Below are 57,671 nucleotides of genomic sequence, written 5' to 3' on the forward strand. Positions count from 1 at the left end.
GACTCAGAGGTCGGCACGGTGGCGCATTGTAACGGAATCCCGAGCGCCATGCTCGGTCTCCCCGACAGACCCGCTCAAGCCGCCGCCACTGTCACCGGCACACCGTTCAACGCCGCGTTGCCCGACAGTTCGTCAAGCTGACACTCGTCGGTCAGGTCGTTGGCGCTCGACCCCGGCTGGCCGCTGGCGATCGCCATCTGCACGCCCGGGCGCGCATGGCCCCAGCCGTGCGGCAGGCTGACCACGCCTTTCATCATGTCGAGACTGGCGAGCACTTCCACCTCGATCTGCCCGACCCGCGAACTCACCCGAACCCGTTGCCCGTCGGCCAGGCCACGGCTGGCCAGATCATCCGGGTGCATCAGCAACTGATGCCGCGGCTTGCCCTTCACCAGTCGATGGAAGTTGTGCATCCACGAATTGTTGCTGCGCACATGGCGGCGGCCGATCATCAACAACTCATCGGCAGCCGGCGCCTGCAACGCGGCAAAGCGTGCGAGATCAGCGAGAATTTCCGGCGGTGCGGCCTGGATACGCTGATTCGGCGTTTTCAGACGTGATGCCAGATTCGGCTTCAGCGCACCCAGATCCACGCCATGCGGATGATCGAACAGCGTCGCCAACGACAACTTGTGCTCGGACGCATCGCCGTAGCGGCCCATGCGCAGGCCCATGTCGATCATCTTCGCCGGCGGCATCGTCGGTTTCAGCTCCTTGCCGGTTTTCTCGGCGAAGGCCTTGGCCAAACCGACGAAGATCTCCCAGTCGTGCAGCGCACCCTCGGGCTTGGCGAGGATCGCGCGATTGAAGCGGGTCACGTTACGCACCGCAAACAGGTTGAAAGTGGTGTCGTAGTGATCGTTTTCCAGCGCCGAGGTCGACGGCAGGATCAGATCGGCATAGCGCGTGGTTTCGTTGATGTACAAGTCGATGCTGAGCATGAAGTCGAGGCCGTCCAGCGCCTGTTCCAGTTGCCGGCCGTTGGGTGTCGACAACACCGGGTTGCCGGCCACGGTGATCAGCGCGCGGATCTGCCCCTCGCCCTCCGTGAGCATTTCTTCAGCGAGCGCCGAGACCGGCAACTCGCCGCCGTATTCAGGACGCCCGGAAACCCGGCTCTGCCATTTGTTGAAATGCCCGCCCGAGGTCGACGCCACCAGGTCCACCGCTGGCTCGGTGCACAGGGCACCGCCAACGCGGTCGAGGTTGCCCGTGACCAGGTTGATCAACTGCACCACCCAATGACACAAGGTGCCGAAGGCCTGGGTCGAGACGCCCATGCGTCCATAGCAGACGGCGCTTGGCGCGGCAGCGAAGTCGCGGGCGAGTTGGCGGATCTGCTCGGCAGGCACCGCGCAAAGTGGGCTCATGGCTTCGGCGCTGAACGCCGCCACGGCGTTGCGCACCTCATCCAGGCCATCGACCGGCAAATGGCTGTCGCGGGTCAGGCCTTCGCTGAACAGCGTATTGAGCATGCCGAACAACAGCGCCGCATCGCCGCCCGGGCGAACGAATACATGTTGATCGGCCATCGCTGCGGTTTCGCTGCGCCGCGGATCGACCACCACCACTTTGCCGCCACGTGCCTGAATAGCCTTCAGGCGCTTCTCGACATCCGGCACGGTCATGATGCTGCCGTTGGACGCCAGCGGATTGCCGCCGAGAATCAGCATGAAATCGGTGTGGTCGATGTCCGGGATCGGCAACAGCAGACCGTGGCCGTACATCAGATAGCTGCTGAGGTGATGCGGCAGTTGATCGACTGAAGTGGCCGAATAACGATTGCGGGTTTTCAGCAACCCCAGGAAGTAATTGCTGTGGGTCATCAGGCCGTAGTTGTGCACGCTCGGATTGCCCTGATACACCGCAACGGCGTTCTGGCCGTGACGTTCCTGAATCGCCGCGAGTTTCTCGGCCACCAGCGCAAACGCCTCGTCCCATTCGATCGGCAGCCATTCGCTGCCGACGCGGCGCATTGGCTGACGCAGGCGGTCGGGATCGTTCTGAATATCTTGCAGAGCCACGGCTTTCGGGCAGATATGGCCGCGGCTGAAGGTGTCGAGGGCATCGCCCTTGATCGAGGTGATCGCGACATCGCCATCGGTTTCCGTAGTTTCGATGGTCAGCCCGCAAATGGCTTCGCACAGGTGGCACGCACGGTGGTGAAGAGTCTTGGTCATGGCCAGTCTCTGTCTTGTTCGGGGGCAGGCAATCACGCCCGCGGGAACAAAACTATGGCCCGTGCGCGGAGCAGGCGCCAGCGACGTTCGTCTCGTGAATCGACGGTTATCAGGGCAGCCGATAAACCGTCGCGATCAGTTCGAAGGCAACTGCGGCGGTGCGGCCAGCTGGATTTCCTGGATGGTTTCGATCTGCTCGTGGGCGACGTGGACGCCGGTGAGCTCGCCGATCAACCGCCAGTGCTCATCGAGCCCGGCGCTGATGGTGGCCATGCGATCGATCATGTGTCGGCCGGCGGATTTGACCACTTCGTCGTCACTGCGCAGCAACTCGAAAGACATCGAGGTGACTGACGCGGTGAGATGGGTCAGAGAGCGAGCCGTGTGGCCCAGCAGCTCCATTAACAGTTGTTCTTTCGATTCCATGCGGAGGCTTCCTGCGTCGCTCGAAACTTATTTATAACCCAGCACTTTGCTTTAGCAAATGTTTCAGTCTGAACATCCGACCAAGCGAATCGGTGGCGCAGCGTTCGCAAACCGACCAGGACCGCTGCGTTGCCGTCGCGGCGCATTGCCAAGCGCGGCGGCGCCAGTGTACAAAGAGGCTCACCGCTGTACTGAATCCGGCTTCAACATGCGTGATCGAAATGCTCGGTCCGCGCTCCGAATACCGCTGACAAAAGTACCCTATTGGAAAAACGCGACATTTAGTGTCAATATCGCGCCTTCCCCTATTTCGTCGCCCCGTGCGGCTTACGCCGCAGGTCTCGCCCGTTGTTCCGTTAAACAAGGCTTTGAGCATCTGCGGTCTGTAGCAAAAAGGTAGTCAATGATGAGCGCAAGGCACTTTCTCTCCCTGATGGATTGCACGCCCGAAGAGCTGGTCAGCGTGATCCGTCGAGGCGTTGAGCTCAAGGACCTGCGTAACCGCGGCGTACTGTTCGAGCCTCTGAAAAACCGCGTGCTGGGGATGATCTTCGAAAAATCCTCGACCCGTACCCGGATCTCCTTCGAGGCCGGCATGATCCAGCTCGGCGGCCAGGCAATCTTCCTGTCCCCGCGCGACACCCAACTGGGCCGTGGCGAGCCGATCAGCGATTGCGCCATCGTCATGTCGAGCATGCTCGATGCGGTGATGATCCGCACCTTCGCCCACAGCACCCTCACCGAATTCGCCGCCAACTCGCGGGTGCCGGTGATCAACGGCCTGTCCGATGATCTGCACCCGTGCCAGTTGCTCGCCGACATGCAGACCTTCCTTGAGCACCGTGGCTCGATCCAGGGCAAGACCGTGGCCTGGATCGGTGACGGCAACAACATGTGCAACAGCTATATAGAAGCGGCGATCCAGTTCGACTTCCAGTTGCGCGTTGCCTGCCCGGAAGGCTACGAGCCGAACCCGGAATTCGTCGCCCAGGCTGGTGATCGCGTGACCATCGTCCGCGATCCGCAAGACGCCGTGCTTGGTGCGCATCTGGTCAGCACCGACGTCTGGACTTCGATGGGCCAGGAAGAGGAAACTGCCAAGCGCCTCAAGCTGTTCGCGCCGTTTCAGGTCAACCGTGCCTTGCTCGACCTCGCTGCCGAGGACGTGCTGTTCATGCACTGCCTGCCGGCGCACCGTGGCGAAGAAATCAGTCTCGACCTGCTCGATGACCCGCGCTCCGTCGCCTGGGATCAGGCAGAAAACCGTCTCCACGCACAGAAGGCCCTGCTCGAGTTCCTCGTTGAACCGGCATATCACCACGCATGAGCCATGAATTACTGCTGAACCTGCGCAACCTCGCTTGCGGCTACCAAGATCAACGCGTGGTGCAGAACCTCAATCTGCACCTCAACGCCGGCGACATCGGCTGCCTGCTCGGCTCGTCCGGCTGCGGCAAGACCACTACCCTGCGCGCAATCGCCGGTTTCGAACCGGTGCATGAAGGCGAAATCACCCTAGGTGGCGAAACCCTGTCCAGTGCCGGTTTCACCCTGGCGCCGGAGAAACGCCGGATCGGCATGGTGTTTCAGGACTACGCGCTGTTCCCGCACCTGAGCGTGGCCGACAATATCGCTTTCGGCATTCGTAAGCACCCGAACAAGGCGCGCGTGGTCGAAGAGCTGCTGGAACTGGTCAACCTGAAAAACCTCGGCAAGCGCTTCCCCCACGAATTGTCCGGCGGTCAGCAACAGCGCGTCGCCCTCGCCCGCGCCCTGGCGCCGGAGCCGCAGTTGCTGCTGCTCGACGAGCCGTTCTCCAATCTCGATGGCGAACTGCGCCGCAAGCTCAGCCATGAGGTGCGCGACATCCTCAAGGCCCGTGGTACCAGCGCGATTCTGGTCACCCACGATCAGGAAGAAGCCTTTGCCGTCAGCGATCACGTTGGCGTATTCAAGGAAGGTCGGCTGGAACAGTGGGATACGCCCTACAACCTCTACCACGAACCGGCGACGCCGTATGTCGCCAGTTTCATCGGTCAGGGCTATTTCATTCGCGGCCAGCTCGTCACCCCGGAATCGGTGCAGACCGAGCTGGGTGAACTGCGCGGCAACCGTGCTTACACTTGGCCGATTGGCGGTGCGGTGGATGTGCTGTTGCGTCCGGATGACATTGTTTACGCGCCGGACAGCGCGTTGAAGGCGCAGATTGTCGGCAAGACATTCCTCGGCGCGGCGACCTTGTATCGCCTGCAACTGCCGACCGGCGCGCAGCTGGAATCGATCTTCCCCAGCCACGCCGATCATCTGGTTGGCGCGCAGGTCGGGATTCGCGTAGCGGCGGATCACCTGGTGCTGTTCCAGGCTTCGGGCAGCACGGCGGCGCAGATTCCGGCGGTGGAAAACGGCGTCCGTCGGTTCAGCACCAGCCTTTGATCCGCACTGGATAAAAATTGTGGGAGCGAGCCTGCTCGCGAATGCGGTGTTTCAGTCGCCGAAGATGTTGACTGAAAGAGCGCTTTCGCGAGCAGGCTCGCTCCCACAGTTGGTATTGCCTCAGCCTAAAAACAGGGTACCGCTGGCCACCAGCGTCGCATTGCCGCCAATCTTCACCCGCTCACCTTCCAGCCGACAAAACAACTCGCCGCCCCGCGCCGAGCGCTGGCACGCGGTCAGATTCGCTTTGCCCAGACGCTTGGACCAGTACGGAATCAGGCTGCAATGCGTCGAACCAGTCACCGGGTCTTCATTGATACCGATCGCCGGGGCGAAATAGCGCGAGACGAAGTCGTGCTGATTGCCACGCGCGGTGACGATTGCACCCAGCCATGGCAGTTTCGCCAGCGCCGCCATGTCCGGTTTGCAGTCGAGCACGGCCTGCTCCGATTCCAGCACCACGAACAGTTCGTTGGAGCCGAGCACATCAACAGCCTCGACACCCAGCGCCCGCTCGACATCCAGCGTCACGCCGATTTCCGAAGGCACGATGGTCGGGAAATCCAGCCACAGCCGGTCGCCTTCGCGGCTGACACTCAGCGGCCCGGACTTGCAGATGAAGTCGATGCGCTCGGCGCTTTCCTTATAGATTTCGAACAGTACAAACGCGCTGGCCAGGGTCGCATGCCCGCACAGCGGCACTTCGGTGGTCGGGGTGAACCAGCGGATATGCCAGGCCTGCCCTTCGCGCACCAGAAACGCAGTCTCCGCCAGGTTGTGTTCGGCGGCGATCTTCTGCATCAAGTCATCGGCCAGCCAGCTGTCGAGCCGATAGACCATCGCCGGGTTGCCACTGAACGGCCGATCACTGAACGCGTCGACCTGATGAAACGCAAGCTGCATGATTTTCTCCCTGAATTGGTCGACCGAGCATGCAACGGCGGCCCGGATCAGTGCCAGTGACAGAAGCGCAATTTTTTCTTCATACAGCTGGCGCGCATTTTAAGCCCGGCCGATATCGGCGAACTGCGCCTGAGTGTGCTCGGCCAGCACCGCCGGTGCCAATTCCACTTCCAGTCCTCGCCGCCCGGCACTCACATAGATAGTCGCGAACCCCTGAGCGGAATTGTCGATGAAGGTGCGCAGGCGTTTCTTCTGCCCGAGCGGGCTGATGCCGCCCAACAGGTAGCCGGTGGAGCGTTGCGCTGCAGCGGGATCAGCCATTTCGGCTTTCTTCACTCCAGCGGCATGGGCCAGGCCCTTGAGGTCGAGCGTTCCGACGACCGGCACCACAGCCACCAGCAGTTCGCCTTTTTCACTGGCGGCCAGCAAGGTTTTGAACACTTGCGCCGGTGCGAGCCCGAGCTTCTCCGCCGCCTCCAGCCCATAGGACGCGGCCTTCGGATCATGTTCGTAACTGTGCACGCGATGTTCGGCACGAACTTTTTTCAACAAGTCCAACGCTGGGGTCATGGCAGCTCCGGGTTCGGCAATCTTTGAAAAAACCTGCGGCGGATTCTAGGTCATCGTTGGGCAAAAGGCTCTATTCCAAGCCGCGAATCCCGTGGCTTCGCGCTGCATTCAAGCTGATCGCCGCGCTGATCATTCACATGGCGAATAGTTTTATTGTGACCGACAGTTCACTTTCGACCTTTGACAGGTTTGTTTCTTGTCTATATTTTTTCGAATCTGAATAATGTAAGAATCATGCTCAACGCAGTACCCAGCAGTAACCCGGGAACCGAATGGGGATTCCGACCCGGTGAAGATCGCGCCCTGCTCCGTTGGCAAGGCGCCACACAAGAAAAAGAACCGAGGTTTTCAATGACAGCTGCTTTACCGCAACCATCGCTTTCCGGCCAATGCATGGCCGAATTCCTGGGCACCGCCCTTCTGATCTTCTTCGGCACCGGTTGTGTCGCCGCGCTCAAAGTCGCAGGTGCCAGCTTCGGCCTGTGGGAGATCAGCATCATCTGGGGCGTCGGCGTGAGCATGGCGATCTACCTCACCGCCGGGGTTTCCGGCGCGCACCTGAACCCGGCAGTGAGCATTGCTCTGGCGATCTTCGCTGACTTCGAAAAGCGCAAACTGCCGTTCTACATTCTTTCGCAGATTGCCGGCGCCTTCTGCGGCGCATTGCTGGTCTACACGCTCTACAGCAATCTGTTCTTCGATTACGAACAAACCCACCAGATGATTCGTGGCTCGGCCGCCAGCCTTGAATTGGCCTCGGTGTTCTCCACCTACCCGAATCCGGTGCTGTCGACGGCCCAGGCATTTCTGGTCGAGATGATCATCACCGCGATCCTGATGGGCGTGATCATGGCCCTGACCGATGACAACAACGGCTTGCCACGCGGCCCGATGGCGCCGTTGCTGATCGGTTTGCTGATTGCCGTGATCGGCAGTGCGATGGGTCCGCTGACCGGTTTCGCGATGAACCCTGCGCGTGACTTCGGTCCGAAACTGATGACTTTCTTTACCGGTTGGGGTGAAATTTCCTTCACCGGTGGTCGTGATATCCCTTATTTCCTGATTCCGATTTTTGCACCGATTGTCGGTGCCTGCCTCGGTGCTGCCGGGTATCGCGGGCTCATCGCCCGTCACCTGACCGGCGCCACACCTGCTACAAAGGATGCAGAACCGGCCATTGACGGCAAACCAAGAACTTCTTGAAACAGTCGGCGCCGGCTCCTGCCCATCCGAGCCGGCGCCACGGCCCACTCTCGTTTTTTTCGTCCAAGGCAATCGACATGACCGACATTCAGAACAAGAACTACATCATTGCCCTTGATCAGGGTACGACCAGTTCGCGCGCGATCATCTTCGACCGCGACGCGAACGTAGTCTGCACCGCGCAGCGCGAATTCGTTCAGCATTACCCGCAGGCCGGTTGGGTCGAGCACGACCCGATGGAAATCTTCGCCACCCAGAGCGCGGTGATGGTTGAAGCGCTGGCGCAAGCCGGCCTGCACCATGACCAGGTTGCCGCGATCGGTATCACCAACCAGCGTGAAACCACCGTGGTCTGGGACAAGACCACCGGCCGCCCCGTGTATAACGCGATCGTCTGGCAGTGCCGCCGCAGCACCGAGATCTGCCAGCAGCTCAAGCGCGATGGCCACGAAGACTACATCCGCGACACCACCGGCCTGGTCACCGACCCGTACTTCTCCGGCACCAAACTGAAGTGGATCCTCGACAACGTCGAAGGCAGCCGCGAGCGTGCGCGCAACGGCGAGCTGCTGTTCGGCACCGTCGATAGCTGGCTGATCTGGAAATTCACCGGCGGCAAGGTGCACGTCACCGACTACACCAACGCCTCGCGCACCATGCTCTTCAACATTCACTCGCTGGAGTGGGACTCGAAGATGCTGGAGATCCTCGACATCCCGCGCGAGATGCTCCCGGAAGTCAAAGCGTCCTCGGAAATCTACGGCCGCACCAAGAGCGGCATCGCTATCGGCGGTATCGCCGGCGACCAGCAGGCAGCACTGTTCGGGCAGATGTGCGTCGAGCCGGGCCAAGCGAAAAACACCTACGGCACCGGTTGCTTCCTGCTGATGAACACCGGCGACAAAGCGGTGAAATCCCAGCACGGCATGCTCACCACCATCGCCTGCGGCCCTCGCGGCGAAGTTGCCTACGCACTCGAAGGTGCAGTGTTCAACGGCGGCTCGACCGTGCAATGGCTGCGTGATGAACTGAAAATCGTCAACGACGCCCACGACACCGAATACTTTGCCAACAAGGTCAAGGACAGCAACGGCGTGTATCTGGTGCCGGCGTTCACCGGTCTCGGCGCGCCGTACTGGGACCCGTATGCCCGTGGCGCACTGTTCGGCCTGACGCGCGGCGTACGTGTGGATCACATCATCCGCGCCGCGCTGGAGTCGATCGCCTACCAGACCCGCGACGTACTCGACGCCATGCAACAGGATTCCGGCGAACGCCTCAAAGCTCTGCGCGTGGACGGCGGTGCGGTGGCGAACAACTTCCTCATGCAGTTCCAGGCCGACATCCTCGGCACCCAGGTCGAACGCCCGCAAATGCGCGAAACCACCGCACTCGGCGCGGCTTATCTGGCCGGCCTGGCCTGCGGTTTCTGGGGCAGCCTGGAAGAATTGCGCGGCAAGGCAGTGATCGAGCGCGAGTTCGAACCGAGCCTTGACGAAACCGAGAAAGAGAAACTCTACAAAGGCTGGAAAAAAGCCGTCAGCCGCACCCGTGACTGGGCGCGTGAGGACGCTGAATAAGCCAGCCTTGAGTTACACATAGGTATCTAACTGGTCGGGAGCGGATTCCTGCGGCATCATGGGCAAATTTTGCACGGCAGCCCAAAGGAAGCCCCATGAATCTGCCTCCCCGTCAGCAGCAAATCCTCGAGCTGGTCCGCGAACGCGGCTATGTGAGCATCGAGGAAATGGCCACGCTGTTCGTTGTCACCCCGCAAACAATCCGCCGCGACATCAACCAGCTCGCGGAAGCCAATCTGCTGCGTCGCTACCACGGTGGCGCCGCTTACGATTCCAGTGTTGAAAACACCGCGTATGCCATGCGTGCCGATCAGATGCGCGATGAAAAGCAACGCATCGGTGAAGCCATTGCCGCGCAGATCCCCGATCACGCCTCGCTGTTCATCAATATCGGTACCACCACCGAATCGATCGCCCGCGCCCTGCTCAATCACAGCCACCTGAAAATCATCACCAACAACCTGCACGTCGCCTCGATGCTCAGCGCCAAGGATGATTTCGATGTGCTGCTGACCGGCGGCAACGTGCGCCGCGACGGCGGTGTGGTCGGTCAGGCGAGTGTGGACTTCATCAATCAGTTCAAGGTCGATTTCGCCTTGGTCGGGATCAGCGGGATCGATGAGGACGGCAGCCTGCTCGACTTCGATTATCAGGAAGTCCGGGTCAGCCAGGCGATCATCGCCAACGCGCGACAGGTGATTCTGGCAGCGGATTCGAGCAAGTTCGGGCGTAATGCGATGATTCGATTGGGGCCGATCAGCCTGATCGATTGTCTGGTCACCGATCAGCAGCCGGTACCGGCGCTGACGCAGTTGTTGAGTCAGCACAAGATTCGTCTGGAAGTCGTCTGAACCCTCTCCCTCGCTGACCGAACCGACGCCTTCGCGAGCAGGCTCGCTCCCACTCTTGGAATGTATTGCAAAATGTGGGAGCGAGCCTGCTCGCGAAAACAATCGATCACACAACACATCTTCTGCGCCCTTGCGCGCGTTCATGTTCGAAAATTTTCTTTTAATCGCCCTTCGATGAGTTTTTTCAATCGAACGCGACTGGCTGCGCGCGTGTTTATGGGCTACCATTTTCGCAAATGAACATTTATGTTCGATTTCCAATACAAAATCAAAAGAACCGAGGCCAGCCGATGTCCACCTCTACCTTGCGTACGCCCCCTCTCTCCGAGATCTATGACATTGCCGTGATTGGCGGCGGGATCAACGGCGTGGGGATCGCAGCGGATGCCGCCGGTCGCGGTCTTTCGGTGTTCCTTTGCGAAAAAGACGACCTGGCCAGCCACACCTCGTCGGCCAGCAGCAAGCTGATCCACGGTGGCCTGCGCTATCTGGAACATTACGAATTCCGTCTGGTGCGTGAAGCGCTCGCCGAGCGTGAAGTGTTGCTGGCCAAGGCGCCGCATATCGTCAAACCGATGCGTTTCGTACTGCCACACCGCCCGCACCTGCGTCCGGCGTGGATGATTCGTGCCGGCCTGTTCCTCTACGACAACCTTGGCAAACGCGAAAAGCTGCCAGGTTCGAAAAGCCTGAAGTTCGGCGCCGACAGCGCGCTGAAAAGCGAAATCAAGAAAGGCTTCGAATACTCCGATTGCTGGGTCGATGACGCCCGCCTCGTGGTCCTGAACGCCATGGCCGCCCGTGAAAAAGGCGCGCATGTGCATACCCAGACCCGCTGTGTCAGTGCCCGCCGCACCAAAGGTCTGTGGCACCTGCATCTGGAGCGCGCCGACGGCAGTTTGTTTTCGATCACCGCCAAAGCACTGGTCAACGCCGCCGGCCCATGGGTGGCCAAGTTCATCCGTGACGACCTGAAGATGGAATCGCCGTATGGCATCCGTCTGATCCAGGGCAGCCACATCATCGTGCCGAAACTGTACGAAGGCGAACATGCGCATATTTTGCAAAACGAAGATCAGCGCATCGTTTTCACTATTCCGTACCTGAACCACTTCACCCTGATCGGCACTACCGACCGCGAGTACACCGGCGACCCGGCGAAAGTAGCGATCACCGAAGGCGAAACCGATTACGTGCTGAAAGTGGTCAACGCCCACTTCAAGAAGCAGCTCAGCCGCGAAGACATCCTGCACAGTTACTCGGGCGTTCGGCCGCTGTGCAACGACGAGTCCGACAATCCGTCTGCGGTCACCCGCGATTACACCCTGGCGCTGTCGGGCAACGCCGAGGAAGCGCCGCTGCTGTCGGTGTTCGGCGGCAAGCTGACCACTTACCGCAAGCTCGCCGAGTCGGCGATGGCGCAGTTGATGCCGTTCTTCACCCAGATGCGCCCGAGCTGGACCGCGACCGCCACCCTGCCCGGCGGCGAAGACATGACCACGCCAGAGGCCCTGAGCGCGCGGATTCGCGACAAGTTCGATTTCGTCCCGACCGAAATCGCCCGGCGCTGGGCCGTCACCTACGGCAGCCGCACCTGGCGCATGCTTGAAGGCGTGGAAAGCCTGGCCGACATGGGTGAGCACATCGGCGGCGGGCTCTACACCCGCGAAGTCGATTACCTGTGCAGCGAAGAGTGGGCCACTACGGCGCATGACATCCTGTGGCGCCGCACCAAGCTTGGTTTGTTCACCACACCGGAGGAACAGCAGACGCTGTCGACGTATCTGGGCAAGGTTGAGCAGAACCGGAAGATCGAGGCGGCTTGATCTTCGCCCTATCTTTTGAACGAAAGCCCCTGAATCGCAAGATTCAGGGGCTTTTTGCTAAGCCCGCAAGGCCCGGCTCCACTCCCTCACGACCCTAAATGTGCCAAAAGAAAATCGATAAACACCCGCGACTTGGGCGGCAGGTGCGGCGTGTCCGCAAACACCAGGCTGATCGGCTGTGAGGGCAGCGAGTATTCCGGCAGCACACGTACCAGATGCCCACGGGCCCTATCGTCTTCAACCATCCACGCCGGCAGCACCGACACGCCCAGCGACGACAAGGTCATCGAACGAATCGCAGTCGATGAATTCGATTGGAAATGACGGCTACCATTGATTTCGACTGCTTCCCCCACACCATCGCGTAAAACCCACTGCGTCGGCGCCAACAGATTGCTGTTGGCAATCCACGGCACGGCATTGAGATCCTGCGGTGTTTTTACCGGGTAGCGGAGCAGAAACCCTTCAGTAGCCACCAGCACAATTTCATAGTCGGCCAGTTTCCGGCTCTTGAAAGCCGAGTCCGCCAGGTTGCCCAGGCGAACCACCAGATCGAGCCGGTCGGCAAGCAGATCATTGAGCGAGGAGTTGAAGTCGTAGCACAGGCGGATGTCGGGATAACGCTCGGCGAACAGCGGAATCAGCGGCAGGATGAATCGCTCGCCGTATTCACTGGTGGAACTGATCCGCAGCGTTCCCGAAACGCGGTTTGTGCGGTGCAGTACCCTGTCAAACGCTGTGTCGATATCGGCAACGATGGTTTTGAATTCGTTGTAAAAGCTTTGCCCGGCCTCGGTCAGGGTCACGGCACGACTGTTGCGCAGCAACAGGCTGGTCGACAACGCTGCCTCCAGGGCCTTGATGTGCAGACTGACCATGGCCCGGCTGAGATTCAGATGGCTGGCAGCCTTGGTAAAAGAACCCAGTTCGGCAATCGCCAGAAACGTCTGCACCCGGTTCAAGTGCGTGTGCAGAGCGCCCTGAGTCACGGTTCAATCCCTTCAAACATTGTGTTCAGCTCCATTGCATCGACGATCGGAGTCTATCGCCCCTATGCTCGACGACAAAGGGGAAACACCATGAGTTACCGCTATAAAGTCGCGTCGATTTTCCTGCTCGGCTTCTTTATCGATTGCATCAACATCTTCATGTCGGCGGTGGCGCTGCCCAGTCTGTCAGCTACCTTGCAGGTCAGCAGCGCTTCGGTGGCGTGGGTCGCCAACGCGTACATCCTCGGACTGACGTTGATCATTGCGCTGAGCACCTGGCTGGCCGCGCGTTTTGGCAGTCGTGAAATCCTCACCGCTTCAATGCTGGTATTCAGTGGCTCGGTGTGGCTGTGCGGCCAGGCCGACAGCTTCCATGAACTGGTGATCTGGCGCTTCGTTCAGGGCATCGGCGGCGGCTTGTTGATCCCGGTCGGACAGGCACTGACGTTCAATCTTTTTCATGGCGAGCAACGCGCGAAAATATCCACGCTGATCATGGCCGTTGCCCTGATTGCCCCGGCGATGTCACCCACCGTCGGCGGCCTCATTGTCGACATCAGCTCCTGGCGCTGGGTGTTCTACAGCACCCTCCCGTTTTCGCTGCTTGCCGCCGGGCTGTCGTGGTGGTGGATCAGGGAAGGCAAACCCGCCGAGCTTCAGCGTCCGGACATCAAAGGCCTGTTGCTGGTCAGCGCGGTGCTCGCCAGTTTGCTGATGGGTATGTCGCTGTACGGCGGCGATTACCCACCGCTGGCAGCGCTGGGTTTTGTCATCGCGGGCCTGACATTCATCGCGCTGTATCTGCTGCATTACCGCCGCTGCAGTAACGCGATCATCGACTTGAGCCTGCTCAGGAGCAGAAAACTCAGCACCTCGATCTTCATCTATTACGCAATTCCGGGAGTGTTCACCGGTGTCAACCTGATGAGTATTTTCTTTTTGCAGAACACCCTGCACTTCAGCGCCCGGCTGACCGGAATGTTCATGATCCTCTATGCCATCGGTGCGTTCATCGCAATGATCCTTTGCGGTCGCGTCTACAACCGGACCGGCGCCAGACGCCTGTTCACCCTCGGCATGCTGTTGCACAGCGCCGGCATCGCCACCCTGGTGCTGGTCAATGCGTCAACTGATCTTTGGCTCATCATCATCGCCTACAGCCTGATGGGCATCGGCGGTGGCATCGGTGCCAATACCGCGCAAACTACCTCACTGATGGACTTCACCGGCGGCGATACGCACAAGGCCAGTGTCATCTGGAACATCAATCGGCAGATGTCTTTCAGCCTCGGCGCCGCACTGTTTCTGATGATCTTCAACGTGCTGCTCCCGCCGCTCGGCACCACACCGGCCTATCACGCCACCTTCGCGATTGCCGCGCTGGTCGGGCTGCTGCCGTTGCTGCAGATGAATCAACTGCCCCCTGCAAAGGAACGCCCATGACATACGATCTGATCGAACAGGCCGAACACAGTATTCACCACGTCCACGAGCTGATCCTTCGGGTATTCACTGATGCCGACGGCGCTGGCGCCGCGAGCATCGAGCCGTTGATGCAGGCATTTGCTGAGGATTTCAGCATGGTCGGTATTTCCGGGGGCGCATTGACCCGCGTCGAAGTAGAACAACTGTTCAAAGGAGCCGTAGGCGCCAAGGCGGGACTCGATATCGAGATCAGTGATTTGCACACGGTGTGGCAGGAGGACGACATGCTGGCTGTGAGCTACGTCGAAACCCAACGCTTGGACGGCGCTCAACACTCGCGGGTCGCAGTGGCGATCCTGAGCGGGCAGCCTGAAGGGGTGAAGTGGGTGTATCTGCATGAAACGCCACTGAGCCGGCAAGTCTGAGACCAGGCCACAAGATATTCGGTTTTCCGAACGCGACTCCACAGTCGATTCGGTTAACCGGATCATGCCTTCATAAAATTACCGCCATAAAACTTTAATAACGTTATAAAACAATCGCTTAACGGACTTCGACTGCTCTGGCACGAGTCATGCTCTACACTCTCTCGACGAATGCCTGCTGTGCCAACACTTCAGGAGCCGTCAGGCATTCGAAGCACAAAAAGGGCCGACAAACTGGCTCCATAAAAAAAACAATGTCGAGGAAAATTTGATGCGCATCGTTCCCCATATCCTGGGCGCAGCCATTGCTGCCGCTCTGATCAGCACGCCAGTTTTCGCCGCTGAACTCACCGGCACCCTGAAGAAGATCAAAGAGTCCGGTGTCATCACCCTGGGCCACCGTGACGCCTCCATTCCGTTCTCCTATATCGCTGATGCGTCCGGCAAGCCGGTCGGCTACTCGCACGATATCCAGCTGAAGATCGTCGAAGCGATCAAGAAAGACCTCGACCTGCCGAACCTGCAAGTCAAATACAACCTCGTCACCTCGCAGACCCGTATCCCGCTGGTGCAGAACGGCACCGTGGACGTCGAGTGCGGTTCGACCACCAACAACGTCGAGCGTCAGCAGCAGGTCGACTTCTCCGTCGGCATCTTTGAAATCGGTACCCGCCTGCTGTCCAAGAAAGACTCCAAGTACAAGGATTTCGACGATCTGAAAGGCAAGAACGTCGTAACCACCGCCGGCACCACCTCCGAGCGCATCCTCAAGGCGATGAACGCCGACAAGCAGATGGGCATGAACGTCATCTCCGCCAAAGACCACGGCGAGTCCTTCCAGATGCTGGAATCGGGCCGTGCCGTTGCCTTCATGATGGATGACGCACTGCTGGCCGGCGAAGCCGCCAAGGCCAAGAAAGCCGCCGATTGGGAAGTGACCGGCACGCCACAGTCGTACGAAATCTACGGCTGCATGATGCGCAAAGGCGACGAGCCGTTCAAAAAGGCTGTGGATGACGCGATCAAGGCCACTTACGCTTCGGGCGAAATCAACAAGATCTACGAGAAGTGGTTCATGCAGCCGATTCCGCCAAAAGGCCTGAACCTGAACTTCCCGATGAGCGACGAGCTCAAGACCCTGATCGCCAATCCGACCGACAAAGCGGCTGACGACAAGAAGTCCTGATTTTCTGACTAACCTTATCCCCTGAGGAGGCGCCTGCCTTTTCAGGGGATGGTCACTCCCTGCTGGCATTTTTCTGGAAACACTCGAACCGGTGGCTGTCGAGCCGATCGCGTGTGCCCGGTCTTTGAAAAAAGACTGGGGAGGGAACGGAGTTCCCCAGGCGGGCACTTGTACATCGATCGAATCGAGGGGAGACCCTAATGAATTACAACTGGGACTGGGGCGTGTTCTTCAAGTCCACCGGTGTGGGCAGCGAGACCTATCTCGACTGGTTCATCTCCGGTCTGGGCTGGACCATCGCCATCGCCGTCGTGGCGTGGATCATCGCCCTGCTGCTCGGCTCGCTGCTGGGCATCATGCGCACCGTGCCGAATCGCATCGTATCGGGCATCGCGACCTGCTACGTCGAGCTGTTCCGTAACGTGCCGCTGCTGGTGCAGCTGTTCATCTGGTACTTCCTGGTGCCCGATCTGCTGCCGCCGGATCTGCAGGAGTGGTACAAGCAGGACCTCAATCCGACCACCTCGGCCTACCTGAGCGTTGTCGTCTGCCTCGGTCTGTTCACCGCCGCCCGTGTCTGCGAGCAAGTGCGCACCGGTATCCAGGCACTGCCTCGGGGTCAGGAATCCGCCGCCCGCGCGATGGGTTTCAAGCTGCCGCAGATCTACTGGAACGTGCTGCTGCCCCAGGCCTACCGGATCATCATTCCGCCGCTCACCTCGGAATTCCTCAACGTGTTCAAGAACTCCTCCGTGGCGTCCCTGATCGGTTTGATGGAATTGCTGGCGCAGACCAAACAGACTGCCGAGTTCTCGGCCAACCTGTTCGAAGCGTTCACCCTGGCAACGCTGATCTATTTCACCCTCAACATGAGCCTGATGCTGCTGATGCGCCTGGTCGAGAAGAAAGTCGCGGTGCCCGGCCTGATCTCCGTGGGGGGTAAATAATGGAATTCGATTTCAGTGGCATCGTCCCGGCCATTCCCGGTTTGTGGAACGGCATGGTGATGACCCTCAAGCTGATGGCCATGGGCGTGATCGGCGGGATGATTCTCGGCACGATCCTCGCGCTGTGCCGTCTGTCGCACAACAAGCTGCTGTCGAGCATCGCTGGCGCCTACGTCAACTATTTCCGCTCGATCCCGCTGCTGCTGGTGATCACCTGGTTCTACCTGGCGGTGCCGTTCGTGCTGCGCTGGATCACCGGCGAAGACACGCCGATCGGCGCGTTCACCTCGTGCGTCGTGGCGTTCATGATGTTCGAAGCGGCGTACTTCTGCGAAATCGTCCGGGCCGGTGTGCAGTCGATTTCCAAGGGCCAGATGGGTGCTGCTCAGGCACTGGGCATGAACTACGGGCAGATGATGCGCCTGATCATCCTGCCGCAGGCGTTCCGCAAGATGACCCCGCTGCTGCTGCAGCAGAGCATCATCCTGTTCCAGGACACCTCGCTGGTCTACACCGTGGGCCTGGTGGATTTCCTCAACGCCTCGCGTGCCAGCGGCGACATCATCGGCCGCTCCAATGAGTTCCTGATTTTCGCCGGTCTCGTGTACTTCATCATCAGCTTCGCCGCCTCGCGGTTGGTCAAGCGTCTGCAAAAAAGGTTCGCCGTATGATCTCTATCAAAAACATCAACAAGTGGTATGGGGACTTCCAGGTGCTGACTGATTGCAGCACCGAGGTCAAGAAAGGCGAAGTGATCGTGGTCTGCGGCCCGTCGGGTTCCGGCAAGTCGACGCTGATCAAATGCGTCAACGCCCTGGAGCCGTTCCAGAAAGGTGATGTCGTGGTTGACGGCACGTCGATCGCCGACCCGAAAACCAACCTGCCGAAACTGCGTTCGCGCGTGGGCATGGTGTTCCAGCATTTCGAGCTTTTCCCGCACCTGACCATCACCGAAAACCTGACCATCGCGCAGATCAAGGTGCTCGGCCGCAGCAAGGAAGAGGCGACCAAAAAAGGTCTGCAGTTGCTTGAGCGCGTCGGCCTGTCGGCGCACGCCCACAAGCATCCGGGGCAACTGTCCGGTGGTCAGCAACAGCGTGTGGCGATTGCCCGCGCGCTGGCGATGGACCCGATCGTCATGCTGTTCGACGAACCGACCTCGGCGCTCGATCCGGAAATGGTCAACGAAGTGCTCGACGTGATGGTGCAACTGGCTCACGAAGGCATGACCATGATGTGCGTGACCCACGAAATGGGCTTCGCCCGTAAAGTGGCCGACCGGGTGATCTTCATGGATCAGGGCAAGATCATCGAGGACTGCCCGAAAGAGGAATTCTTCGGCGACATCAGCGCCCGCTCCGAACGCGCGCAGCACTTCCTCGAGAAAATCCTGCAGCACTAAAAGCAACACACCCGCACCCTGTCTGTGGGGTGCGGGCAGCCTGACAATGAGATCCCTTGTGGCGAGGGGATTTATCCCCGTCCGGCTGCGCAGCAGTCGTAAACCCTGTGCATGCGGTCTTTCAGTTAAACCGCAGTGATGGTTTTGGGGCCGCTTCGCGGCCCAACGGGGATAAATCCCCTCGCCACAGGCACAAACAAGTGTTGTGGTTGACCCAAGGCATCTGTGATGAAATGCGACCCCACTCTTTATCGCGCTGCAGAGCCATCACTTGCCGTGAAGCCCCGTCTGATCCGTCATCTGTTCCTGCCGCCGCTGATCATCGCCCTGATGGTCGGACTGGGTTTTATCGGCTTCTGGACCAGTGAACACTTCGGCATCCGCAGCCTCGGCGAAAACGGCCAGCGTCAGCTGGAACTGCACGCCCGCGCGGTCGAAAGCGAGATCAGCAAATACACCTACCTGCCCAGCCTGCTGGAACTCGAAACGAGTGTGCCGCAGTTGCTGGCCGACCCGACCCCGGAACACCGGCAGACGGTCAACGATTACCTCGAAGGCCTGAACCGCCGCAGCCGCAGCCGGGCCATCTACGTCATGGACACCACCGGCCGGGTCATGGCCACCAGCAACTGGCGCGATGTCGACAGTTATCTGGGTGAAGACTTGTCCTTCCGCGCCTATTTCAAAGACGCCGTGCGCGGCCAGCCCGGGCGCTTCTACGGCATCGGCAGCACCAATGGCGAACCCGGTTACTACCTCGCCCACGGCCTCGAAGAGCACGGCAAGATCATCGGTGTCGCGGTGGTCAAGGTGCGTCTGGAAGCCATGGAAGAACGCTGGCAGCGGGCGCGACTGGAAGCGTTCGTCAGCGATGAGAACGGCATCATCATTCTCTCCAGCGATCCGGCCAGGCGGCTGAAATCGGTGATCCCGCTCAGCGATGAGGTCAAGGAAAAACTCGCTCGCAGCCTGCAGTATTACTGGTTCCCGCTCAACGAACTGCAACCACTGGCCCGCGAGACGCTGGCCGAAGGCGTGGAGAAACTGACTTTCCCGGCCAACAGCGAATTGCAGCCCGACGAAGACGACATCAGTTATCTGGCGCAAACCCGACTGCTGAGCGACACGCCGTGGAATTTCACCCTGCTCACGCCATTGCAGGACCTGCGCCGCGAAGCCATCAACCAAGGCATTCTGGTGGCGGTGGCGTTTGCCCTGTTCGCCTTCCTGCTGATTGCCTGGAACGAGCGGCGCAAAGTCCTCGCCACCCGCCTCGCCGCCCGCGAAGCGTTGCAGGAAGCCAACAGCCAACTGGAGCGTCGGATTACCGAACGCACCGCCGATCTGCGCGCCAGCAACGAACGCCTGAAGAGTCAGATCCGCGAGCGCCGTCAGGCCGAGGAGACGTTGCGCCGCGCCCAGGATGAACTGGTTCAGGCCGGCAAACTCGCGGCCATCGGCCAGATGTCGACCAGCATCGCCCATGAATTGAACCAGCCGCTGGCGGCGATGCGCACGCTGTCGGGCAACACCGTGCGCTTTCTTGAGCGCGGCCAGCTCGACGTCGCCAGCACCAACCTCAAGACCATCAACGACCTGATCGACCGCATGGGCCGGATCACCGCCAGCCTGCGTTCGTTCGCCCGGCGCGGCGACAACAAGGGTCAGGCCAGTCTCGGCAAAGCCGTCGACGCCGCGTTGCAAGTGCTCGGCGCGCGCGTGGAAAACACCGCGCTGCAGATTCACCGGCAGTTTGCCGATGTGCAATTGCTGATCGATCAGACCCGTCTCGAACAGATCCTCGTCAACCTGATCGGCAACGCCCTCGACGCCATGCACGCGCAACCGCAGCCGCAGCTGTGGCTGGAGGGTGAAGAATTCAACGGCAAGTACCGCTTGCGGGTGCGTGACAACGGCCACGGCATCGACGCCGAAGCGCGCAAGCATCTGTTCGAACCGTTCTTCACCACCAAACCCGGCGAGCAAGGCCTGGGACTGGGCCTGACCCTGTCCGCCAGCCTCGCCGCCGCCACCGGCGGGCACCTGGGTGTCGAACACCCGGCCGGCGGTGGCACCACTTTCGTCCTCAGTTTACCGTTGGTAAGCCCTCTTTCTGCCGAGCCAATATGAACCCTGAACTCAGTGTGCTGATTGTCGAAGACGACCCCCATGTGCTGCTCGGCTGCCAACAGGCGCTGACCCTCGAAGACATTCCGTGCATCGGCGTCGGCAGTGCCGAAGAGGCGCTGGCGCAGGTCGGCGACGACTTTGCCGGCATCGTCATCAGCGACATCCGCCTGCCGGGCATCGATGGGCTGGAATTGCTCACCCGCCTCAAGCAGCGTGATCGCAGCCTGCCGGTGGTGCTGATCACCGGCCACGGCGACATTTCCATGGCCGTCGGCGCGATGCAGAAAGGCGCCTACGACTTCATGGAAAAACCGTTCTCGCCGGAACGCCTGGTCGATGTCGCGCGGCGGGCGCTGGAGCAACGCAGCCTCGCCCGTGAAGTGTCATCGCTACGTCGGCAACTGGCCGAACGCGATTCGCTGGAAGGGCGGATTATCGGCCGCTCACCGGCGATGCAGAACCTGCGCGAGCTGATCGCCAACGTCGCCGACACCTCGGCCAACGTCTTGATCGAAGGCGAGACCGGCACCGGCAAGGAACTGGTCGCTCGTTGCCTGCACGATTTCAGTCGGCGCCACAGCAAACAGTTCGTCGCGCTGAACTGCGGCGGCCTGCCGGAAAACCTTTTTGAAAGCGAAATCTTCGGCCACGAAGCCAACGCCTTCACCGGCGCCGGCAAACGGCGCATCGGCAAGATCGAGCACGCCGACGGCGGCACGCTGTTCCTCGATGAAGTGGAAAGCATGCCGCTGCCGTTGCAGATCAAGTTGCTGCGCGTACTGCAGGAACGCACCCTTGAACGCCTCGGCTCAAACCAGAGCGTGGCGGTGGATTGCCGGGTGATCGCGGCGACCAAATCCGACCTCGATGAGTCGAGCAAGGCCGGGGAATTTCGCAGCGACTTGTACTACCGCCTCAACGTCGTGACCCTGGAATTGCCACCGCTGCGCGAACGCCGCGAAGACATCCTGCAACTGTTCGAGCATTTCACCCAGCAATCGGCGCTGCGCTTCGACCGCGCGCTGCCGGAGCTGGACAACCAGACCCTGTCGAACCTCATGAGCCACGACTGGCCGGGCAACGTGCGCGAACTGCGCAACGTCGCCGAACGCTTCGCCCTCGGCCTGCCGGCCTTCAAGAAATCCGGAGCCAGCGCCGGCCAGGGTCTGGCGTTTGCCGAAGCGGTGGAAGCGTTCGAGCGCAATCTGCTGGTCGACGCCTTGCAACGCAGCGGCGGCAACCTGACCCAGGCCAGCCAGGAACTGGGCATGGCCAAGACCACGCTGTTCGACAAAGTCAAAAAGTACGGGCTGAGCCACTGATGGATCTGATTCTCAAAGCCGCCATCGGCGCCGCAGTGGTGCTGATCCTCGCGGCACTGTCCAAGACCAGGAACTATTACATCGCCGGCCTGGTGCCGCTGTTCCCGACCTTTGCCCTGATCGCGCATTACATCGTCGGCAAAGGCCGCTCGGTCGACGATCTGAAAACCACGATCGTGTTTGGGATGTGGTCGATCATTCCCTACTTCGTGTATCTGGCGACGTTGTATGTGATGGTCGACCGCATGCGCCTGGAAGCATCGCTGGCCGTGGCGGCGGTGGCGTGGCTGATGGCGGCGACGGTATTGGTGAGCGTGTGGGTCCGGCTGCATGCCTGAACCCACGCGCATCAGCCACTAGCGACCGTAGACTTTGGCCAGTTGCGCGGACGACAGAGCATCCTCGAACGGCACTGGCACTGACTTCACCGCACCGTAAAGATTGCGGTAGCGCCAGTAGTTGCCGTTCTGCGCCAGTTGATAACCGCGCTCGACCACACGCTGGCCGTCGAGCACGTAACGCAGGGTTTCCTGCGCGGCGGGCGGTGGCGTCGGTTGCATCAGATCGGCGCTCAACACGCGCATGGATTCGTCAATGCATTCATCCAGCACGGCGGTGACCTTGGCCAGGTCAAGGGCGCCGTCATCGATACATTGCTTGCCGCAACGACGAATCGGCTGACTGGCCACTTCGATGCGCATGCGGTACAGCGGCGAGCCGGCGATATCCTGTAATTGCACCTGATTGACCAGCACGAAACTGCCGCGATCGGGCGTCAGCATCAGCTTCGGTTCGATCAGCAACCGTGCCGTGACCGCACCTGCCCCCTGCTTGAATCCGGAGACTTGCGACGCCGCCTGAAAACGCTGTTGCAAGCGCTCCTGCAACGGCACGCCGGCGAGCAGGTCGGCCAGCGGCCGCGATTCGTTCAGCGCGGCTTTTTCGGCATCGCGCTGTAACGTACCGGAACCCATTTGCGTATTGATCAGACTGGCCACCAGAATGCCCGCCAGCCCGGCGCCCGCACCGGAGCTCGACACCAGCGTGTAACTGGAATTGGCCGCGTTCACTGCCGCCTTGCTGTCGATCACCGTGCTGGCGCCAACAAATTCCGCCGGCAGTTGCACGTCGACCTTCAGTCCGTGTGCCTGCACATAGCTCATGGCCGCCTGATCCTTGAAACCGGCCTCGGGTGCCGGTTTCTGCGCACAGCCAGGCAACGCCAGCAGCGAGATCGCCGCGAGGGTCAGCGCCAGTCGTTTCATTGTGCGAACGGGGCGATCATTTGCTGACGGCTGTTATCCATCGCTTGATAAAACGCGTTGGACAGGTTGGTGTAAGACGGCTCGTCCCACTCACCTTGCGCGGCTTGTACAGCGGCGAATGGCTGGTACCACAAGAGTCTGTTGTCCGACAGATCGATCACCATGCCCTGGCCGCCGACCTGGGCCATCGGCACGCTGGTGGGCACGATGCTGTAGTAGCTGCGGGTGGCACCGGTGGCATAAATCGACACCAGCAACAGACGGTCGATGCCGTGGGCAGCTTTCATCGGCGACAGGTCCTTGGTCATGTAGCCCTCGCGGAAATCGACTTCCTTGAAGGTCTTCAGATCGACCTTTTCATCAATGCGCTTGGCCTTGTAGCCCTTGGCCTGCAACTTGGCGACGATGGCGTCGGGCAGGGTTTCCAGGTCGCGCACCTGCCAGGTCTCGACGTTGGCGCTGAGCTTGCTGTTGACGCCGGCATTGATGGCGTAATCGAGGATGCCCTGATTGCCGGTCAGCGCCAGCACCGGCGACGGTACGACGGTAATGGCCACACCGATGGTCGGCTCTTTGGCATCCCAGAACTGTTTGTCCAGGGCCACGGGCGGTTGCACATGGGCGCAGCCGGTGAGAGTCAGTACGGCGAGCAGGGCCAGCGCGGCCCATTGACGTGTAGCGCGAAAAATCATGGATCAAGTCCCTATGTCTGAAAACGTTCCTGCGCCTTATCGGCAACAACGCGGCAAACAATAGTGGCACATTGATATTTTTTTGGCGACAGGATGCTGGCGCAGTCTTACAGCAGATTGTTCGGCGCCGCCGGATCGACCCGAGCCCAATGCGAAGTGTCCTCGCGATGCGCCTGCAAATACGGCAGCACCGCCGCCAGCAACGGCTCCTTGAACGCCTCCTGAAAGCGATGCGCCAGTCCCGGAATCAGTTTCAACTGACTGCCCTGAATGTGCGCCGCCAGATGCACGCCGTGCATCACCGGCAGCAGCGGATCTGCCGTGCCGTGCACCACCAGGGTCGGCACGCGCAGCTGATTGAGCAATGCCACCCGGCTCGGTTCGGCAAGGATCGCCATGATCTGGCGCTTGACGCCTTCGGGGTTGAACGCGCGGTCGTAGGATGCCGCCGCCTGTTGCAGCAAGGCCTGTCGATCATCCGTCACCGCCGGGCTACCGAGTGCCGCGAGCAGATCGGCCTGTTGCTCCAGTGCCACTTCGCGATTCGGCGCACCTCGGCGCGAGAGCAATTGCACCAGCGCCGCACTCGGTGCCGGCAGGCCTTCAGCGCCGGAAGTGGTCATGATCAGGGTCAGGCTTTCCACCCGCTGCGGCGCCATTGCCGCCATGTGCTGGGCGATCATCCCGCCCATGCTCGCGCCGAGCACGTGGAATTGCTCAACCTTCAGCGCCGTCATCAAACCCAACGCATCGTCGGCCATGTCGGTCAGGCTGTACGGTGCCGACACCGGTAAACCGAGCTTGTAACGCAGCACTTCGAAGGTCAGATTGGCCTCGATCGGCGCTTGCCGCCAGGTCGACAATCCGACGTCGCGGTTGTCATAGCGGATCACCCGGAAACCCTGCTGACACAGCGCGACCACGACTTCGTCCGGCCAGTGGATTAACTGCCCACCCAGGCCCATGACCAGCAACAGCGCCGGGTCCGATGCGCGGCCGATACTTTGATAGGCAAGACTGACCTGCGCCAGCTCGGCGTGCTCGGTCGGCACGTTGACATCACAGCGTCCGGCTGCAAACGAGCCGGCCCCGAACAAAAGCGCGGCCAACGCGGCCGCGACTGAAAAAACTCTCTTGAACATGAAAAATACCAAAACGCAGCACCCCAGTAGAGCGCGAGTCTGATGAAGTTCGTGCGAGCGCGCTGCCACAGTTGCATGACAGTTTGATGAAGAGTGCCGAGCGGTCGTCTGTCGAATTCCCCCCGGATCCTCGCCGACAGATCGACAAAGCCAACGTCATGAGACAAACTCACCTTCCCCGCATTCGTCACAAGTTTTCTTCATGGAGCCCCGCCGGTGCTTGAAATCCGACATCTGAAAACCCTGCACGCCCTGCGCGAGGCCGACAGCCTGGTGGATGCCGCTGATCGCCTGCATCTGACGCAATCCGCTCTATCGCATCAATTCAAAGAGCTGGAAGAGCGCATGGGCATGCAGTTGTTCGTGCGCAAGACCAAACCGGTGCGCTTCACCAGCGCCGGTTTGCGCCTGCTGCAACTGGCCGACGCCACCCTGCCGCTGTTGCGCGCCGCTGAACGGGACATCGGTCGGCTGGCCGGTGGCACCGCCGGGCGTCTGCACATGGCTATCGAATGTCACAGCTGCTTTCAGTGGCTGATGCCAACCATCGACCAGTTCCGCGATGCCTGGCCGGAGGTCGAGCTGGACCTGGCTTCGGGTTTCGCTTTCGCCCCACTGCCGGCACTGGCGCGCGGCGATCTGGATCTGGTGGTGACCTCCGATCCGCTGGAAATTGCCGGCATCACTTACGTGCCGCTGTTCACTTACGAAGCCATGCTCGCGGTGGCCAATCAGCATGCGCTGGCGAGCAAGCCGTACATCGTGCCCGAAGATTTGTTGACGGAAACGCTGATCACCTACCCGGTCGAGCGTGATCGTCTGGACATCTTCACCCGCTTCCTCGAACCGGCCGACATCGAACCTGCGCAGGTGCGCACTTCGGAACTGACGGTGATGATGATGCAACTGGTCGCCAGCGGCCGTGGCGTCTGCGGGATGCCGCACTGGGCGCTGCATGAATACAGCTCGCGCGGCTATGTGAAGGGCAAACGGTTGGGTGAGAAAGGCTTGTTCGCGACGCTGTACGCGGCGATTCGCACGGACATGCTCGACGCGCCGTACATGCGCGATTTCCTGCTGACCGCCAAGGACACTTCGTTCTCGACCCTCGATGGGGTCAGTGCCGTACGCTGATTTTTCCGAGCAAGAGTTCCCCCTGTGGGAGCGAGCCTGCTCGCGAAAGCGGTGGATGATTCAGCGATGATGTCGGCTGGACGGACGCCTTCGCGAGCAGGCTCGCTCCCACAAGGATTGTCGTGGTGGGTCAGAGCTGGCGCCACATGTGGATCTTGTCGAAGTAGTCTTCGCCCACCCGCACGGCGAGTGGCTCGAGGCCGAACTGAATGAAGCCGCAACGCTGGTACAACTGAAAAGCCGCGTCATTGCCGGCGGTGACAGTGAGCTGCAGTAGCTTCAGCGCCGGATGCTTTTGCGCTTCGACCAGTGCCGCCTGCACCAGATCAAAGCCCAGCCCCTTGCGACGAAAATCCGCCGAGACATACATGCCGAACAGCGTGGCCTTGTGTCGTGCCTTCTCGCGCGGTTCAAAGGCCAGGCCGACAATCCCGGCCAACGTCCCGGCATCGAATGCCCCCAGCACCACATCGAGCTTGCTGGTCAGGCGCCCTTCCCACCAACTCAATGGCATCACCGCGCGTTCGCGCACGCTGGAGGTGAACGCCTGCGGATGCCGGTCGTAGGCTTGCAGCATCAGTTCGCGGTAAGCCAAGGCGTGGCTGGCGTCCAGCCGTTCGATCCACATGTCAGGCAGTCCGCCGTTGTTCGAGCATCAGCCGTACGGCAAGGCCACCGAGGACCATGCCCATGAAATAGCGCTGCATCGCCAACCACGTCGGGTTGCGCACGAACCACGAAGCGATGCCTGCGGCGAACAGCGCGATCAACAGATTGACGCTGAAGCTGACGCCGATCTGCGTGAGGCCGAGGACGATGCTTTGGGTGAACACCGAGCCGTGCTCAGGGCTGATGAATTGCGGAAACACCGACAGATAGAACACGGCGATTTTCGGGTTCAGTGCGCTGGTGAGAAAGCCCATGGTGATCAGCTTGCGCGTCGAGTCCGGCGGCAATTGCTGCGCTTCAAACGGTGAACGCGCGCCGGGTTTCAGCGCTTGCCAGGCCAGCCACAGCAGGTACAGCGCACCGGCCCATTTCAACACTTCATAAGCCATCGGCACGGCAAGAAACACTGCCGTCAAACCCGCCGCCGCAGCGAACATATGCACGAAGAACCCGCCGACCACGCCGAGCAGCGACGTCACCCCCGCGCGGCGCCCCTGACAGATCGAACGCGAGATCAGATAGATCATGTTCGGCCCCGGTGTCAGCACCATCAGCAACGCGGCGGCGGCGAAGATCAGCAGGTCTTGCAACGGGATCATGGCAACGTCCTTTGCGGGAATGATCAGGCGAGTGCAGTCAGTGAACGGCGATAAAACGGCAGGATGTGTTCGCGTGTCAATGGCGCCAGCTCGAGCGCCGGATCAGTGGCCGGATCGACCCAGATGACTTCCTCGATTTCCGCCGCCGGACACACGTCAGTATCGATGGTCAATTGGAAGATCTCCGCGTGCACGATGAAGCCCGGCTCGTTGGCGGCGGGGGCGGAAAAACTGTTGAGGAAAATCGCCTGCGCCGGGTCGATCTGCAACCCGAGCTCTTCTTCCAGCTCACGGGCCAATGCGTGTACTGGCAACTCGTGGGCTTCGATCTTGCCACCCGGTTGCATGAAGGCCGTGGTGCCGCGCTTGCGCACCAGCAGGGTCTGGCCTTGGGCGTTGAGCAACAGGGCGGCGGCGATATGGATGATGCAGGGCGAAACGGCGGATGTCGGCGTCATGAGTCGAAAAATGCCTTGTGCGAAAAGATCGCAGGATCCCACGCCCGACGCGCCTGCGTCATCAGAAGATCCCTACAAGGAGCATCAGTGATCAGCCTGACTCTGACGACAAGTCCGCCCAAAGGCTCGGAAATTTCCCACTCGCGAATTTGGTAGCGTTATTCATCGCTGCCCGGCAGCCATTCGCTACATCGCCTAAGAGGGAAAACGCTGCATGTCTGACATTTCGACGCTCAAGGAAAAGAACAATCTCAAGACGCTCCATTTCATTCTCCTGACCGTAGTCACCATGGGTCTCTACTCGGTTGTATGGCTGCACAAAACAACAACCGTGGTTGAGGAGGTCACTCAAATCAAGACACTGAGCCAGACCGGTCTGGTCGTTTATCTGGCGCTCTGTGGTATCGGAGGGATCTTTTTCACCGTATCTGATCCGCGGTTCATAGCCACGGGGTATGCGATGACGGTCATTGCCCAGCTCATCGCCATTGCTTGGTGCTTTCGAGTTCGCAGAGCCTTGCGCGCCTACACGCTGACCAAACACAACTTCGAACCGCGAATGAACCGCTTGTATTCAGTCCTGTTCACCTTCTATCACATCAATTACTGCATCAACGATATGGCCAGGGCCAAGCACAAACATGACCAGAAACGGCAAACGCCTCAGGAATCGGTCGCGGCATAAACAAAAAGGTAATCGTCGATTTCGCGTGCCAGTTAGCTTCCACCTTTCACTGCAATTCCTTGTGCGAGCTTGCTCGCGAAGGCGTTCGTCAATGCCACAAGTTTGCCCACCAGTATTGCTGCATGGCTGCTTCTCGCGGTCAACAGCCAAGTCAACTGGCATCGTAAGCGAGACGGCTCCGATGTAGGCGAGGAGAGGGACGTCTGCCTGTTCACGGTTCCGTCGTTGGCGCAATATGCCTGCCAGCCACAAACAATCCGAACCAAGGAAACCGTATGAGCCTGTCGCTGCTGAGCCGCTACGCCTTCTTTGCCGTCTGTGTGATGTTCACCCTCGCCAGCCTGCCCTTTCTCGAACATGACTGGCTGTGGCCGATCACCGCCGCCACCGCTGTGCTGAGCCTGCTCGGCGTGTTCGACCTGTTGCAGACGCGCCATGCAGTGCGCCGCAATTATCCGATTCTGGGCAACATCCGTTATTTGGTCGAAGGCATCCGCCCGGAGATTCGCCAGTATCTGCTCGAGTCCGACAGCGATGCCCTGCCCTTCTCCCGCGCGCAGCGTTCGCTGGTGTACTCGCGAGCGAAAAACGAAACTGCCGACAAACCGTTCGGCACGCTGATCGACGTTTACCAGTCCGGCTTCGAATTCATCGGCCACTCGATGCGCCCGGCGCCGTTGAGTGACCCGAACGGTTTCCGCGTCATTGTCGGGGGTCCGCAATGCACGCAGCCGTACTCGGCGTCGATCTTCAATATTTCGGCGATGAGCTTCGGCTCGCTCAGCGCGAACGCGATCAGGGCGCTGAATCAGGGGGCGAAACTCGGCAACTTCGCCCACGACACAGGCGAAGGCAGCATCAGCCCGTATCACCGCGAACACGGTGGTGATCTGACCTGGGAGCTGGGCAGCGGCTACTTCGGCTGCCGCACCAGCGACGGCCGTTTCGACCCTGAGCGCTTCGCCGTGCAGGCGCAGAATCCGCAAGTGCGCATGATCGAAATCAAGATGAGCCAGGGCGCCAAACCCGGCCATGGCGGGATCTTGCCCAAGCATAAGGTCACCAGGGAGATTGCGGAAACACGCGGCATCCTGATGGGCGAGGACTGCGTCTCGCCGTCGCGCCACAGTGCGTTTTCAACGCCGATCGAGATGATGCAGTTCATCCAGCAACTGCGCGAATTGTCCGGTGGCAAACCGGTGGGCTTCAAATTCTGCCTCGGCCATCCGTGGGAATTCATGGGCATTGCCAAGGCCATGCTGGAAACCGGCATTCTTCCGGACTTCATCGTCGTCGATGGCAAGGAAGGCGGCACTGGCGCAGCCCCTGTCGAGTTCACCGACCACATCGGCGTGCCGATGCGCGAAGGTCTGCTGTTCGTGCACAACACGCTGGTCGGCCTGAACCTGCGCGACAAGATCAAACTCGGTGCGAGCGGCAAGATCGTCAGCGCCTTCGACATCGCCAGCGTGCTGGCCATCGGCGCTGACTGGGCCAACTCCGCGCGCGGCTTCATGTTCGCCATCGGCTGCATCCAGTCGCAGTCGTGCCACACCAACAAATGCCCGACCGGCGTTGCCACCCAGGACGCCTTGCGCCAACGCGCTCTGGTGGTACCGGACAAAGCCCAGCGCGTCTACAACTTCCATCGCAGCACGCTCAAAGCACTGGCGGAAATGCTCGCTGCAGCAGGCCTTGAGCATCCCTCGCAACTGTCGGCCAAGCATCTGGTACGACGCATGTCGGCGACCGAGATCAAACTGTTCTCGCAGTTGCACGTGTTTTTGAAACCGGGGGAATTGCTCACCGGTGAAGTGAATGGCGAGTTCTATTCGCGGATGTGGCAGATGGCGCGGGCGGACAGTTTTGAGCCGAGCGAGGTCGTCGCTGCGTAACTGCTCAAAGGTGTGCATTTCCATTCGGAATGCCCACCGCTACCGATCATGGTTCAAATGTACGGATCTTGAATAATCGCACATGACCTATTTCTTCCTTATCGATAATTTTTGCTTCGTACCTTTCTAGATTTTTGATTCCCTGAGCAAAACCAGGACCATAGTTCGTCTCCAGAACATAAAATTCTTTCGGGTGACTGGGCAACGACAAATCAGTTTTCAGCTTCTCTAAATTACTAACAAGCAGCGGAGATCCCAGCAACTTGAAATAGACACCAAACTGAATCGCATCAAGCGAATAGATTGGCAACACGCTTGACTTATTCATTACAGAGATGACGAGATCTCTCATGTGCGTCTCGCGTGAGTACGGATTTTCAGGATCCCTCAGATAACTGATATCCCTGAATAAAGGCGTAGCAGAAAATGTCATCAATACCACCAGCATTAACACTTTTACTGGCACATCTCTTATATTGCCAACTGCGTACGCAGCCACCAGCAATACGGCGGGCAGAAGAAAAATAAAATTGCGTTGAGTTGTCACCGGGCGTAAGTAAACAGAACAGACATAGGGCACCACAATTCCTACTACCCCCCAGAACACAATCAGCCTGCAAGCAATTGCGCTTTCAGGATTTTGAGCCATCGACGCCAGCCCTGAAATTAAAATTACAGCGAGCAAAGCGGCCAGAAACGTATCTCCGAAATACAACAGGAAAACCTTGAAGAAAAAAACAGTTTCGGGTGGTTGAATCCAGAAATCCCGTGAAAAGCTACTCTCAGCGTACGATAAACCAGGAATTACGGTTAATGCGGCAAAAAATCCGGCGCAAATGAACCTGTATATAACTTGGCTGTGGACCTCGCTGCGCAAGATCATGTGAAGCAACACAAGCACTTGAGCAAAGACCGGCAGATAACCGAAGTAATGAGTATTTATCAGCGCGGCGGAAGTCAGCCAATAGCAAAAAAAATCCTGCCCTCTGCCTCGACTTAAGCAGCGCAAGAAGATCACAAAAGACAAAACGGTAAGCAACGACAGAAGCGCATAAGAGCGAGTCTCTTGCGAATACTGAACCAAGAAACTATTGACCGCTGCCAACCACGCAACGATGAGCCCTACTTGTTCATCAAACAATTTGCGCCCGAGGAGGAATACAGAGGGAATCAACAGCACGCCGATTACCGCAGAGAGATACCGCCCTGTGTGTTCGCCAAACCCGACAGCCTGATAATAAGTCCACAGGAAAATCTGATAAAAGGGAGGATGAACGTCACTCAATGTAGTTCGATACACGTCAAAGAATCCATTTTGCGGATCGCTTACCGATACACTGAAGGCCTCATCCAGCCACAGGCCAGTAGCATCGATGTTGCGCAACCTTACATACAGGCCAAATCCAATTGCGCCAATCAGACACAGGTACATTGCCAATTTGTACTTTCGCGACGCAGTGTCCATTGTCATCTCCTCAGTAGTTACTCAGCCATGATCAAAACCGGCTACCGACCTCTTCCATAAAAGTGCAAGCATTCCCACCCCGACCGCCAACCACAACGTTACCAGCCGTAACAAAACCGTCGCCGCGATCGCATCTGCCAACCCGACTCCGCCTGAAACCAGCAGCGCTAGCATCGCTGCTTCGGCACTGCCCAAACCGCCCGGCATGAAACTCAGAGCCCCCGCCAACATGGCCACCGCATAAATAAAGATCGCCAACGTTAGGCCCACGTCCGCGCCCATCGCCTGCAAAATCCAGTAAAACGCCAATGCTTCAAGCCCCCAGGCCAGCAGGCTCAATAGCGTTGCGCCCATGAAGCGACGAGGGGAATGACAGCGGCGCGACTGACGCAATACCTGAACGGCATGCCCCAGCAACCGCGAGAATCTGTCGTGCCGTTGCTCAGTGCGACGATCAATCGCGCTGGCAAGGCTTGGCGAAAACATCATCGATGCACCGCATGCCAGGAGGACGAGACTGGCAACGACCATCGACAACCATTGCGGATGCGCGCTCAAGCCGAACAACGCCAGGCCCGTCATCGCCAGCAGGTCCGCAAGCCGCTCACTGAACAGCGCGGCAAAGCTCTGTGCGTAAGGCACCTCCAAACGTTTGAGCAAAACACCGCGCAACGCCTCCCCGGCCTTGCCGGGAGTAGTCGTCAGGGCGAATCCGGCCAGGTAGATGTTCAAGCTCGCCCGCCAGGGCAACCGGTGGCCCAGGGCAGACAGATAACCCTGCCAACGCAAAAAACGCAGACCGTATCCAAGCAAAACCACGCAGACGATTTGCCCGCACTGCCACCAACCCACTCGACTGACCGCCGCGCTCACCGCCGACCACCCACCCCACAGGGAAACAGCGAGATAAGCGAGGGCGGAGCAGATCACCGAGCCAATCAAAACGCGGTAACGCCACCCGGATAACATCAGCGTCTGATTCACAGGTTCAGCCTCTTGAACAGCGGCTGCGGCATCACCCGAATCAGCCACATGATCACCGCCCAAAAGCCGGGCACATACAGCACCGCCACCTGTCGATTGATCCCTCTGACTATTCGCCGGGCAACCGTATCCGGTTGCGCTACAAGCACGGAGGGCAGCGCCAACCCTCGCGTCATGGGCGTGTCGACTAACCCAGGCTTTATCGTGATCACATGCACACCCGCTTTGAACAAGCGTACCCGCAAGCCTTCGCAGAACGTGGAAACCGCCGCCTTTGCCGCGCCGTACAGGTAATTGGAAGGTCGTCCTCGATCCCCGGCCACCGAGGAAATGACCGCCAGCGTGCCGTGCTGCTGGACAACCATGCGATTTGCCAACAGCGTCAACAGCGCGATCATTGAACTGCCGTTATTGGCGAACTGCTCCATAGCCTGTTCAACGTGTTGTTCGCACGCGTACTGATCTGGCAGCGAGCCATAGGCAATCAGACAGATATCCACCGTCTGCAACGTCGCCAGGCATTTCTCGTACATGACCGGATGTGCGGCGATATCACTGGCGTCCATGACGTACGTGGTCACGGCTCTGGCACCTCGAGCCTGAAGATCGACGCTGGTTTGCTGGAGTTTTTGCGCATCCCTGCCGACCAGGAACAATTCGCTGCGATCAGCCGCCCACAATCGTGCGCAAGCGCAGGCAATCGCCGAGGTGGCGCCCACAATCAGTATTTTTTTCATCGAGTGACTCGCTGCCAGAAACGGGACATCAGGGTCGGATCGCGCATCGCTTCCAACTGCTCCCAGGCGGGATAGGCCTGGCGAAAATCGCTGCCGCTCATGTGAGCGTCCTTGGCTGGATACAAACGACCGCCTGCTTCCCGCACGATGGCGTCGAGACGCGGCAGAAGTTTTTTCGGCAGATCTATGTCGTGTGGAAAGTCCAGCGCCAATGAAGTACCGGGCATAGGAAAGGAAAGCCATCCCGGCGAAGGAATGTCGCCACAACGCTTGAGCACCGCGAGGAAGGAGCCACTGCCGCTACGCGCAATCGACTTGAGTAATTCGGCCAGTGCCACGGCTGCAACCGAGGCCGGCAATACGCACTGAAATTGCTGGAAACCTCTGCGTCCGTAGATGCGATTCCAGTTTTCGATACGGTCCAACGGATAGAAGAACGAGCTGTAACCAACCTTTTGATGTTGTCCGTTCGTTGGCTGCCGTTTCCAGTAGTGATCGTTGAACAGTTTCAAGGTGAGCGAATTGATCAGCGATACCGGAGGGCGGATCGGGACAGACAGAGAACGTGGTGCAGCGACCTCAAGCGGCCCCGCCTCGCAATGATCCCCAGCCGTGAAGCATCCGCGCCCTAGCGCATTGCCCTTGGCCAGGCAATCGATCCAAGCGACGCTGTATTCATGCCGCGCATCCATGTCGGCCGACAGGGCAAAAAAGTCATCCAGACAGTCAAAACGCACCCGTGTGCTGTCGATCAGGCTGGACTGGATTTTGCGCAGACGAATGCGCACCCAGGTAATCACGCCCGTCAGGCCGAGCCCGCCGATGGTGGCGGCAAACCACTGTGGGTTTAGCGTCGCCGAGCACACCATCGGCGATTGCATGGAACGGTGCAGCCCGAAACACACCAGCGAATGGGCAAACGTGCCGCAGCGATGGTGATTTTTCCCGTGGACGTCATTGGCCACCGCCCCACCCAGCGTTACATGCCGCGTACCGGGTGTGACGGGCAAAAACCAGCCACGGGGAATGGCGAGTTGTAAAATCTCGCCCAGTGTCACGCCGGCTTCAGCGCAGATCTCACCCTTTTCCCAGTCGCCTTCAATGAAGCGCTTCAGGGGACGTAATTGCAGCACGTGATCGCTTGCGGCCATGCAGCTATCGCCATAGCTGCGGCCATTGCCAAACGGCAAAGTTGTCCCGTGTGATTCGATCAACTGCTGCCACTGCGGTCCGATATCCGCTTGCCAGTGACAGGGACGACCGCTCTGCGGGGCATGGGGATAGTTTCCCCAGGAAGCCAGCGAGGCCGTCATGCCGCCACCCAGAAAATCAGACAGAACACTGTTCCCATCACCAGACTCAAGCGATCACGCAGTGCGAAAACCACCGGATCCTCATTCATGCGGCCGCGATGCGTCAGCAGCCAGATACGAGTGATCCAGAACAGCATCAATGGGCAGGCAAACCAGAGCCATCGGGGATATGCATACAACTCGGTAGTTGCGCTGTCATGGATGTAAAGCGCCAGCACCAGGACAGCGAGATAACCGGATGCGGCCCCCAAAGAGGAGAGCATTGCCAGGTCCGCAGGAAAGTAGTCGCGGCCGCCGGTCTTACCGGTGATGCCGCCGTGCAGCGCCAGCAACAGCTCGGCATAGCGCTTGACCAGCGCGAGGCTCAAAAACATGAACATGGAAAAAGCCAGCATCCACCCCGTCAGGTCGAGCCCGAAAGCGGCGCCACCGGCAATGATGCGCAAGGTGTAAAGCAGCGCCAAAGCGATGACATCCAGCGCCATCAACCTCTTGAGCACCAGCGAATACACCAGCGTCAGGCCGTAATAGCAGGCCAGCACGGCAATGAATGGGTGAGGCAGCCACAACCACGCGCCGATGAACGACACTGACAACAGCAGGGGGAAAATCAGCAGACCGGACTGGATGGATAACGAACCATTGGCGAAGGGTCGATTGCGTTTGCTCGGGTGCCTGCGATCATCGTTCAGGTCGAGCAAGTCGTTCAGAAGATAGACGCTGGATGCACACAAGCCGAAAAGCATGAAGGCCAGCAAGCCGCGCCCCAATAGCAGCGGGTTGGCCACTTGATGCGCTGCAAGCAGGGGAACGAAAATCAGCACATTCTTCATCCATTGATGAATGCGCAAGGCTTTGTACAAACTTCTGAAATACGTAACGCGAGAGTGAACCACCTGGGCTACGTTATCCAGATGCCGGGCGGCACGTTGGACGCCCGCTAGCGGATTGACGATATAAGCTTGCCTGGCCGACCGCCAGATCGGCAGATCGTCCAGCGAATTGCCGATGTAATCGAAACTTTTCTCCCCATATAACGCCACCAGCGCATCACGTTTGTTCGTTCCCGAAAGGTTCTGCTCGAGGGTTGAACCCAGAACGTCATCAAACACCTGCAGATGCTCGGCGATCCGCACTGCCAATGTGTAATGACTGGCTGTGGCGAGAACAATTTTCCGACCGGCGTTGCGCTGTTCCTCGATCATCCGGAGTACGTCGGGATCATAGGGCAAAGTCGCGAGATCGACGTCCGATGTCATTGCCAGTCGATCTTTCAGATACGCCTTGCCGTGCCAGAGCCAGGGAAAGAGTTTCAGGCAGTGCAATGGTTTGCTGCGGACAAAGGACATCACGCATTCGAACAGCAGATCAGATTTGACGAGGGTACCGTCCAGATCAACTACGAAGGGCATTGAAGCAGCGCAGGACGCTGACATCGGCAGTACGTCAGGCGGAGAGACGTTCATGCCCGTCGCCCTGGAAAAAGGACAAAGCGGAAAACGCAGTACCCTAAAACAATATTCACCAGCGAAAACGAAGCGACCGTCACAAGCCCCGACAAGCGCCAGACATCCCCAATGACACCCACGCCAAAACTCACGCCGCCCATCAGGCCGATGAACATCAGATAGGGAAATACCGGCGTTTCCCTTTCAAAGATATAAAGCATGTTCAGATAGAAAGAGAGCGCAGCAGCTACGCAGAACGCCGCAAAGTTGCTGGCCGCCTGACTCAGGGCGGCCGCCTGACAGAGCACGAAAAATATCTGCCAATGGATGAGCGCATCGGCCACTCCGATGGCGGTGGTTGCAGAGAATCCTTTCATGGTGAGGGCCAGCCGCTGCCAGAGGACGGACCTCCAAACTAGGCCAGAGCTTGAAGACGGTCTACTGTCAGAAATTACAGGTCGAGGGCTTTATCCGACCAGCGGTCATCTTGTCGTACTCACGTGTCAATAGCTCTTCCCGTGCGATTTTAAGGCGTTGACCGTTAATCGCCTTGCCCATAAAACCCAAAAGCCCCGATCTCTCGATCAGGGCTTCGTTGTTTACGCACGTAAGGTTCAAGAAACCGAACGCACCGAACCTTGCGTCACTTGCGTCGGCTGCAACTTGAACACGTAAAACAACACCGTCAGCAGCACAAGAAACGCCGGTCCCACATACAGCGCCACGCGGGTGTCCGGGAAGTACGCCATCAGGCCGACCACCAGTACCAGAAACGCCAGCGCGAAGTACGAGCTGACCGGGTACAGCCACATCTTGTACTTGAGCCCGGCACGTTCGCTGGCGCTCAGGCCTTTGCGGAATTTCAGCTGGGCGAGGAGGATCATCACCCAGGTCCAGATCGCACCGAAGGTGGCGATCGAGGTGACCCAGACGAAGACTTTTTCCGGTACCAGATAGTTGAGCATTACGCCCAGCAGCAACACCGCGATCGACAGCAGCAGTGCCCGGCGTGGCACACCGTTGTTCGAGGTCTTGGCGAAGCCCGCCGGGGCCTGGCCGTTCTGCGCCAGGCTGTAGAGCATGCGCCCGGTGCTGAAGATGCCACCGTTGCACGACGACAGCGCCGCAGTAATCACCACGAAGTTGATGATGCCCGCAGCGGTCTTGATGCCCAGACGCTCGAAGGTCATCACGAACGGGCTGCCCTGGGTGCCGATTTCATTCCACGGGTAGATCGACAGGATGACGAACAGCGCGCCGACGTAGAACAGCAGGATCCGCCAGAACACCGAGCCGATTGCGTCAGGAATGGTCTTCTGTGGGTTCTTCGCCTCACCGGCAGTCAGGCCGATCATCTCGACACCGAGGTAGGCGAACATGACCATTTGCAGTGACATCAGCACACCGGTCACGCCGTTGGGCATGAAACCGCCGTGCGCCCATAGATTGGAAATGCCCAGCGCCACGCCATCGTTACCGAAACCAAAAGCGATGATGCCGACGCCGCCAATGACCATGGCGATGATGGTGACGATCTTGATCAGGGCGAACCAGAATTCGAATTCGCCGAAGGCTTTGACTGCGATCAGGTTGATCGAGCCCATGCTGACCAGCGCTGCCAAGGCCCAGATCCAGCGCGGCACATCGGGGAACCAGATGCCCATGTACACGGCCACGGCGGTGATTTCCGCGACGCAGGTCACCAGCCACAGAAACCAGTAGTTCCAGCCGGTGAGAAAGCCGGCCAGCGGACCGAGATAATCCTGCGCGTAGCGGCTGAACGAACCGGCCACCGGGTTATGCACGGCCATTTCACCGAGGGCGCGCATGATCACCAGGATCGCCAGACCGCCAAGGATGTAAGAGAGCATGATCGCCGGACCGGCCATCTGGATGGCTTTGGCCGAACCGAGAAACAGACCGACGCCGATACAGGCACCGAGCGCCATCAGGCGGATATGCCGTTCGCCGAGTTCACGTTTGAGCGGACCGCCCGAAGCGGTGTCGCCGTGCGGCAGAGGATTGCCAACTGGCATAGGGGTACAACCTCGTCTTGTTATTGGATATGACCACCGGGTTTCGAAGCGTCGGCCGATAGGCCTTGGCTGGGCAGGAAACCGCGTCGGCTTCGTGGGCAGACGCGTCTTGCAGGGCAGGCCTGAAAGATCAGCGGGGCGTGCAGTATAAAAAGCTCAGGGCAGGATTTTTCACTCTAAAAGTCACAACATTCAGCGACAACTCTCGGCAATAGTGGGTTCTGCGGAGAGGCATTACCTGCATTACGTAGGAAAAGTCGCCACTGAAAAAGCCGCGAAGTATTGCACAGACATGGTGCAGCGTCATGTTCCAGCCCCGGTGCATTTGATTCACCGCGCGATGTCTCCCCTCGCGCTTGATCACGGATAAATCGCCCGGCGGATTCAGAAATTTCGCTCAACAGTTGCAGCGCCGACCGGGGCGGCCAACCACTAACCTTTGAAAAAGTCAGGAGCATATGCAAGGAAGCTCACATGCCAGTTCGTCCCAATTCCCACCGTTTGCGCCAAGGTCGTTTCTCGGAAAACGGTCGTGCCTACTTCATCACCTCTGTCATCCACGAACGCCAGCCTGTATTTGCAGATTGGCAGACCGGCCGGTTACTGGTTGCAGAACTGCGCCGGGCTCATGAGCAAGGAGTCGCGCAGTCCATCGCCTGGGTTGTCATGCCTGACCACTTTCATTGGCTGATGCAATTGCAACGCGGCTCACTTGGTGAAGTCATTGGCGGTGTAAAGGCTCGCTGTACGCATGCGGTTAACAGAAACACCGGACGTCACGGACCGCTGTGGCAAACCGGCTACCATGACCGAGCGATCCGTGACGGCGAGGACCTGGAGCCCATCGCCCGCTATATCATCAATAATCCCTTGCGAGCCGGGCTGGTCGATAACCTCGGTGATTACCCGCTTTGGGATACCTGCTGGCTCTGAGCGCAACAGCTCTCTGGAATAAGTGCATCTATTGTGGCGAGGGGATTTATCCCCGCTCGGCTGCGTAGCAGGCGCAACTTGCTCACATGCGGTGTGCCTGTAGAAACCGTGCTGGCAGGTTTTGGGGCTGCTTTGCAGCCCAGCGGGGATAAATCCCCTCGCCACAGGGAGTCCCCGCATGACTGATAAATCGGCTAGCCACAGGGAGTCCATCGCTCGCACAGACACATCATGAGGATGTGAACAGCCTCTTTGTGGCGAGGGGATTTATCCCCGCTCGGCTGCGCAGCAGTCGCAACTGGCTCACATGCCGTGTGCCTGTAGATACCGTGGCGGCAGGTTTTGGGGCTGCTTCGCGGCCCAGCGGGGATAAATCCCCTCGCCACAGGGAGTCCCTGCATGACTGATAAATCTGCTAGCCACAGGGAGTCCATCGCTCGCACAGACACATCATGGGGATGTGAGCAGCCTCTTTGTGGCGAGGGGATTTATCCCCGCTCGGCTGCGTAGCAGGCGCAATTTGCTCACATGCGGTGGGCCTGTAGAAACTGTGGTGGCAGGTTTTGGGGCTGCTTTGCAGCCCAGCGGGGATGAATCCCCTCGCCACAGGGAGTCCCCGCATGACTGATAAATCGGCTAGCCACAGGGAGTCCATCGCTCGCACAGACACATCATGGGGATGTGAGCAGCCTCTTTGTGGCGAGGGGATTTATCCCCGCTCGGCTGCGTAGCAGTCGCAACTTGCTCACATGCGGTACGCCTGTAGAAACCGTGCTGGCAGGTTTTGGGGTTGCTTTGCAGCCCAACGGGGATAAATCCCCTTGCCACAGGGAGTCCCTGCAAGACTGATAGATCTGCTAGCCACAGGGAGTCCATCGCTCGCACAGACACATCATGGGGATGTGAGCAGCCTTTTTGTGGCGAGGGGATTTATCCCCGCTCGGCTGCGCAGCAGTCGCAACTTGCTCACATGCGGTGCGCCTGTAGAAACCGTGCTGGCAGGTTTTGGGGCTGCTTTGCAGCCCAGCGGGGATAAATCCCCTCGCCACAGGGAGTCCCCGCATGACTGATAAATCGGCTAGCCACAGGGAGTCCATCGCTCGCACAGACACATCATGGGGATGGGAGCAGCATTTTTGTGGCGAGGGGATTTATCCCCGCTCGGCTGCGTAGCAGGCGCAACTTGCTCACATGCCGTGTGCCTGTAAAAACCGTGGTGGCAGGTTTTGGGGCTGCTTTGCAGCCCGACGGGGATGAATCCCCTCGCCACAGGGAGTCCCCGCATGACTGATAAATCGGCTAGCCGCCTGAATCCCTCACACTGACAACATCCCGGCATGTGAACAGCCTTTTTGTGGCGAGGGGATTTATCCCCGCTCGGCTGCGTAGCAGGCGCAACTTGCTCACATGCGGTGGGCCTGTAGAAACTGTGGTGGCAGGTTTTGGGGCTGCTTTGCAGCCCAACGGGGATGAATCCCCTCGCCACAGGGAGTCCCCGCATGACTGATAAATCGGCTAGCCGCCTGAATCCCTCACACTGACAACATCCCGGCATGTGAACAGCCTTTTTGTGGCGAGGGGATTTATCCCCGCTCGGCTGCGTAGCAGGCGCAACTGGCTCACATGCGGTGTGCCTGTAGAAACCGTGCTGGCAGGTTTTGGGGCTGCTTCGCGGCCCAGCGGGGATAAATCCCCTCGCCACAGGGAGTCCCTGCAAGACTGATAAATCTGCTAGCCACAGGGAGTCCATCGCTCGCACAGACACATCATGGGGATGTGAACAGCTTTTTGTGGCGAGGGGATTTATCCCCGCTCGGCTGCGTAGCAGGCGCAACTTGCTGACATGCGGTGTGCCTGTAGAAACCGTGCTGGCAGGTTTTGGGGCTGCTTTGCAGCCCAGCGGGGATAAATCCCCTCGCCACAGTGTGTGTTCCAGTTATTCAGACAAGCCGTCTCCTCCGCTCTGCACATTTTCTTCACCGGCTCCAACCACCGTCTAAGCTTCAGACAAGTCCGATCAATCTGCGTGAATGGATCAGTCGACTATGGGCGCTTTGTGGCAAACCGATTCGAGTAAAACCGTGGTTCAGACTGAACGTGTGAATGAAGCGCCTGTCCCTGAAAAACCCCGTCGTCAGCGGCACGGGTGGAAGGCTTTCTGGTTGCTGTTTTTGATCATTGCGGTGGTGGTGGGGCTCGCCGCGTCCAAGGAAATGCGCACTTCGCGCTTTCAGGCGCGGGAGCTGAGCCAGTACGCCGCTTCGCTGACCTACAAACTGGAACCCGGTCCCAGCGAAGCGATTCGTTATCCGGGCAACGGCCCTTTCGATCTGCGCCTGGGTTACAGCTCTCTGGACGAATTCCTCCCGCGCCTGCTCAAGCGCAATTACGTGATCACCGAGCAAACGCGCTTCTCCCCCGCCCTGCTCGGTTACACCGACAAAGGCCTGTTCGTGCCGTACTCGGAAAAGATCCAGGCCGGGTTGTCGATCACCGACTGCCGAGGCGCGCCGCTGTATCGATACAACTATCCGCAGCAACTGTATGCCGACTTCGCGGCGATTCCGCCGGTGGTGGTCAGCAGCCTGCTGTTCATCGAAAACCGCTTTCTCCTCGACCCGAAACAGCCGCTGGCCAACCCGGCGGTGGACTGGCCGCGCTTCGGCATGGCCGCGTGGTCGCAAGTGGCGAAGTTGCTGCACCTGCCCGGGCAATCGGCCGGCGGCAGCACCCTGGCAACGCAACTGGAGAAGTATCGCCACTCGCCCGACGGCCTCACCGTGTCGGGCGCGGAGAAGATCCGCCAGATGATTTCCGCCAGCGTGCGCGCCTATCAGGATGGCCCGCAGACCCTCGGTTCGCGGCAGAACATCGTGCGCGACTACCTCAACAGCGTGCCGCTCTCGGCGGTGCCCGGCCACGGTGAAGTGCACGGCATGGCCGAAGGTTTGCGGGTCTGGTACGGCAGTGATTTCAACAAGGCCAACGAGCAACTGAACAGCCCGAAGAGCGACCCACAAACCATGGCCGCCAAAGGCCTGGCCTTGCGTGAAATGCTCTCGCTGATGATCGCCCAGCGCCGCCCTTCGCATTACCTGACCAAGGGTCGCGACGAATTGGCCAGCCTCACCGACAGCCACCTGCGCCTGCTCAAGCAGAACGGCGTGATCGACAGCGCCCTCGCTGACGCTGCGCTGGCGAGCACCGTGTCGTATCGCGACTGGCAGACCCAGCCAACGATGCAGCCGATTGAAACCAACAAGGGCATCAGTGTTGCCCGCAGCCGCTTGGCGAGCATGCTCAATCGCCCGCTGTACGACCTCGATCGCCTCGACCTGTCGGCCACCAGCACCCTGCAGGGCGATCTGCAAACGCAGGCCACGGCTTATCTGAAAAAACTTGCCGACCCGGCCTACGCAGCAGAAATCGGTCTGCTCGGCGAACGCTTGCTGACACCCACCAGCACCACGCAAGTGCGTTACAGCTTCACCCTGTTCGAACTGACCCCGGACGGCTCGCGGGTGCGCGTGCAGACCGACAGCACTGATCAGCCGTTCGACATCAACGAAGGCAGCAAGCTTGAACTCGGCTCGACGGCGAAAATGCGTGTGCTGACCACGTACCTGCAAATCGTCGCCGAGCTGCACGACAAATACGGCGCGATGGGCGTGGCAGAATTGAAAAAAGTCGAAGTGCCCGATCAGGACCGCCTCAGCCGCTGGGTCATCGACTACCTGATCCAGAACAAGGATCACGACCTGTCGAAGCTGCTCGGCGCCGCGCTGGATCGCAAATACTCGGCCAGCCCCGGCGAGGCGTTTTTTACCGGCGGTGGGCTGCACAGATTCAACAACTTCCGCAAAGAGGACAACGGTCGCCTGCCGACCCTGCGCGATTCGCTGCGCGAGTCGATCAACCTGCCATTCATTCGCCTGATGCGCGACATCGTCCGCTACACCACCTACTCAGGCCCCAACGGCGAATTGCTCAAGGATGATCGCGATCCGCGCCGTCAGGAATACCTGGCCAGTTTCGCCGACCGCGAAGGCACCTCGTTCCTGCTCAAGTTCTGGAAGAAGTACAAGAACAAGGACACCCAGGCGCGCCTGGAAACCTTCCTCGACAGCATCCGCCCGACGCCGATTCGCATGGCGGCGGTGCATCGCTATCTGCTGCCGGAGGCCAGTCAGGAAGACTTCAACCGTTTCGTGCGCTCGCACCTCAAGGGCACCAAGCTCAACGAAAAACTCACCGACGACCGTCTGATCCGCCTCTACGATTCCTATGGCCCCGGCAGTTACGATTTGCCTGACCAAGGCTTCATCGCCAAGGTGCATCCGCTGGACCTGTGGATGATGGGTTACCTGCTGCATCACCCGGAAGCGACCTTCAGCGAGATCGTCAAGGCCAGCCATTTCGAACGCCAGGAAGTCTACAGTTGGCTGTTCAAGAGCCGGCACAAGGGTGCGCGAGACAGTCGTATTCGCACCATGCTCGAGATCGAAGCGTTCCTCGACATTCATCAGCGCTGGCAGAAAGTCGGCTACCCGTTCGATCACCTGGTGCCGTCACTGGCCACGGCCATCGGCAGTTCCGGCGACCGTCCCGCCGCGCTCGCCGAGCTGATCGGCACCATCCTCAATGACGGCGTGCGCATGCCGACGCTGCGCATCGACAGCCTGCACTTTGCTGCCGATACGCCGTATGAAACCAGGCTGATCAACGACCCGCACGTGGGCAAACGGGTGATGCCAGTGGAAGTGGCCCGAGCCATGCGCGAGGCGCTGTCGCAAGTGGTCGACGCCGGTACCGCCAAACGGCTGTCGGGCAGTTTCAAATTGCCCGACGGCACGCCGCTGGCCATGGGTGGCAAGACCGGCACCGGCGACAACCGCATTGCGGCGATCGGGTCTGGCGGGCGGATCATCAGTTCGAAGTCGATCAACCGCACGGCGACCTTTGTGTTCTACATCGGCGACCACCATTTCGGCACCCTCACCGCGTTCGTCCCGGGGCGCTCGGCGGAGAACTTCAAGTTCACCTCGGCTCTGCCCACGCAGGTACTCAAAGGCATGGCGCCGATTCTCACGCCGTATCTGCAACCGGGCAGCGACTCACAGTGCCAACCGCCACAGGCGCCCGTGGTGGCATCGGCGCTGCACTGACCGAACATGGCCTGCACGTCGCGCCGAAGGCCATCGGCGCAAATGGTGGTATTCGTGCATTGTTCCGATTCGAATTCTTGTCGCATCGCTGAGGCGATCACACGTTTGGCTCCCGATCTTTGAACTTTTGTTTTGCCCTGCCGCCGGTACGCTGATCATTCCTCAAACAATCAAGGATGATTGGCCATGTCTGACTCCCCTCAGCCTGCCGAAGCCGCCGACAAAGGCCGGCATTACGCGTTCATCGAATCGGCTGTCAGCGCGCCGTTCAAAACTGCAACGCTCAGCCGCAGCCTGGCACTCGCCGCCACGCCACTGAAGCGCGAACCCTGGTACAGCGCACCCGGTACGTTTGCCAGCCGACTCGCCGCCGCCAATCTCAAGGCCTGGGACTCGCAGAACAAGGTCGATCATCTGCTGGCCAGGACCGACCTGTACGCCTTCGCCGAGCCGCTGCTCAAAGCAAGGATCAAGCAATGCCATGGCATCGAGCCGGACGTCAGGAAGACCTGGCTGCGCCTGTATATCCCCGCCAGCAGTCCCTGGTATGCAATCGACGTGGTCGACGGTTCGACGACCCGTACGGTCTCACTGCTCGATGCCGCTCTGCACAACTTTGCCGCCAACGAGACAGTCGGCGCAGGCTCGGACTACATCAGCCAGCCTGATGCGCGCGGCCACTTCGACGTCTTGCCGCTCAAAAACCAAATGCCCATCAGCCAGTTCCAGACACTGTGTCGCGACCTCGACCTGGGCGGGCAATATGCCAGGCACTTGCAGGGCTACTTGCTGCCCGGCGAAGCGCTGGCCGAGAGCCTTCTGCAATACAAGATCGGCACCAGCCTCAAAGACGCCCTCGCCGTCGCGGCGCACATCGCCTTGCTCAAGGCAGAGATCCAGTACGACACCTTCAGGATGGTGCTCAGCTTCAGCACAGAGGAAAACCCGCGCTTGCGTCTCAACAACCGTTCGATTCGCTGCAATGACCTGTCCATGCTCGGTACCCGCCTGACCGGCATTCTGTTGCTGATGCACGGCCACCCCGACAGTCGTGGGGTTCGACGCCTGATCGTCTACGTGCCGCACGATCCGGATCATCCACTCAAGGAGTACGAGTCGCTGGCTGCGTTTCGTGAAGAACTGACCCGCCAGTTGCGCGAGGACCGCCTGAGCGCCTCGACCGGGCATACGTACCGGCAATTCTTCAGCCAGTTTGTCGATCAGCAGCAACGTGGGCATTTTTTTGCCGAACTCGAACAGCGGTTGTTCGTCGTCCGCCATCACGAACGCGAGCAGAGCACCGACCAGCGCCCGGTGTGGCGCAAGGACCCGGTGGAAAAGCCCAGGTTGCAGTTCACGCGCTTGCCGTTGCAGGGCGATTACTGGCGGCACGTCTATCAGCAGAAACTCAACAAGGTCATCAATGATGCGCGGCAAATCGCTGTCTCGACCGCCGATGCCGATAGCAACGCACGCTGGGCATGGTGGGACAACTTCAAGCGGATCGTCTCGGACATCTTCAACGTCGCCCTGCTGATTGCCACGCCCTTTGTGCCTGGTCTGGGCGAGGTGATGATGGCCTATACCGCCTATCAACTGACCAGCGATGTGATTGAAGGCATCGTCGATCTGGCCGAAGGCGTCTGGGAGGAAGCTGCCGGACATGTCATCAGTGTGGTGACCGATGTCATTCAACTGGCGGCGTTCGGCGCCGGCGCGCAGATTGGCGAAACGTTGCGGATAAAACTTTCACCGCAGGTCGATGCCATGCAACAGGTCAAATTGCCCGACGGCAAACCAAGCCTGTGGCATCGCGACCTCAGCCCTTATGCACGCGACGAGCTGAGCCTGGCAGCGCAATCGAAGCCCGATCGTCACGGCCTGCATCAACATGCCAGCGCCAGCGTCCTGCCGCTGGAAGGCAAGCTCTATGTGGTGGAAAAAGCCTCCGCCGATGCCACCAGCAAAACCCACCGGATCAAACATCCGAATCGAGAAAATGCCTACCAGCCACGGATCGAACACAACGGTCACGGCGCCTGGCTGCATGAAGCAGAATCGCCAGGCGACTGGCCCGACGCCCGGCTGATGCCTCGCCTGGGTCACAGCGTCGAGCGCTTCACGCCTGTGCAACTGGAGGACATCCGGCGCAGCAGCGGCACCAGCCACGATGAACTGCGTCGCATGCACAGCGACAACAGCCCGCCACCGCCGCTGCTGGCCGACACGGTCAGGCGCGTCAGTGCATACGAGGATGTCATCGAGGCTGCGCAGAACCTGCGTAACGGCAAACCGATCGATGCCGACGCGGTATGGCTGGAGCCGATGCTGACCAGCCTGCCGGGCTGGCCGCCGCGACGCGCGCTGGAGGTTTTCGCGCGTCAGGACCTGACCGGCTACTCGCATAAATACGGCAACGCGCTGGCGTCCGAAGCCGACACGTTGCGCATCAGCCAGGCTGATCTCAACGCCGGACATTTGCCCGAGCGGGTCGCCGGGTTCCTGCGCGACGACGAGTTCAATCATCTGCTCGGCCCGATGGTCACTGCCGAGCAACGGGTCGAGGTCCTGCGCGGTCAACTGGCCGACGCGCTCAATGAGCAGCGCAGCGCCGTCGCCCGCCATCTGTACCAGGCCGGGCAGCGCAACGGCCACGCCGACATTGCCGTGATCAGACAGTCGTTTCCGGATCTGCCGTTGTCCTTGGCGGAGACGGTTCTGAGCCAGGCTCGCGTCGCCGAACGGCAACGCATCAGCGACGAACAGCACTTGCCGCTACGCCTGAAGAATCAGGCCCGGGAGCTGGATTTCGAGGCGTCGGCCAGTCGCGCGTACGACGGTTTTTACCGGGACGATCTGATGACTGAACAGACCGAACGCCTGGCGCTCAATACGCTGAAAATCCACACCGACACCTTTGCCGACCTGCGCATCGAAGTGTTCGACGGCAGCCCGCACGGTCCGTTGCGCTGCAGTGTCGGGCCGCAGGACGCCAGCACTGTAAGGCAGCTGCTGAGGCGTGGCGAAGGCCGTTATGAAGTGCGCGACGCCAAGGGTCAGCTGCTGCATGACAGTAGCGATTTCCACGAAGCCATCCTGCGCGCCGTACCGCTCGAAACGCTGGCGAGTACCGGTTATCAGCGCGGTCAGGGCCGCGCCTTGAAACTGTGGATCATGGAACAAAGCGCCCCGCCAGCCGAACGCCGTATTGCTCTGGCGCAACCGCCGATCCGAACGGTCGCCCCCCGCGAGACGGAGATTCTTCTACGCGGCTGGCCCTGGGCGGCAAAAACCCCGGAACAGCGGCTCAGACAGTTGTACCCGAAACTGAACGACAGAGAGGTCGCGGGTTTCCTGATGACGCTGGAAAAAAAGGGCAACAGCGAACGCGCCATCGGCGACCTTGAGCGCGAACGCGAAGTGCTCGACAACGCCCTCGACAGCTGGCGCAGCAGTTACACCCCCGTCATTGAAGACAACGGGGAACTGATCGCGCTGCCAACGGATTTCGTCCGCGAGGGCGGCTTGTACATCGAGCAGCAATTGAGGAAGTGCTTCAAACGCGAGAACGAAAGGCCCGGCGCACGCAATCCCCATCCGGAACACGGCTATACGCTGGACCTTTCAGCCGAACTGCCGCTACCGAACCTTGAGTCATGGTGGCGCGACTTGCGACGGCGTCGCGGGATGCAGCAATACTTCGACCGGATTACCGGACTGAACATCGCCAACGTTGCGCTTTCAACCACACCGGACAGCCTGCTGGCGAGTTTCCCGAATCTGCGGCAATTGAGCGCCCAGCGCTGCGGTTTCAAGGAGGTGCCGGCTGCCCTAGGGAAAATGCATCAATTGCAGACGCTGGACCTGTCGCACAACAGCATTGAACTGACCTATGACTCAAGCACGCGCCTGAGCAATCTCACCCGCCTGCACAGCCTGAATCTCAATGGCAACAACCTGCGTGTGCCGCCGGATATCGGGCGCATGGAGCAACTGGTCGAACTGAACCTGGTCAATACGCGCATTCGCGATTGGCCGGCAGGATGGCTTGAAGTCGATGGACAGATACGGCAGCGCCCGAAAGGCTTCTACCTGGACATGCGAGACAATCCGCTCGACACCCTGCCCCGGGTCGAACCCGGTAGCGATCAGGCGCGCCTGCTGGCTCGCGCACGGATCAGTGTTGCCAAATTCGACAGTGACCAGTTGCGGCGTCTTGGCGAGTATCGCCAGTCGGTAGGGTTGAGCGTCGTGCCCGGTTATTCATCCGCCGCCGCCGATGAGCTTGATTACTGGAAGTTGATGCCCGCCAATGCTGATCCGTCCCACCCCTCGGCAGCCTTCAGCCGATACCGCGAGCAGTCCTGGCATGACCTGATGGCCGAGCCTGATTCCGCCGGCTTTTTCAGCGTGATCCGCAAGCAACGCGAATCCGCCGATTACGGGACTGACGCGGGGCGGCGGAATTTGACCGCACGGGTCTGGGACATGGTCGATGCGGCGGCGCTCGACGAACATCTGCGCAAAAAGCTCTTCGAGCAGAACGTGTCTGCACAGGACTGCGCTGATCTGGGCCAGCAGCTGTTCAATTCACTGGGGCTCAAAGTCCTGGTATCCAAGGCCTACAACGAAACGGCATCGGCCTCGCAGCTGGAAGACAGACTCGTGCGTCTGGCGCGCAGCGCGGCTCGCCTTGATCGGGTCAGCGATGAGGCCGCCATGGAGGTCAGTCGTCAGCAGCAGCAACACCTGATCGATCCGCGCCTGCCGGCGCCGGACGAAATTCAGATTCATCGGGCGTTCGAAGCGGGCCTGGGCGAGCGTCTGGATTTGCCCTGGCAAGCGGGGGGCATGCCTGTGCAGCCTCGGGCCGGGGTAAGCGAGGAAAAGCTCAACGCGGCTTACCAGAGAATCATCCAGCGCGAACAAGGGGATGGCCTGGTCAACGGCATGACCGATCTCTATACCGATCCTTTCTGGGAGGATTACCTGCGCAATACCTATCCTGACCGTTATCAGGAAAATCTGCGCCTGTTCGAAGAAAAATTCCGTCAGCTCGACAGCCAGGTGTTCAGCAGCGACCGGGAGTACAGGAAGCTGGCCGACAAAATCAGCTACGAGCGCAACGAGCTATCCCGCGCCTTGAGTCGCGAAGCCCTCGACAGGGCCGGACTCTGAAACCATCACACGGCATTCGGCGAGCGTTTCAGGCTGGCCGAATCTGCCCACGGACCCTGGTCGTGCTTGCGATACCCACCGCGTAAGACATTCAGGCATCAGCGTCATTGCCGTCTGGCGCGCTGGCGTTGAACAACAACACTACGTTGCCGCTGTAATGCCCGGGGCGATACCCACCTGGGGGTTTGATGGGTTCGATTTTCAGCAGCACACGTTTACCGACAGCGGCCTCTTCTTTCGACAGCACTTGCTGCGGGGTGATGTGAGAACTCAGCACGACGTCATTGAACGTCACCCGCAGCTCAATCACTTCACCCGTTGTGCCGGTGTCAATGAATGGCTCGGTGGCCAGACGCGCCTCGATGGCGCTGCTGTCATGCCGCATGTCAAAAGATTTTTCCAGATTGCCCAGGCTGTCCGTGGCATGGTGCCAGGCCAGCACCTGCGGACGGTGAATCCAGTCCGGTTGTGCCGGAATGATGTAGAAGGGCCGACTGGGAATGGTCAGCGACACTTCGAAGGTGTGCTCCTCCCGGGCGGCCCACGTCACTGCCGCGGTCAACGCGGCGGCGACCGCCAGCAGGGCGGCGGTGCATTGCTTGATCATGTTGGCTACCTGATGCGTGAATGGAAAACCGGCCTAGCGGCTGGCGACTTTCATGGTTTTCTTGTCGCTGCCTTCGATCAGAAAGAAGCGGTACTCACGGCCCTTTTCCTTGTTGAAGGCAAAGGATTTGCCCGCCAGCACGTGGTGTTTGGTAGTCGCCCCGCAATCGCTTTCCTTGCTCAGCGAACAGCTCTTGAACTCATCGACGATCACCACGGTATTGCCGTTGTTGCGCAGTTCGTAGCGACCCTCGGTTTCGTTGATTGCCGTGGCGTAACGCGCTTCCCTGGGGCGGACAAAGAAGATCGTGCCAAACCCGGTCATGACGTTGACGCCGGCCGACAACGACTTTTGTAATCCTCCCGCTCTTCACCGGTGACGACAAAATCGTCTTCCTTTTCCGGCACCACGGGCACGAAGCGCACGCGGAAATAGCGTTCTCGATCCCGTTCGCCCATGTACAGCAAGCGTGTGCCCTGCATGCCTTGCGCCGGGACGATCAGCCGCGCCGGGCTGGCCATCAGGCCGTTGCGCGAGGCGCCATCGGCGGCGTTCTCGACAGCAATTTCCTTGGGCGTGCCGGCGTCGTCGTAAACGATTTCGAGCACATTGATCTTGACGAATGCGGTGGCGTCGCCGCTGTTGAAAACCCGTTTGAGATAGGTGCTCTTGTCGGCTTCCAGATAGTCGTAAACGGTGCCGACATTGATCTGCGGCCCGGCCTGCGCCGTCAGGCAAAAAACGCTGAGCAGGCCCAGCAAAAGACCACGGTTCATCGTGTTGAACTCCATGAACGTTGAGTGAAAGCGGACCGGGACGCTCATACTTCCGAATCCCAGATAATGGTGACGTTGCCGCGCAAACGGTCGTTCTTGCCCGGCCTGAGCAGGAAATCGATTTCTCTCGAGTCCATGTCGAAATGCAGATAGCCAGGCTTGCGCTCCACATACATTCCAGGCTGAAAAGGCGCTGACCAGCGATTGAAATCCAGGGGGATCCGGTTGACCTGACCGCCGCCGGGGCCAATGATGCCCGGCGGCAGACTCATCCTGACTTGAACCCGAGAGCTATCGCCCTTCGGGCTACCCAGGTTGCAGACATTTCCGCCTTGGGAATTGCACAACAACATGACCTTGAAACGCGAAGAGGCCGAAATGTAGAAGACCTGGTCGGCAAATATCCGTGTGGGTTTGCGTCCGCTGTTGATCCATGGCTCCCAGCCACCTACGGGCTCAAGCGTGACCCGAGTGCCGCCGGGGGGCAGGTCGACCTTGAGGGTGTGTTGCACGTCGAGGACGAAATCCAGGGTCAGCGTGGGGTCGTCGGGCTGCAGCAAGAGGCCGCCCAGAACAAAATCGCGGCCGCCTCCCAAGGTGTAAGTAACCGAACCGGTATATTGCCCGGTAGACATGCCCAACGGATTGGGAGTCCTTAATTCATAAGCAAAATCCATCTTGTCGAAAGCTATTGACGGGAGACGGTAGGCGGCGTTTTTGGAGCAGCCAGCTTGTACCGGGGTCTTCCAGAAGAAGCGATAACTGTCAGGACCATAGGACGCCACACCGCTGTAACGGCAGGGTTCCGGCACATAAACCCAACCGCTGGAGTCCCATAATTTGTCATGCGCTTGAGCGTCGTCTGACACGCCGGTGATGTTGGTCGCGGAATCGCCCAGAATGTACGTGGAGCCGATACCGATGATGCGCACTTCGACGGTTTCGGTTTCCTGCGTTTGCATATTGGTAACTGTCAATTGTCGCCAGTCGGCCGGGGCTTTCACCAGCATCGGTTCACCACGTGAGATGAAGCGTGTGGAGTCGAACCGTACAGGCATCTCGATGCTGAAAATGTTGTGGTCGGCGCATTGCGCCGGGTAGCTTGCGCAGTAGCCGGTGTTGGGGGTTTTGTTCACGAACAGATTCTTGCCTGGCTGCGTCGGGTCAGGCTGAAACGTCGCACGGATTTCCTGATTGAACCCATGGGCGGTGGACATGGCCAACGCCAGCGTCAGCGCGCAGCCTGCCTGGAAGATTTTCATATGCTCAGCCTGCCTTCATTTCGGTGGTAGTGACGTCGGCGAGGGTGTCTGGGGTGCAACGCAGATCGCCGATCATCAACACGTCGTTTTCGCTGCGGTGGTCGGCCTCGTTCAAGCGGAACTGGCACAACAACTGGTTGCCCTGGCGCACTTCCAGGGTGGGTGAACCGGCGTTCATTTCCATCGAGAAGAAACCGTCGACTTCGGTCACGCCACGGCTGGCGTGGTTGATCACGTGGTGGCCCTTGAGCGGCCGCCCGCTTGCATCGACCAGGCGACCGAGCACGGTGAGGGTTTTCATCACGCGAACCTTGCGATACTCGATGCCGCCCTTGTTCAGGTGATAGCGGGTTCGCGCCGGTTCGATGGTGGCGGCCGGTACGGTGTTGCCTTCGAAGTCGAAGCTCACCGAGCTGTTCTGATAAGCGGTGATCGGAATGAAATTGCGCCCCGGCTTCAGCGCGGCACCGCCGCCGCTGTAGTCATCGGCCCGCAGGACGATGTCGTCGATATCCGACTCGACGTCGACGATCATTCCCGCACCGCGCACGTCGCTCTGGCTGGTCAGCAGCATCTTTTCGCCGCCGACCACCAGTGTGCTGTCGAGGTTGAGCCCGCCAGTGAAGTTGCCGTTGTAGGAAGAGCGCTGGACGAAGGCGTCGCCGTTTACCGCGTCGGTGCGGAAATTGGTCAGGCTCGACATGCCCAGGCCGTAAGTGTCGGTAAGCGCCGTCACCGAGACGCTTTGCAGCACGTGATCCTTGAAATCCTTGCGCCAGCCGAGCGAAGCATTGTTGTCGCGTTTGCCGTCGCGGGCCGTGCGTGAACCGATGCTGCCGGTGAGCTGCTGACCGGGAGCGCCCAACGCCAGGTTGATGCTCAGATCGACGCCGCGATTGCGCGCATCGCCACTGCTGAAACTGCCCGGGCGATCAAAGACCGACAGGCGCCAACTGGCATCACTGCCCAGCAATACGGCGCGCTGGGTCCAGCCCAGATCCACGCCCACGCCTTCGACATTGCCTTCGCTATGCGAGACCCGGGCATTGACCGAACTCTTGCTGCTCAGCCGATGGTTGAGCGCCAGCGACGAATTGCTGGTCTGGCCGACAAACACGTTACGTGGGCGAACGCGCGTGCCGTCCGGCAGCGTGTCGTAGGTGTTGGTGGTGTCGAGCCAGCTGCGGTTGTGGCTGATCACCAGACTGCCCGCGCCATAGTTGTAAAGGCTTTGCAGGTCCAGACCGGTGCCGTAATCCTCGGTCTTGTAGACATTGGCATACAGGCTGACGTGGTTGGCCAGGGTCCAGTCGATGGAAGTACCGTATTGCAGTTTTTCGCGGATCTGCCGCGCCGACGCGCCGACAATCACCCGTGGGTGCAGCAGGTAATTGACCGCCGCACCGGCGGTGGGACTGCCGCTCGATTGCGTGTCCCAGTTGCTCAGCAGTTTGCTTTCTTCACCGGCAAACACGTTGTAGCGCCAGCGTTCGTCAAGGTTGCGCCAGTTGCTGGGCTTGTACACCAACTCCTGGGTGGTGGAGGTGATCTGGCCGTCTTCGATCAGGCGCACTTCCACTTCATAAATACCGCCGGGCAGCGGCCGGGTGTCGAGGGTCTGCAAACCGGCCGGCACCGATTGGGTATTGATCAACAGACCGTCGCGCCAGATCTCCACCGAACCCTGCCGGTTGGCTGTCACGTAGATCGGGTAAACGCTGGGCATCGGGCTGTTGATCGCGAGGCTGTCGGAGCTGCCGTACATGAGGCCGACCGCCGTATCGGGGCTGGTGCCAAACGTGCGCGGCTGGCGCGTGAGTCCTTCGGAATTGGGGGTGAAATAACCCAGGCGCAAGAAACTGCCTTGCAGTTCGCGCTGGGTGTGCAGCTCGTGCACGGCGTGGTAGAGCTTGTCGTCGGGGCCACCAAGCCGGGCCAATTGCAGATTCAGCGTCTGGCTCCAGTTGCCCAGGCTTGAACTGGCTTCCAGGCCAAAGCGTCCGCCGAGGTCCTGATCCTGGCCACCGTTGAGGTTGAGCTGGTTGCGCACCATCAGGCCGCTGCTACCACCGCTCGGTTGCTCGTAATAACGCTTGGCTTGAAGGTCGCGTTCGGCGTTTTCGGTGACGATCGATACCAGCGAACTTTCCAGGTTGTAATGCACCGCGAGAAACTGGTCGGGGCAGGAACCGCTGCACGCACCTAATGGCACGCCGGGTTTGAGGTAGCTTGCCCATTTTTCCCGTTCAGCGGGGCCGAAGCGGTTTTCGCTGGTGTCGGTGAATTCGAGAAGGGTGATGCGATCATCGCGGGACAACACCACCATGGCCTCACCCAACGGCTGTTGGTCGACTTCGACCCGCACCGCCAGAGGCACATCAAAGAAATGCTCCTCGAAATCCGCTGGCAAGCCTTTGGCCTGCGCCAGCAAACTGCGTGGCGTCGTACCGGCGGTGTTGGATGCGACGGCTGCGCTGGCACAAAACAACAGCGCAAGCGCAGCCGCGATGGGTGTCATCGGGAACATGAACTCGTACTCTGATTGACTGACAATGAAAGTCCGTCGGGGCAAACATCACTGCCTGCCCCGTCGGTTGACGCCACTGCTGAAAAGCGAGCGTTTTGGACCTGATCAGTCGATCAGTTGCCGCCAACCGGTGGCACGGCGTCGAAGATCATCGCCACGGAACCGGTGTAGTCACCCGGCTGGAAGTTGCTGCCTTTGGCGGAGATTTTCAGCGGGGCGCGGTAGTTCACATCCGACTCGGATTCACCGACGACCATTTGCGGGGTCAGGGTCAGTTCCTTGTTGTTGAGCATGACCTGCAGGTCGATCGAGGTATTGCCGGCAACCAGTTTCGGCAGGCTTTCCAGACTGGCGTGAACCGAACCGTTGTTATTGCGCACGTCGAAGAAACCGTTGACGTCGGCCATCTTGCCGGTGGTCGGCTGATAGCTCATGTCCTGGTCCTTGTTGACCAGATCCGGATCAGTCGGCACCACATAGAAACCGTTGGTTGGCACATGAGCGATCAGGCTGATGGAGTGCGACGCTTCGCCCGCAGCGAAGGCAGTGGAGGACATTGCCAGAAGAGCCAGTGGAGCAGCGATTGCGATTTTCTTGAACATCGTTCAGTACCTGTTTGCTTTATATAGGGGGTGTCATTGAAAGTTCACAAACCATTTGCTCATCGACCGCCAGAGCAACTTGAACTTTCAATGGCGGGCATCATCGGCTGTTGCCTCTGGAATGTAAGCAGGCAACTTCCGACAAACTCGTAGTTAAACAACCTCACACCCCGCCAGAAAAAAGAACAAAAAACAGATACTTGCAACATTCGCTGTAAGTTGCGCCCTACACACAGTTACAGGCAAAAAACCATACAGCAACTTAGCCGCTTTAACGCGGCAACTTGCGAGGAATTAGAACATATACTCAAGTACAACTAGAGCGATAACTTTAACTTTACGGTCACCGCTTTGATTTATTGATCAAAAAACTTTTTCCGGCTCTTTTTCGCTTTGACCACTCGTCCGTCATGCTCAGGACAAGGCCAAAAACGTCTTGCGCAACCCTTAAGATATATCTTAAGTTATATCTAAATACGACGAGAGAGAAGCGAAATGAGAGACCATCATTCACCCCATCGCGAGCACGGCGATGGCCGCGACGGCTTCGAAAAACGCCCCGGTCGCGAACGCGGCGGTCGCGGCCCGCGAGTTTTTGCCCCCGGCGACTTGAAATTGCTGTTGCTGGCGCTGATCGCCGAGCAGCCCTGCCACGGCTACGACCTGATCCGCCAGATCGAAGGCATGTTCGATGGCGCTTACAGCCCGAGCCCCGGGGTGATCTACCCGACCCTGACCTTTCTGGAAGAGAGCGATTTGATTGCCGGTGATGCCGAGGCCGGCAAAAAGCGTTACAGCGTCACCGACGCCGGTCGTTTGTCTTTAAGTGAACAAGCGGTGGCGCTCGACGGCGTACGCATGCGCATTGACGTCAGCAAGCGCTCGCTGCGCGGCCATGATCGTCCGCCGGAAATCCACGAAGCGGTGCACAACCTGCGCCATGCCTTGCAGCTGCACCACGGGCGCTGGAGCGCCGAGGAAATCCTGCGCGTGCGCGACCTGCTCAACGACACCGCCAAAGCCATCGTCGACGGCCCTGCCGTTCAACCTGCCACGGAGAAAGCCGAATGACTGCAGTCGATACTCAAACCATTCACCGCGTGATGCACGAAATCAAACGGCGCAAGCTTGAAGTGCTGCGCGTCACCGACCTGACCCCACGCATGCGCCGCATCACCCTCGGCGGGCCGGAACTGGCCGGGTTCATCAGCCTGGGCACGGACGATCACGTCAAACTGCTGTTCCCGCAGAACGCCGAACAAGCGGCGGCGCTGGAGACGATGCAACTGGGCGCCGGCAAGGACAACGGGCCGATGCCCGAGATGCGCGACTACACCCCACGTCGTTACGACCTGGAAAAAATGGAGCTGGACATCGATTTCGTCCTGCACGGCGACGGCCCCGCCTCGACCTGGGCCGAGCAGGCACAACCGGGGCAGTTCCTGCACATCGGCGGGCCACGCGGGTCGATGATCGTGCCGGACATCTTTGACAGCTATCTGCTGATCGGCGACGAAACCGCCCTCCCCGCCATCGCCCGCCGCCTCGAACACCTCGCGGCGAATCGCAAGGCGCTGGTGGTGATCGAAGTGGAAAACGGCGCTGAGCAGCAAGTGCTGGAAAGCGCAGCGCCGTTCAATGTGATCTGGGTGCTGCGCGAAGGCGGCAAGGACAACCTGCTGGCTACCGTCAAGCAATTGCAGGTGCCCAAGGGCAATCTGTACGCATGGGTGGCGACCGAAACCAAGGTCTCACGGCAGATCCGCCGGGTACTGATCGATGAGCATGGGCTCGATGAACAGTTCATCAAGGCGGTCGGCTACTGGCGCGCCGAGGGCTCTGAGGAAGAGTGATCTCTTCCTGACCCATATCACCCTTGTGGGAGCGAGCCTGCTCGCGAAGGCATCGGCACAGTCGAAAGATTTGCTGGCTGACGCACCGCATTCGCGAGCAGGCTCGCTCCCACACTGGATCTCAACTTCGTGCGGACAATTTGCGGTCGAGGCCGATAATCAGCACCCCCACCAACACAAACCCCACCAATATCCCCCCGGCATTCGCCAGCACCTGTGGATAACCCAACACCGCCACATCAATGAACGGGTACGCATAGGCGCCGAGCAGATGCCCGCGCAGCAAGGCATAGATGAAGTACACCAGCGGATAGATCAGCCACAGCGGCAGATGCCACAGGCGCAACGTGCCTTTGGGGACGCAGCGCCACCAATAGCCGAGAAACAGCAATGGCATGACGTCGTGGAGCAACTCATCGGCAACAAACTGCCAGCCTTCGGGGTGCCA

The 57,671-nt window shown here is 59.7% G+C and carries 46 protein-coding genes and 1 pseudogene (1 of these 47 cut by a window edge); 23 read left to right on the forward strand and 24 right to left on the reverse strand.

From position 1 onward, the window contains the following. Nucleotides 1–74: 74 nt before the first annotated feature. Together AB9L16_RS20295 and AB9L16_RS20300 are read right to left on the reverse strand one after the other, a co-directional pair. Entirely contained in the window at nucleotides 75–2,180 is a 2,106-nt protein-coding gene (locus tag AB9L16_RS20295) for a molybdopterin oxidoreductase family protein (RefSeq protein ID WP_375122613.1), read from the reverse strand. Nucleotides 2,181–2,315: 135 nt separating this feature from the next. Further along, on the reverse strand, nucleotides 2,316–2,606 hold the full coding sequence (locus tag AB9L16_RS20300) for a hypothetical protein (protein ID WP_041479870.1): 291 nt from the start codon (nucleotides 2,604–2,606) through the stop codon (nucleotides 2,316–2,318). A 406-nt stretch (nucleotides 2,607–3,012) separates the two neighbouring features. Here AB9L16_RS20300 and argF point away from each other — a divergent pair, with 406 nt between their 5' ends. Together argF and AB9L16_RS20310 are read left to right on the forward strand one after the other, a co-directional pair. Beyond that, a complete protein-coding gene (gene argF / locus AB9L16_RS20305; protein ID WP_041479871.1) occupies nucleotides 3,013–3,933 on the forward strand; it encodes an ornithine carbamoyltransferase in 921 nt (306 codons plus the stop codon). Next, a complete protein-coding gene (locus AB9L16_RS20310) occupies nucleotides 3,930–5,039 on the forward strand; it encodes an ABC transporter ATP-binding protein (protein ID WP_258707139.1) in 1,110 nt (369 codons plus the stop codon). Before argF ends, AB9L16_RS20310 begins: the two co-directional genes overlap by 4 nt. A gap of 120 nt (nucleotides 5,040–5,159) precedes the next feature. Here the strand turns inward: AB9L16_RS20310 and AB9L16_RS20315 are convergent, their stop codons facing one another. Together AB9L16_RS20315 and ybaK are read right to left on the reverse strand one after the other, a co-directional pair. After that, nucleotides 5,160–5,942: a PhzF family phenazine biosynthesis protein gene (locus tag AB9L16_RS20315; RefSeq protein WP_252876832.1), complete on the reverse strand. Its 783-nt coding sequence runs from the start codon at nucleotides 5,940–5,942 to the stop codon at nucleotides 5,160–5,162. A 99-nt stretch (nucleotides 5,943–6,041) separates the two neighbouring features. Beyond that, nucleotides 6,042–6,512 (reverse strand): Cys-tRNA(Pro) deacylase, encoded by a 471-nt coding sequence (gene ybaK / locus AB9L16_RS20320; protein ID WP_095181783.1) that lies wholly within the window; start codon nucleotides 6,510–6,512, stop codon nucleotides 6,042–6,044. A gap of 351 nt (nucleotides 6,513–6,863) precedes the next feature. On the opposite strand from ybaK, the gene AB9L16_RS20325 reads away from it, so the two are divergent. The 4 genes from AB9L16_RS20325 (at nucleotide 6,864) to glpD (ending at nucleotide 11,972) form a co-directional block, all read left to right on the forward strand. After that, entirely contained in the window at nucleotides 6,864–7,715 is an 852-nt protein-coding gene (locus AB9L16_RS20325) for an MIP/aquaporin family protein (RefSeq protein WP_041479875.1), read from the forward strand. 77 nt (nucleotides 7,716–7,792) lie between these two features. Beyond that, nucleotides 7,793–9,295 (forward strand): glycerol kinase GlpK, encoded by a 1,503-nt coding sequence (gene glpK, locus AB9L16_RS20330; RefSeq protein WP_024014162.1) that lies wholly within the window; start codon nucleotides 7,793–7,795, stop codon nucleotides 9,293–9,295. Between the two features lie 95 nt (nucleotides 9,296–9,390). Further along, entirely contained in the window at nucleotides 9,391–10,146 is a 756-nt protein-coding gene (locus AB9L16_RS20335; RefSeq protein WP_095181782.1) for a DeoR/GlpR family transcriptional regulator, read from the forward strand. Nucleotides 10,147–10,436: 290 nt separating this feature from the next. Continuing rightward, nucleotides 10,437–11,972 (forward strand): glycerol-3-phosphate dehydrogenase, encoded by a 1,536-nt coding sequence (gene glpD, locus AB9L16_RS20340; protein WP_375122614.1) that lies wholly within the window; start codon nucleotides 10,437–10,439, stop codon nucleotides 11,970–11,972. Nucleotides 11,973–12,058: 86 nt separating this feature from the next. Here glpD and AB9L16_RS20345 read toward each other — a convergent pair whose 3' ends face one another. Next, nucleotides 12,059–12,946, reverse strand: a complete 888-nt coding sequence (locus AB9L16_RS20345) for a LysR family transcriptional regulator (RefSeq protein WP_252869568.1) — start codon at nucleotides 12,944–12,946, stop codon at nucleotides 12,059–12,061. 105 nt (nucleotides 12,947–13,051) lie between these two features. On the opposite strand from AB9L16_RS20345, the gene AB9L16_RS20350 reads away from it, so the two are divergent. The 9 genes from AB9L16_RS20350 (at nucleotide 13,052) to AB9L16_RS20390 (ending at nucleotide 22,136) form a co-directional block, all read left to right on the forward strand. After that, a complete protein-coding gene (locus tag AB9L16_RS20350; RefSeq protein WP_375122615.1) occupies nucleotides 13,052–14,404 on the forward strand; it encodes an MFS transporter in 1,353 nt (450 codons plus the stop codon). Further along, nucleotides 14,401–14,811 (forward strand): DUF4440 domain-containing protein, encoded by a 411-nt coding sequence (locus AB9L16_RS20355; protein WP_095181780.1) that lies wholly within the window; start codon nucleotides 14,401–14,403, stop codon nucleotides 14,809–14,811. The genes AB9L16_RS20350 and AB9L16_RS20355 overlap by 4 nt, the downstream gene beginning before the upstream one ends. Before the next feature lie 271 nt (nucleotides 14,812–15,082). Further along, nucleotides 15,083–15,997 (forward strand): glutamate/aspartate ABC transporter substrate-binding protein, encoded by a 915-nt coding sequence (locus AB9L16_RS20360; protein WP_095181779.1) that lies wholly within the window; start codon nucleotides 15,083–15,085, stop codon nucleotides 15,995–15,997. Nucleotides 15,998–16,197: 200 nt separating this feature from the next. Next, the gene (locus tag AB9L16_RS20365; RefSeq protein WP_056790046.1) at nucleotides 16,198–16,944 is read left to right on the forward strand and encodes an amino acid ABC transporter permease; all 747 of its coding nucleotides are present in this window, start codon (nucleotides 16,198–16,200) and stop codon (nucleotides 16,942–16,944) included. Then, nucleotides 16,944–17,615: an amino acid ABC transporter permease gene (locus AB9L16_RS20370; protein WP_016773391.1), complete on the forward strand. Its 672-nt coding sequence runs from the start codon at nucleotides 16,944–16,946 to the stop codon at nucleotides 17,613–17,615. The genes AB9L16_RS20365 and AB9L16_RS20370 overlap by 1 nt, the downstream gene beginning before the upstream one ends. Beyond that, entirely contained in the window at nucleotides 17,612–18,346 is a 735-nt protein-coding gene (locus tag AB9L16_RS20375; protein ID WP_016773390.1) for an amino acid ABC transporter ATP-binding protein, read from the forward strand. The genes AB9L16_RS20370 and AB9L16_RS20375 overlap by 4 nt, the downstream gene beginning before the upstream one ends. A 228-nt stretch (nucleotides 18,347–18,574) precedes the next feature. Continuing rightward, a complete protein-coding gene (locus AB9L16_RS20380; protein ID WP_056790048.1) occupies nucleotides 18,575–20,476 on the forward strand; it encodes an ATP-binding protein in 1,902 nt (633 codons plus the stop codon). Beyond that, nucleotides 20,473–21,798: a sigma-54 dependent transcriptional regulator gene (locus AB9L16_RS20385; RefSeq protein WP_258707143.1), complete on the forward strand. Its 1,326-nt coding sequence runs from the start codon at nucleotides 20,473–20,475 to the stop codon at nucleotides 21,796–21,798. The genes AB9L16_RS20380 and AB9L16_RS20385 overlap by 4 nt, the downstream gene beginning before the upstream one ends. 8 nt (nucleotides 21,799–21,806) lie before the next feature. After that, on the forward strand, nucleotides 21,807–22,136 hold the full coding sequence (locus AB9L16_RS20390) for a GlpM family protein (protein ID WP_177342732.1): 330 nt from the start codon (nucleotides 21,807–21,809) through the stop codon (nucleotides 22,134–22,136). Between the two features lie 18 nt (nucleotides 22,137–22,154). On the opposite strand, the gene AB9L16_RS20395 is transcribed toward AB9L16_RS20390, so the two are convergent. The 3 genes from AB9L16_RS20395 to AB9L16_RS20405 all read right to left on the reverse strand — a co-directional run bounded on the left by AB9L16_RS20395 (nucleotide 22,155) and on the right by AB9L16_RS20405 (nucleotide 24,897). After that, the gene (locus AB9L16_RS20395) at nucleotides 22,155–23,063 is read right to left on the reverse strand and encodes a hypothetical protein (RefSeq protein ID WP_129997578.1); all 909 of its coding nucleotides are present in this window, start codon (nucleotides 23,061–23,063) and stop codon (nucleotides 22,155–22,157) included. Further along, entirely contained in the window at nucleotides 23,060–23,755 is a 696-nt protein-coding gene (locus AB9L16_RS20400) for a hypothetical protein (RefSeq protein WP_095181777.1), read from the reverse strand. Before AB9L16_RS20400 ends, AB9L16_RS20395 begins: the two co-directional genes overlap by 4 nt. A 107-nt stretch (nucleotides 23,756–23,862) precedes the next feature. Next, a complete protein-coding gene (locus AB9L16_RS20405; RefSeq protein WP_217851391.1) occupies nucleotides 23,863–24,897 on the reverse strand; it encodes an alpha/beta fold hydrolase in 1,035 nt (344 codons plus the stop codon). Between the two features lie 216 nt (nucleotides 24,898–25,113). Here AB9L16_RS20405 and metR point away from each other — a divergent pair, with 216 nt between their 5' ends. Beyond that, complete coding sequence (gene metR / locus AB9L16_RS20410) at nucleotides 25,114–26,031, forward strand: transcriptional regulator MetR (RefSeq protein ID WP_016773382.1); 918 nt, start codon at nucleotides 25,114–25,116, stop codon at nucleotides 26,029–26,031. Between the two features lie 130 nt (nucleotides 26,032–26,161). On the opposite strand, the gene AB9L16_RS20415 is transcribed toward metR, so the two are convergent. The 3 genes from AB9L16_RS20415 to AB9L16_RS20425 are packed head-to-tail and all read right to left on the reverse strand — an operon-like array spanning nucleotide 26,162 to nucleotide 27,757. Beyond that, on the reverse strand, nucleotides 26,162–26,659 hold the full coding sequence (locus AB9L16_RS20415) for a GNAT family N-acetyltransferase (RefSeq protein WP_150638626.1): 498 nt from the start codon (nucleotides 26,657–26,659) through the stop codon (nucleotides 26,162–26,164). 1 nt (nucleotide 26,660) lies between these two features. Further along, nucleotides 26,661–27,299, reverse strand: a complete 639-nt coding sequence (locus AB9L16_RS20420; protein ID WP_375122616.1) for a LysE family translocator — start codon at nucleotides 27,297–27,299, stop codon at nucleotides 26,661–26,663. Between the two features lie 23 nt (nucleotides 27,300–27,322). Further along, the gene (locus AB9L16_RS20425; RefSeq protein WP_095181775.1) at nucleotides 27,323–27,757 is read right to left on the reverse strand and encodes an NUDIX domain-containing protein; all 435 of its coding nucleotides are present in this window, start codon (nucleotides 27,755–27,757) and stop codon (nucleotides 27,323–27,325) included. 214 nt (nucleotides 27,758–27,971) lie between these two features. Between AB9L16_RS20425 and AB9L16_RS20430 the strand changes: the two genes are divergently transcribed. Beyond that, nucleotides 27,972–28,442, forward strand: coding sequence for a DUF4234 domain-containing protein (locus AB9L16_RS20430; protein ID WP_056790069.1), 471 nt, complete (start codon nucleotides 27,972–27,974; stop codon nucleotides 28,440–28,442). A gap of 275 nt (nucleotides 28,443–28,717) precedes the next feature. After that, nucleotides 28,718–30,337 (forward strand): FMN-binding glutamate synthase family protein, encoded by a 1,620-nt coding sequence (locus AB9L16_RS20435; RefSeq protein ID WP_252886745.1) that lies wholly within the window; start codon nucleotides 28,718–28,720, stop codon nucleotides 30,335–30,337. Nucleotides 30,338–30,383: 46 nt separating this feature from the next. Here AB9L16_RS20435 and AB9L16_RS20440 read toward each other — a convergent pair whose 3' ends face one another. The 7 genes from AB9L16_RS20440 to AB9L16_RS20470 form a co-directional block, all read right to left on the reverse strand. Beyond that, nucleotides 30,384–31,802 (reverse strand): glycosyltransferase family 39 protein, encoded by a 1,419-nt coding sequence (locus tag AB9L16_RS20440; RefSeq protein ID WP_375122617.1) that lies wholly within the window; start codon nucleotides 31,800–31,802, stop codon nucleotides 30,384–30,386. 21 nt (nucleotides 31,803–31,823) lie between these two features. Beyond that, nucleotides 31,824–32,786 carry a lysylphosphatidylglycerol synthase transmembrane domain-containing protein gene (locus AB9L16_RS20445; protein WP_056790077.1) on the reverse strand — a complete coding sequence of 321 codons (963 nt, stop codon included), beginning with the start codon at nucleotides 32,784–32,786 and terminating at the stop codon, nucleotides 31,824–31,826. After that, nucleotides 32,783–33,523, reverse strand: a complete 741-nt coding sequence (locus AB9L16_RS20450; RefSeq protein ID WP_150638615.1) for an SDR family oxidoreductase — start codon at nucleotides 33,521–33,523, stop codon at nucleotides 32,783–32,785. The genes AB9L16_RS20445 and AB9L16_RS20450 overlap by 4 nt, the downstream gene beginning before the upstream one ends. Beyond that, nucleotides 33,520–34,836, reverse strand: a complete 1,317-nt coding sequence (locus AB9L16_RS20455) for an FAD-binding oxidoreductase (protein WP_236168270.1) — start codon at nucleotides 34,834–34,836, stop codon at nucleotides 33,520–33,522. The genes AB9L16_RS20450 and AB9L16_RS20455 overlap by 4 nt, the downstream gene beginning before the upstream one ends. Continuing rightward, the gene (locus AB9L16_RS20460) at nucleotides 34,833–36,272 is read right to left on the reverse strand and encodes a UbiA family prenyltransferase (protein ID WP_056790362.1); all 1,440 of its coding nucleotides are present in this window, start codon (nucleotides 36,270–36,272) and stop codon (nucleotides 34,833–34,835) included. The genes AB9L16_RS20455 and AB9L16_RS20460 overlap by 4 nt, the downstream gene beginning before the upstream one ends. A 26-nt stretch (nucleotides 36,273–36,298) precedes the next feature. Next, nucleotides 36,299–36,661, reverse strand: a complete 363-nt coding sequence (locus AB9L16_RS20465; protein WP_095181734.1) for a GtrA family protein — start codon at nucleotides 36,659–36,661, stop codon at nucleotides 36,299–36,301. A 237-nt stretch (nucleotides 36,662–36,898) separates the two neighbouring features. Then, on the reverse strand, nucleotides 36,899–38,320 hold the full coding sequence (locus tag AB9L16_RS20470; RefSeq protein WP_056790085.1) for an amino acid permease: 1,422 nt from the start codon (nucleotides 38,318–38,320) through the stop codon (nucleotides 36,899–36,901). Between the two features lie 474 nt (nucleotides 38,321–38,794). Here AB9L16_RS20470 and AB9L16_RS20475 point away from each other — a divergent pair, with 474 nt between their 5' ends. From AB9L16_RS20475 to AB9L16_RS20485, 3 genes are all read left to right on the forward strand, one after another. Further along, nucleotides 38,795–39,253 (forward strand): transposase, encoded by a 459-nt coding sequence (locus AB9L16_RS20475; RefSeq protein WP_252878832.1) that lies wholly within the window; start codon nucleotides 38,795–38,797, stop codon nucleotides 39,251–39,253. 2,045 nt (nucleotides 39,254–41,298) lie between these two features. Further along, nucleotides 41,299–44,418: a transglycosylase domain-containing protein gene (locus AB9L16_RS20480; protein ID WP_041479897.1), complete on the forward strand. Its 3,120-nt coding sequence runs from the start codon at nucleotides 41,299–41,301 to the stop codon at nucleotides 44,416–44,418. 186 nt (nucleotides 44,419–44,604) lie between these two features. Further along, on the forward strand, nucleotides 44,605–49,596 hold the full coding sequence (locus AB9L16_RS20485) for a dermonecrotic toxin domain-containing protein (protein WP_375122618.1): 4,992 nt from the start codon (nucleotides 44,605–44,607) through the stop codon (nucleotides 49,594–49,596). 91 nt (nucleotides 49,597–49,687) lie between these two features. On the opposite strand, the gene AB9L16_RS20490 is transcribed toward AB9L16_RS20485, so the two are convergent. The 5 genes and pseudogenes from AB9L16_RS20490 to AB9L16_RS20510 form a co-directional block, all read right to left on the reverse strand. Beyond that, a complete protein-coding gene (locus AB9L16_RS20490; RefSeq protein WP_375122619.1) occupies nucleotides 49,688–50,203 on the reverse strand; it encodes a CS1 type fimbrial major subunit in 516 nt (171 codons plus the stop codon). A 33-nt stretch (nucleotides 50,204–50,236) separates the two neighbouring features. Next, nucleotides 50,237–50,979, reverse strand: a pseudogene (locus AB9L16_RS20495) (molecular chaperone). Between the two features lie 44 nt (nucleotides 50,980–51,023). Then, entirely contained in the window at nucleotides 51,024–52,241 is a 1,218-nt protein-coding gene (locus AB9L16_RS20500) for a hypothetical protein (protein ID WP_375122620.1), read from the reverse strand. Nucleotides 52,242–52,245: 4 nt separating this feature from the next. Then, on the reverse strand, nucleotides 52,246–54,768 hold the full coding sequence (locus AB9L16_RS20505; protein ID WP_056790099.1) for a TcfC E-set like domain-containing protein: 2,523 nt from the start codon (nucleotides 54,766–54,768) through the stop codon (nucleotides 52,246–52,248). A 113-nt stretch (nucleotides 54,769–54,881) separates the two neighbouring features. After that, on the reverse strand, nucleotides 54,882–55,370 hold the full coding sequence (locus AB9L16_RS20510) for a CS1 type fimbrial major subunit (protein WP_041479903.1): 489 nt from the start codon (nucleotides 55,368–55,370) through the stop codon (nucleotides 54,882–54,884). A gap of 495 nt (nucleotides 55,371–55,865) precedes the next feature. Between AB9L16_RS20510 and AB9L16_RS20515 the strand changes: the two genes are divergently transcribed. Together AB9L16_RS20515 and AB9L16_RS20520 are read left to right on the forward strand one after the other, a co-directional pair. Then, nucleotides 55,866–56,441, forward strand: coding sequence for a PadR family transcriptional regulator (locus AB9L16_RS20515; protein WP_016773362.1), 576 nt, complete (start codon nucleotides 55,866–55,868; stop codon nucleotides 56,439–56,441). Next, the gene (locus AB9L16_RS20520) at nucleotides 56,438–57,223 is read left to right on the forward strand and encodes a siderophore-interacting protein (RefSeq protein ID WP_056790103.1); all 786 of its coding nucleotides are present in this window, start codon (nucleotides 56,438–56,440) and stop codon (nucleotides 57,221–57,223) included. The genes AB9L16_RS20515 and AB9L16_RS20520 overlap by 4 nt, the downstream gene beginning before the upstream one ends. Nucleotides 57,224–57,344: 121 nt before the next feature. Here the strand turns inward: AB9L16_RS20520 and AB9L16_RS20525 are convergent, their stop codons facing one another. Further along, nucleotides 57,345–57,671, reverse strand: partial view of a Pr6Pr family membrane protein gene (locus AB9L16_RS20525; protein ID WP_095181724.1) — the 3' portion only. It continues 312 nt past the right edge of the window; the window shows 327 of its 639 coding nt (coding positions 313–639); the start codon falls outside the window, past its right edge; it ends in the stop codon at nucleotides 57,345–57,347.

This window comes from Pseudomonas sp. LW8, from assembly GCF_041956865.1.
In the GTDB taxonomy this organism is placed as follows: Bacteria; Pseudomonadota; Gammaproteobacteria; order Pseudomonadales; family Pseudomonadaceae; genus Aquipseudomonas; species Aquipseudomonas siliginis.

What these genes read in the sequence shown, in the direction of transcription:
- AB9L16_RS20400 (WP_095181777.1), bottom strand. Translation starts at nt 23,755, where the DNA reads ATGATTTTTCGCGCTACACGTCAATGGGCCGCGCTGGCCCTGCTCGCC.
- AB9L16_RS20375 (WP_016773390.1), top strand. Translation starts at nt 17,612, where the DNA reads ATGATCTCTATCAAAAACATCAACAAGTGGTATGGGGACTTCCAGGTG.
- AB9L16_RS20395 (WP_129997578.1), bottom strand. Translation starts at nt 23,063, where the DNA reads ATGAAACGACTGGCGCTGACCCTCGCGGCGATCTCGCTGCTGGCGTTG.
- AB9L16_RS20415 (WP_150638626.1), bottom strand. Translation starts at nt 26,659, where the DNA reads ATGTGGATCGAACGGCTGGACGCCAGCCACGCCTTGGCTTACCGCGAA.
- AB9L16_RS20490 (WP_375122619.1), bottom strand. Translation starts at nt 50,203, where the DNA reads ATGATCAAGCAATGCACCGCCGCCCTGCTGGCGGTCGCCGCCGCGTTG.
- AB9L16_RS20470 (WP_056790085.1), bottom strand. Translation starts at nt 38,320, where the DNA reads ATGCCAGTTGGCAATCCTCTGCCGCACGGCGACACCGCTTCGGGCGGT.
- AB9L16_RS20485 (WP_375122618.1), top strand. Translation starts at nt 44,605, where the DNA reads ATGTCTGACTCCCCTCAGCCTGCCGAAGCCGCCGACAAAGGCCGGCAT.
- glpK (WP_024014162.1), top strand. Translation starts at nt 7,793, where the DNA reads ATGACCGACATTCAGAACAAGAACTACATCATTGCCCTTGATCAGGGT.
- AB9L16_RS20510 (WP_041479903.1), bottom strand. Translation starts at nt 55,370, where the DNA reads ATGTTCAAGAAAATCGCAATCGCTGCTCCACTGGCTCTTCTGGCAATG.
- AB9L16_RS20460 (WP_056790362.1), bottom strand. Translation starts at nt 36,272, where the DNA reads ATGTCAGCGTCCTGCGCTGCTTCAATGCCCTTCGTAGTTGATCTGGAC.
- AB9L16_RS20370 (WP_016773391.1), top strand. Translation starts at nt 16,944, where the DNA reads ATGGAATTCGATTTCAGTGGCATCGTCCCGGCCATTCCCGGTTTGTGG.
- AB9L16_RS20515 (WP_016773362.1), top strand. Translation starts at nt 55,866, where the DNA reads ATGAGAGACCATCATTCACCCCATCGCGAGCACGGCGATGGCCGCGAC.
- AB9L16_RS20420 (WP_375122616.1), bottom strand. Translation starts at nt 27,299, where the DNA reads ATGATCCCGTTGCAAGACCTGCTGATCTTCGCCGCCGCCGCGTTGCTG.
- AB9L16_RS20325 (WP_041479875.1), top strand. Translation starts at nt 6,864, where the DNA reads ATGACAGCTGCTTTACCGCAACCATCGCTTTCCGGCCAATGCATGGCC.
- AB9L16_RS20505 (WP_056790099.1), bottom strand. Translation starts at nt 54,768, where the DNA reads ATGTTCCCGATGACACCCATCGCGGCTGCGCTTGCGCTGTTGTTTTGT.
- AB9L16_RS20385 (WP_258707143.1), top strand. Translation starts at nt 20,473, where the DNA reads ATGAACCCTGAACTCAGTGTGCTGATTGTCGAAGACGACCCCCATGTG.
- AB9L16_RS20430 (WP_056790069.1), top strand. Translation starts at nt 27,972, where the DNA reads ATGTCTGACATTTCGACGCTCAAGGAAAAGAACAATCTCAAGACGCTC.
- AB9L16_RS20310 (WP_258707139.1), top strand. Translation starts at nt 3,930, where the DNA reads ATGAGCCATGAATTACTGCTGAACCTGCGCAACCTCGCTTGCGGCTAC.
- glpD (WP_375122614.1), top strand. Translation starts at nt 10,437, where the DNA reads ATGTCCACCTCTACCTTGCGTACGCCCCCTCTCTCCGAGATCTATGAC.
- AB9L16_RS20520 (WP_056790103.1), top strand. Translation starts at nt 56,438, where the DNA reads ATGACTGCAGTCGATACTCAAACCATTCACCGCGTGATGCACGAAATC.
- AB9L16_RS20440 (WP_375122617.1), bottom strand. Translation starts at nt 31,802, where the DNA reads ATGGACACTGCGTCGCGAAAGTACAAATTGGCAATGTACCTGTGTCTG.
- AB9L16_RS20450 (WP_150638615.1), bottom strand. Translation starts at nt 33,523, where the DNA reads ATGAAAAAAATACTGATTGTGGGCGCCACCTCGGCGATTGCCTGCGCT.
- argF (WP_041479871.1), top strand. Translation starts at nt 3,013, where the DNA reads ATGAGCGCAAGGCACTTTCTCTCCCTGATGGATTGCACGCCCGAAGAG.
- AB9L16_RS20465 (WP_095181734.1), bottom strand. Translation starts at nt 36,661, where the DNA reads ATGAAAGGATTCTCTGCAACCACCGCCATCGGAGTGGCCGATGCGCTC.
- AB9L16_RS20360 (WP_095181779.1), top strand. Translation starts at nt 15,083, where the DNA reads ATGCGCATCGTTCCCCATATCCTGGGCGCAGCCATTGCTGCCGCTCTG.
- AB9L16_RS20500 (WP_375122620.1), bottom strand. Translation starts at nt 52,241, where the DNA reads ATGAAAATCTTCCAGGCAGGCTGCGCGCTGACGCTGGCGTTGGCCATG.
- AB9L16_RS20455 (WP_236168270.1), bottom strand. Translation starts at nt 34,836, where the DNA reads ATGACGGCCTCGCTGGCTTCCTGGGGAAACTATCCCCATGCCCCGCAG.
- AB9L16_RS20335 (WP_095181782.1), top strand. Translation starts at nt 9,391, where the DNA reads ATGAATCTGCCTCCCCGTCAGCAGCAAATCCTCGAGCTGGTCCGCGAA.
- AB9L16_RS20295 (WP_375122613.1), bottom strand. Translation starts at nt 2,180, where the DNA reads ATGACCAAGACTCTTCACCACCGTGCGTGCCACCTGTGCGAAGCCATT.
- AB9L16_RS20435 (WP_252886745.1), top strand. Translation starts at nt 28,718, where the DNA reads ATGAGCCTGTCGCTGCTGAGCCGCTACGCCTTCTTTGCCGTCTGTGTG.
- AB9L16_RS20355 (WP_095181780.1), top strand. Translation starts at nt 14,401, where the DNA reads ATGACATACGATCTGATCGAACAGGCCGAACACAGTATTCACCACGTC.
- AB9L16_RS20380 (WP_056790048.1), top strand. Translation starts at nt 18,575, where the DNA reads ATGAAATGCGACCCCACTCTTTATCGCGCTGCAGAGCCATCACTTGCC.
- AB9L16_RS20475 (WP_252878832.1), top strand. Translation starts at nt 38,795, where the DNA reads ATGCCAGTTCGTCCCAATTCCCACCGTTTGCGCCAAGGTCGTTTCTCG.
- ybaK (WP_095181783.1), bottom strand. Translation starts at nt 6,512, where the DNA reads ATGACCCCAGCGTTGGACTTGTTGAAAAAAGTTCGTGCCGAACATCGC.
- AB9L16_RS20300 (WP_041479870.1), bottom strand. Translation starts at nt 2,606, where the DNA reads ATGGAATCGAAAGAACAACTGTTAATGGAGCTGCTGGGCCACACGGCT.
- AB9L16_RS20480 (WP_041479897.1), top strand. Translation starts at nt 41,299, where the DNA reads ATGGGCGCTTTGTGGCAAACCGATTCGAGTAAAACCGTGGTTCAGACT.
- AB9L16_RS20405 (WP_217851391.1), bottom strand. Translation starts at nt 24,897, where the DNA reads ATGTTCAAGAGAGTTTTTTCAGTCGCGGCCGCGTTGGCCGCGCTTTTG.
- AB9L16_RS20350 (WP_375122615.1), top strand. Translation starts at nt 13,052, where the DNA reads ATGAGTTACCGCTATAAAGTCGCGTCGATTTTCCTGCTCGGCTTCTTT.
- AB9L16_RS20315 (WP_252876832.1), bottom strand. Translation starts at nt 5,942, where the DNA reads ATGCAGCTTGCGTTTCATCAGGTCGACGCGTTCAGTGATCGGCCGTTC.
- AB9L16_RS20425 (WP_095181775.1), bottom strand. Translation starts at nt 27,757, where the DNA reads ATGACGCCGACATCCGCCGTTTCGCCCTGCATCATCCATATCGCCGCC.
- AB9L16_RS20365 (WP_056790046.1), top strand. Translation starts at nt 16,198, where the DNA reads ATGAATTACAACTGGGACTGGGGCGTGTTCTTCAAGTCCACCGGTGTG.